A 57312-nucleotide genomic window follows, 5' to 3' on the forward strand; every position below is an offset into this window, starting at 1 on the left:
TGTGTATGGTTGTTTGTCAATATTTATACTGAAACTAGCTCTTGACATTATTGGAAATAATAGCGAAGAATGATCAAAATTTTGGTAATAAATCGGGTTAAATACTTGGAGGTATTTGGGAATGATCGGCGAACTGATTCATAACATGGGCCACAGCAGCACTGCTGGCTTTGTAGGTGTATCACTTATTTTTATTTACCTTGCATGGATGCTGTTTATGATTTTTTGCAGGATCAATGAAGGCAAAAACGAAGGTCACCATTAGAAATTTTTGAAAGGAGCAAAAGCTCCTTGGCAACAAAAAAAGGCGCGTATTACGCGCCTTTTTTTGTTGCCGGCAGTTTATTTCAATTTATGATTTATTACAGTCAGCTGCTCCAGTACTATCTCCAGCTGGGCATCAAAAATATGAGCCAGATCCTTCACCTTCTGATCCTTGGCTTTGATGAGGATATCCCGGATGAATACTCTGCGGCGGTTGAAGTCGTTGTATGCATAACCGCATTTTCGTTTTAAAAGTTTTGCTTCCTTGCTCTCGAAATTTTTCTCTTTTTTTACCAGATTGACTACAGAAAACAGCGAAGTCAGACTGTGGACCTGCATTTTGCTGGTTTTGCATAGATCAGCCATGTCCTGCAGGGCATAGACTCTGTCCGGGCGGGTGTCGGCTCCGGTTATTTTTTCGATTTTCATGCCCAGGGTTTTAAATGAAGATTCTGCTCCGGAAAGCTTATCAAACTGAGCTATCATATCTGTTGTCCCGCAGAATCCAGCAGCCGGAATAAGCAGCACCAGAGTTATCAGTGATGTGATGATTATTTTTTTCATTAGCTTTTCGCCTTTGCATCGTTATAAATATCCATGAGATACTGACCGTAATCATTTTTAAGCATATCCGCAGCCATGGCTTTCAGCTCTTCAATGGTGATGTAACCCATGCGGAAAGCAATTTCCTCAAGGCAGGCCAGCATGAAGCCCTGCCTTTCCTGTACTGCTTCCACATATGAGGCCGCACGCAACAGGGATTGGTGGGTTCCCATATCAAGCCATGCATAACCACGCCCCAGCAGTTCTACGTTGAGCTTGCCGCGTTTAAGGTATTCGTTGTTCACGTCGGTGATTTCAAGCTCACCGCGTGCAGAGGGCTTAATGCTTTTGGCGATTTCGACCACTGAATTGTCGTAAAAATAGAGTCCGGTAACAGCGAATTTGGATTTTGGTTTTTCCGGTTTTTCTTCAATGCTGATCACAGTCTGGTTTTTGTCGAATTCAACAACACCGTACCGCTTGGGATCTTTGACTGCATAAGCGAAAACCGTGCCTCCTTCTTTGAGGGTGGCAGTTTGTTGCAAAATATGCGGCAGATCATGACCGTAAAAAATGTTGTCACCGAGAATCAGGCTGACACTGTCATCGCCGATGAACTCTTCACCGATGATGAACGCCTGTGCAAGTCCTTCCGGTTTGGGCTGTTCCTTATAAGAAATATTAATGCCCAGATTGGATCCGTCACCGAGAAGGTCTTCAAACCTGTGCAAATCTTCCGGGGTGGAAATGATCAGGATGTCCCTGATTCCAGACATCATGTGAATGGATAGCGGGTAGTAGATCATGGGTTTATCGTAGACAGGCAGAAGCTGTTTGCTGACCACCCTTGTCAGGGGATAAAGTCTTGTTCCAGAACCCCCGGCTAGAATAATTCCTTTCATATTAAACCTTCCTCATGCTGTTTATATCTGATAGTTGCTAATTTAATTAGCAATAAAATCTTGTGGTGTCTGCCTTTATAGCATTAAATGGCCTGAATTTGTTCTCATCTGCAAAAAGGAGTTTCGTTCCATGCGCGGCCCCATGTTTTCACTGCCCACTGTTATGTTTTTGGGCGTGATTTTTTTTATTCTCATATTCTTTTTGTTTATATTTGTACAGGTTGGTCTGGTTACCGTGGCGTTCTCCAAGTTGGGGCTGACGCCGGGGCAGGGTTTTCTGCTGCTCATAGCCACTCTTCTCGGGAGCGGGGTCAATATTCCGGTTTTCCGTTCGGAAAGGCTGGTGCCTGATGTGCGGGTCAGGCAGGTTCGTATGTTTAATCCTTATTCGCCCATGGGGGCACAGCGGGACTCCGCAACTCTTACCAATCAGGTTGTGGCGGTTAACTTCGGCGGGTGCGTCATTCCGGTGCTGCTTTCCCTTTCCCTGCTTAGCAGGGCGGGGTTCGATTTTTCCATTCTGCTCTGTGTGGCTGTGGTCAGTGCCGCCGCTTATGCTCTGGCCCGGCCCATTCCGGGAGTGGGGATCGGGATTCCGGTGCTCATTCCTCCTTTGGTTACAGCCCTGGCGGCCCTTATCCTTGTTCCGGGTGAAATGGCACCTATAGCTGCCTATGTTGCGGGCAGCCTTGGAACTCTGATAGGAGCGGACTTGTTGCATCTGGCAACTCCGGCTACCCGGCGGGTGCTTGATGCCCCAGTGGTTTCCATTGGCGGAGCCGGAACCTTTGATGGTATTTTTATTACCGGAATTATCGCCGTTCTGCTGGCTTGATTTTTCTCTCAAGGAGTTATTTAGATGTGTGAATGTGATTTTTCTACGATAAAAGGTGCAGGTGTTGGCAGCAGGATTATGTTAGGGGATGCAGACTTTCTGCCTGACGGATGTTTATGCGCCGGCCTCAGCGGGGAAATCTCCGGCCTGCGTGCCGGAATGGTTTTGAAGTCAGGGGAAGTGGAGTTGCTGCGGCTTGTTTCCGGTGTCTGGACCTCCGGTACTCCGGGCGCAAAGTCGTGGACAGCTGAAGTGCTGGCTGATCTGCCTGAAGGGCGTGTTGAGCTGACTGCCGTAAAAGAGGGGTACTCGCTTGCCTATGTGACATTGAGTGATAAAGGGGCAGCCGGGGAGCGCGAGGATCAGGCCGGGCCGCTGATTGCTGAAATGATAAAAAATGCACTTCCGCTTTCCATTGCACAGGGTTATCTCATCGCTGACGAAAGTGATGACCTCAAATCCCTGCTCATGCAATTGGCCCATGTGGACGGTTTTGATCTGATCCTGACTACCGGAGGGACCGGGGTGGGGCCCCGTGATGTTTCGCCTGAAGCAACTCTGGCGGTGATTGAGAAGAGGCTGCCCGGATTTGAAAGAGCCATTACTGCTACCGGTCTTGAGAAAACGCCTCACGCCATGATTTCGCGTGCAGTGGCCGGAACTCTGGGGAAAAGTGTTGTAATCAATTTTCCCGGCAGTCCCAAGGCCGTGCGGGAGAGTCTTGATGCTGTTATTCCCGCATTGAAACATACTGTTGATAAATTGCAGGGAGATAAAACCGACTGTGCTTTGGTTTCATAGCGTTTAAAACAAAATTGATGCTTGATTCCTTAAGCTGGAGCATCTATATAAATTGTGATTTTTGTAAATCAATTTTTTCTGAAAATAACAACCTCACGTTCAGGATGTATAGAATGAAACGCAATTTTACGTTTTTATTTGTTATGATTTTTGTGTTGGCAGCTGTTCCTTTTGCCAATGCTCAGCAGTTGAAAGGGGAAAGCCCGGTAGGTGAAGCCCAAGCTCCCGTTTCTTTAGAGGAAGCAGCCACTCAGGTTCCTCAGGCGGATATTGATGAATCCGGAAACGCTGGAATGACCCTTACTCTTGAGGACTGCGTAAAGCTGGGGCTGAAACAGAATCCCAGCATCATAGCAGCCCGTAAGGAGCTGCTGGCCGCGGAAAGTGATGTGAAGAGACAGCGCGGTGCATTCGGTGCTCCTGTTACCACAAAATATGGCTATACCCATAACGGTGATCAGCCCCGCTCCGGAAACACCCCTATTGCCTATCAGGATCAATGGGCTTTTTCCGTAAATGTAAGCCAGCCTGTTTTCAGGGGTTTTGAACTGCTTTCAAAATACCAGAAAACCAAATTGCAGAGAGCTTCAACTGAGGCCAGCCTCTACAATGCCGAGCTTTCTCTGATCAGCAGTATCCAGACTTCGTTCCTGACTCTTCTTCAGGGACGTATGGAAGTGAAGAGTAAGCAGGATTCTGTTGCCCGTCTGAAATCCCAGCTTGATGTGATTCAGGCTTTTTATCAGGTAGGGCTCCGTCCCCGAGTCGATGTTCTGCAGGCGGAGGTGGAACTTGCAACCGCCGAGCAGGATCTGCTCATTGCCAAGAACACAGTGGACTCAAGGGCTGCCAGACTGAATACATTGCTTAATCTTCCCATCGAAGAAAATGTAAACTATTCCGGTGAACTGACCTACCTTCCGTTCTCCATGACTCTCGACGAGTGCATTGCAAAGGCCGATAAGGCCCGTCCTGACCTCAAGATTGCCCGTAAGGCCGTTGAAATTGCGGAAAAAGATGTGACAATCGCGGAGAGTGGTTTTTATCCCGATATTTCTGCTGATTTGAACTACAGCAGTGAAGGCGGAGATCCTTCTGTCAGCAAGAACAGATACAACTATCAGAATCGCCCAGATTCCTGGAACGTAGGCGCAAATCTGAACTGGGAAGTTTTCAGCTGGGGGCAGACCTACTACGACACCAAGCGCGCTGAAGATAACGTTAAGAAGATCAAGGCCGAGTTTGATAATACCAAACTTGAAGCTTCCTACGAGATCAAGGATCAGCTGCTCAGTCTCAAGGCTGCGGCCGACCGTATCGGTGTGGGACGAAAATCCGTGGAGGCCGGTCGTGAAGGTTACCGCATGGCCATGGCCCGTTATCAGGCTCAGGTCAGCACCAACAACGAAGTTCTTAACGCCCAGTCCCGTTTGAGTGACAGTGAGGCCCAGCTGATTCAGGCTTTGTCTGATTATCAGGTGGCGCTTGCCAAGCTCTACGTCGCCATGGGTGACATGAACCCGTCCCTTAAAACCAACTAGGAAGGCGGAATCAGATTTTAATCTGATGAATATTGCATAGATTAATCCGGCAGATTGCTTATGGCAATCTGCCGGATTTTTATTGTAGACATGAATAAGTGATAAACTTTATATTGCCGGTAACTGGAGGGAATAAATGTTTAGAGGGCGGAGCCTTTTCAATAAAGCCGCACGCGGTGGAGAGCATGATCAGGAAAGCAGGTGCAGTGCCTGCGGCGGAAACCTGTATACTCACCGTGAATGAGGTGGTGTGTTTTTGCGCTGCGGGTCCTGCGGCCGAAAATTTAATGTTTCTGACTATTCGGAATACATAGACGATGATTTTGAAGACGAAATGGCAAACGTACCCATGAACAGGCTTTAATGGAGTAGCAAAGTAGAATGTTCAGGAAACTGGCAGTTTTAATTTTCATCATTCTTCTGGGGAATGCAGGTTTTGCCTTTACTGACGATTCCCACAGCTGGGATGCCCTTAAGGGCAGGCTTGTTGCCGACGGGTTTAACCGTGAGTATGTGGATACTGTTTTTTCCGCCAGTTCACTGGAATATGATTCAGCCATGATGGCCCGTAAGATGCGGGCTTTACTTAAACGCAGGTTTGAACCTCCTGCAAAAAAAGTAGCCCGCGAAAAGGAATTCGATGAAAGATATATCGGGCCGATCATGCTTGCCGGAGGGTATTCTTACCTGCGAGAACATTACGGGCTATTGCAAGAAATAGATAAACAGTACGGGGTTGCCCCTTCCGTTCTGGTGGCGCTCCTGCTGGTGGAAACCAAGCTCGGCTTTACCCTTGGCGAGGCTCCGGCATTCAACAATTTAGCCAATATGGCTGCCAGTCCAGATCCTCTCAAATTCTTTGATGCGCTAGGTTACGAGAGGCTGGAAGAAAAAGATATGGTCTGGCTTAAGAAAAGGACTCAAAAGAAAGCAGATTGGGCTTACAAGGAGTTGTCGGCCCTGTTGAAGTTTTCTTCTGAAAATTCCATGGTCCCCACTGAAATTCCCGGTTCTCCCTATGGAGCTTTCGGAATTTGCCAGTTTATGCCCAGCACCGCAGTGCATTATGCCGTGGACGGTGATGGAGATGGGGTTATTGATCTTTTTACCCGTGATGATGCCTTGTTCAGTATGGCCAGTTTTTTAAAAAGGCACGGCTGGAAAAATTCCCTGAGCAAGAAAAAGAAACTTAAGGTGATCTATCGTTATAACCATTCCATGGTTTATGCCCGGACCATATACGAAGTTGCCCGCAATCTGGAAAAAATACGTTCAACTTTCGGTCCTGATTAAGAATTCATCCGGTGGCCGAAGTACATTTTTTTGGGAAAAAAGATTCTCTGGCCTCTACAAATTTTTATTAGGCTTCGCCGCTTCGTTTAGAGAGAATACAATTAAAAAGCCCGTAATACCTTTAACGGTATTACGGGCTTTTTAATTGAAAGTAGTTTTTGCAGCTATTTGCGAAGCAGATTGAAAAGTTTATCTTCTCCAGCCGCCGGAGGAATTCTTAATTCAAAATACTTTGATATAAAGTCATAGTCCGTTTCAGGAAATCTTCACCTGAGAGTTGGGACATGGTTCTCTTGTGTTCTTCTATCAGTTTTTCCCTGAAATCCTGATGTTTTATTGCTTCGGTCAGTTTCAGGGAAAGTTGGTTTACATCCTGCGGCGGTACAAGTGCCTGCGGCGGTAGCAGATCCGGCATTACACCTACGGAGGTTGAAATCAACGGTCTTTCACAGACCATGATTTCCAATGCCGCCCGGGCAATGGTTTCCGACCAGAGTGAACCGATTACCCCGATATCCATAGCTGAAATGCAGGCCGTGACGTCCTCGCATTTGCCGCTGATGGCGGTAATTTCCTGCAGTCCGTTTTCGGTCAACCATGACTCAATTTCGTGTTCGCTGGTTGCGGTGGGGAAGCCGATCAGGAAAAGTTTAATGCTTTTATCCCGTACATTGGTGCGTGTCTTGGCAAGGGCTTCGATAAGTTCTTTCTGCCCTTTTACACGGTCAAATCTGCCAAGCATACCGATAACAATATCATCATCCGCAAAACCGAATTTTTTTCTGACCTTGTTCCTGCCTTCGGGATTGAATGAGAAAATTTCCTTGTCCACACCACCGTGGATCAGCCATAGGCGGTTCTCAGCCAGCTTCATCTTTTTCAGGAAATGGTCGGCCATCCGCTTGTTGGTCACTACCACGGCATCGGCCACTTTGGAGTGCAGATAACGGTTGAAAAAATCGCTTTTGGGCAGGCGCTGGTCACCACGGGTTCTGACCAGTTTGTAGCCCATTCCTATTTTGCGCAGGATTCCCCACCAGAAAAACGCTTCACCGCGATGGCAGTTGACTACCTGCGGTTTGTGCTTTTTGATCAGGAAAAAGACTTCTGAACATGCTTTTAAAAGCTTGTGCGGGTGGGCGGAATTAAGCTCGATGGTCTCTACGTTCAGGCCCATCTCATAAGCTTTTTCTTCGGTTTCAGAACCGGGAACGGTGATGACCAGAACTTCGTGTCCCGCATCCTGCAGGAGCTTGCTTAAGTAGAGGGCATACCATGAAGTGGCATTGAACCAGCGGACGTTGATAACTTGAAAAATTTTCATGTGGTAAATGGCAATCCGTAAACTAATGGGTCTGCTATAATGGCCGATAACTTTGTGTACCAGCGAAAAATCAGTCTTGCACAGCTATACATAGCGTATGTTTTTTTATTAACATGATCAAATGCCATTTGGCATGGAAAATTTTTTTTATATTTATAATACAGGTGATTGACTGTATATGGTTAAAGATACACCCAAAGTTTCTGTGATTATACCTACTTATAACCGGGCGGCACAAATCTGCCGGGCTGTGGATTCGGTTCTGGCCCAAACTTTTAATGATTTTGAATGTATGGTGGTTGATGACGGCTCCACGGATGACACTGCCGAACGTTTGGCTGATTATGCCGATCCCCGCTTGAGGGTGTTCCGGCAGGAAAACATGGGAGTTTCAGCCGCAAGGAACAACGGTATCGCCCGTTCCGGCGGTGATTTGATAGCTCTCCTTGATTCTGATGATGAATGGCTTGCTGATAAACTGGAGAAACAGATTCCTTTTATGGAAAAGGGCGGTTTTGAAATAAGCCAGACCGATGAAATCTGGATTCGTAAAGGCAAGCGGGTCAACCAGTGTAAAAAGCACGAAAAGCCGGAAGGATATTTTTTTGATCGTTCCCTTGCCATGTGTATGGTCAGTCCTTCCTGCGTTATTTTCAGCCGCAAATTTTGGGATGAGTTAGGACCTTTTGATGAAAAGATGCCCGCCTGTGAGGATTACGACCTCTGGCTGCGGGCCGGGCTTAAGTATCCGGTGGGGCTTTTGCGTGAAAGGTTGACCGTAAAGCACGGCGGCCGTCCAGATCAGCTTTCCAATAGTGTAGAGTGTTTGGATTTATACCGAATTTACGCTATAGTGAAGCTGATTCATTCCGGAGATATTTCCGGGAAGGAAAAGAGTTTGGCTCTTGATGAATTACAGCGCAAGGCCGGTTTTTATATCGGTGGGTGCAGGAAAAGGGGACGCGACGAGCAAGCCGCGAAGATTGAGCGGCTGGTGGAAGACATGGCTGCCGGCAATAAAGTTTCTCCTGCTGAAGTCATTTCAGGATGAAACAGGCCGGGACTCTTGAATAAATCCCGGCCTTGGATAGTCCTGCAATCAGGCAAAAATTTCTTTTTTGCTGAATGCTTCCGCTTTTACCCTGTCGAGCAGGCTGGCAAGACATTCTTTGACATTTTCACGAATGTCTCCGGCTACGATGAGGAAAAGCACGTCGTCACCGGGTTTGAATACGCCTTCATTGGCGTGGGTTACGATTTTATAGATTCCGGGGAATTTTTCATGTTCCTGACGGATTTGCTCTATTTTGTCATAGTCGGCTTTGATTTCAATGCTGCTGACTTCATCATGGGTTCCCCGTGACCAGCCGCGGACGATTCCGTTGTGAACGAGGATCATGCCTACATTGTCGGCGAATTCAGGGTCCTGTTTGAGTTCTGCTATTTTTTTTGAAATGTCCATAATTCCTCCGCAGGTAAGGAGTTGTAGTTTTGTATTCGATTTCAAGCTTATTTGAAAAATTTCCCGTTGTCAGCCATTCCCGCATGGTAAACCGAGGTTTTGGTGTCTGGATGGTCTGGGGGGAAACTCTGGAAGATTCCATTGTGCGCAGCATGCGTGATTTTGGCGGCATGCCCATGAGTGAGGGATCGAATCAGGCTTACTGGTTCTTTTTCAGCGATGATGTCTTCCGGGTTGTTGCCCGTCTTGAAATCTGGGCCAGGCTCAACCCTATGCCGGTGTTTATTCAGGTCATGCCGGCGACTCTGCTGGTCGATTACAACCTGGATCTTTCCCTAAAGGTTGACGGTGAATTCACGAATCAGGAAACAGCTCTGCCAACTGAATTTGAATTGTTAATTCATCCTAAACTGGCGGATTACGTCAAGGCAATTGCCGGTCTGAATCTTGAAGATGTCAGGACCCCTAGCGGAATTTCAAAATCCGGGTGGCTGGCTTTGGAGGCTGATCAGGGATTGGGGTATGACTCCCTGCAGAACTGGTATTTTATTCTCATTCCGGTGGGAAATCCTTCGGACAAGGATTTTATCAAAGGCTGGCGTTCATTTTTTTCGGAAGTGCAGGTCATGCTCCAGAAGCTGGGTATCCAGTATATCACCTCTGAGGTGAAGGTCATCCTGCCTATTGCGTCTTTTTCTTTGCTCAGGACATTTTTGCGTGAGCTGCTCATGCTCATTCACAGGGTACGAAACAGCGAACAGACGGAAGAGGTGTCATACTGGCCTTCGGTAATGGCCCTTGTCCCGCAGATGAATATGAGTTTCAACGACGAGGTTATCCGCAAAGTTAATCTCGACTGGGATAAACTTACCCCGGATTGCCCGCATCTGCGTTACCGTGATGCTTTTCTGCTGGGCGGCGATTTTGCAGTGAACGAAGTTCGCTTCGGAAGTGAACAGGAAACTGTGGACGGCTGGTGTCATGTCAGTCTCAAGCAGGGGGTGAATGAAACGGCCTCATCGGCAATAGCTGTTACCATTTCCCGCCGTGTTTCAGTAGGGGAATACGAGGATTGTTTTTATTGCGGAATGAAAAACCACTCTCCGGCAGAGTGCCCCAGCCGTGAACTCACCGGTCTTGATTCTGCGGTCTGGAAACAGTTGGCAGCTATTGATAGCGAAAAATTTACCGAAGGGTTTCAGGGTATTGACCTTCAGATGCAGGGAAAAGAAAACGTTGTTGATGAATTTTCCCAGATTCTGCACAAAAACAAAGGGTACGAAGGTATCGTTACTAGGGCTCTTTTTGCCATTAACGCCATTTCTCAATTAAGGACACTCTATCTGGTCTGGCGATGCCGGGGCAAGGATTGGCCGCGGGGTATAAAGGATCAGGGGCCGGAAGAGGGCGAGTTGATCTGGGCCGCCTATGAGAGCCTGTGTAAAGGTTCCCGAAACGAAGCGGAAAGTTTGATAAAAAATGCCATGATCCGTTTTAGCCGTAGCTACCAACCACGCTCGCTGATGGCCTTTTACGAATTGGAGATGGGGAATCTCGAACAGGCTTATTTTTATTGGCAGGAGGCTGAAAGGCTCTGCTATTCTCCTTTACAGCAAGGTTATTTTGTCTACCAGCAGGGCAGGATGAAGGAAGTCTTGGGGGAATTCGGTGAAGCAAGCGATCTTTACCGTAGTGCACAAGGTAAATGCCCCGAATGGCTTGAGCCGCAGTACCGCCGTGCTGTCTGCATGGTAAAAATGGGGTTTGCCGAGCAGGCTATTTCAGCATTTCAGGATATAATTACCAAGGATCCCCATTTTTTCAACAGGGTTGCCATTGACCCCGAACTTGACCGGGGAAGGTTGACTGTATTGCAGGAAATGGGACAACTCTGGGATATTGCCGAGGCTGAAGCCAAGGAAGTTGCGTTGGGCATGGATACTCTATCTGCGGATATTGCCCAGTGGTTTGAGGAGGGGCATGAATTCGCGGATGAGGCTAACCGGTTCATGGAACGTATGAATAAATTGGCAAAAATAAATAACTATGTGGCCTTCCGCCAATTAACAGCCGGTATTGCCCGTTTGACCGAAGAGATTGAAAAACGGGTCGAATATGAAATCAAGGTTATCAACAAGAAGCTGGATATCTATCGTGAAGAATTGCTGGATGTCCAGCGTGAAGCCTCCTGGTTTCCATTCCCCAAGCTGCTGACTGAATTCAATGGTGATTTTAACTATTGTGCTGATAAAATTTATTGGATTAAGACCCAGCAGCTCAATGTTGCAGAGACCTTCCGTAAGACCCAGCGCTATCTGGACCGTATTGACGGACGTTTGAAAAAACTAAGGAAACGGCTGGTTACACTCAGGGTTGTTCGTGATACGACGCTGTTTATCATGTTGCTGGGCAGGAGTTTTATCTGGCTTGAAGTTATTTTTCTCGGGGTGGCTCTTCTCTGTATCCCGCTGCTGATTTACTACTCTAATAATTTTCAATCGAATTTTATTATCGACATGATTATACGCCAGAAATGGGAGTTCCAAAAAGGGTTGATCCTTATCCTCAGCATTTTGGCCATTGCCATAGCTGCTTTCCGGTCTGCCGTGGTTTTTGAAAAGAAAAAACGGGAGCTGTTTCTCATTAATGACGGAAAGGATGATGATTGAGTGGTATTGTGGCAAGGAAATTAAATATATCCCGGTGTGGAAATTATACCTCCATGGATCATTTCGTTCTAAGCTTGCCCGGCTAGCTCTTTTTTGAAAGGAATGTGTAGCCGTACATAGTTGTATTTGATCCCATCGACTTTTTAATGAGGAATTGTTTTGTTGGTACACTTGGTGCAATCAACCATGTTGAAAAAGTATTTTTTTGACAGAGGGATTGCTTATGACCAATGTGAACAACGATATTGCCACGATGATGAAACTGCTGGGGAATGTTCCCGGTAGTAAGGGAAATTCATCTCCCAACCTTGCTGCCATGAAGGGGCAGGCCGGGGCCTTCGATATGGAACTGATGATGGCAAACAAAATGTTTTCAGATGGTTCCAATGATGGGGTATCCGCCGACAGCATGGACATGGGCGTTATGAACGATATGCTTATGTTGGAGGCCCTTAACGCTCTCAATTCCATCAAAGGACTGCAGGGCGGGGCAGGGATGAAGAATACTCAGGCTCTCAATTCGTATCGTGCCAATCATGTGCCAACGGACATTCAGCCTGTCAAAAAAATGGACACTTCCATTGTTTCCGGTGATCTTTCCGCAAAGTTCGAGTCCGGTTCCAAGGGTGTTTCATCCATCGGTTATGACCGGGTGGGCGGAACTTCCTACGGCAAGTATCAGATAGCCTCCAAGACAGGAACCATGGATAAATTTATCCAGTTTCTGAAAGACAAAGCACCTGAAATTGCAAATAAGCTGCTCGGAGCAGGACCAGCTGATACCGGTTCCAAAACAGGTGCTATGCCTGATCTCTGGAAAAAAATAGCCGATGCTGACCCCACCGGTTTTGAAAAGTTGCAGCACGATTTTATCCAAGGCAGCCATTATGATCCCGCTGCAAAAATGATTCTTGAAAAGACCGGTATCGATATGAATTCCCTGCCCGCACCGGTACGTGAAGTCCTTTGGTCCACTTCTGTACAGCACGGCCCCACAGGAGCCTCCCGTCTCATTGCCAAAGCCATAGATAAATTGGCTGCCAGTGCCGAAAGTAAAGGGTTTCCGGCAGATCTGGTCAAAGAAATTTACGGCGAACGCAAAAGCCAGTTCTCATCATCAACCGAACGTGTTCAGGCAAGCGTAGCCAACCGTTTTAAGCAGGAACAGAGCATGGTTTTGTCCATGCTGGAGGGAATTTCCAAGACGGCTTAAGAATGCCGCCGGAGGCATAAAATTATTTTTTAGCCAGCTTCTCTTCCAAACTCTGATCTATATCCACGTGCAGATTCTGCAGCACGCTGTCTACAGCTACCTGCCCGTGAGCCCAGCCTTTGACCTTGCGTACGTCTTTAACCAGAGCGCACATGACATCCGCCTTGGAGTCGTTGGTGCGGTAGCTTTTGAGTGCGGCCAGAATTGCTGCTTCGCGCAGTGTCTGCTCCGGTACGTCCTGTCCGGGATGGTCGCGTTTCAGTACTACGTGGGAACCGGGACCGTCTTGAACATGGAACCAGTAATCGAAAACAGACGATACCTTGCTCAGGATTTCGTGGTTGGCTTTGCTGTTCTTGCCGCGGATCATGAGAAAACCGTCGGACGATATGAAAAGTGCGGCCGCAATGCTCTTGTATTTTTTGGGAATTTCTATGTTTTTACTTTTGCGGCCTTTCTCTGAAGACGGCATGAGATTGGCTTTCAGGAACTGCTCGTGTTCTGCCTCGACTTCCTGCCTGCGCCGCTCCATATGTTTGAAACCGCGCTGAGCCTTGGCTGCGAACCGAAAAATTTTTTCCATGTTTTCAGCCGGAGTCAGTAACGGATCAAGCTTTACTTCCATCTCGCCGTGTTCGGGATGGGTGACCGTTACTCTATCCAGTTCCCGCAGGTCTTTTAAACGGTACATTTCAGCCTGCAGGGCTTCGCCCTCGACTTTACGGTTCTGCAGACCGCGCAACCGTTCTTCTTCCTGCTCAATGCGCTTAAAAATTTTTTTGAATTTTTTCTTGCCGGTTTTGAGCGTGTTGCGCTGTTCCGCGTTTTCCATGCGCTCCATGACCGGAAAAAGAATTTTTTCACCGTATACTGAAGACGCTTCAATAGCGGAATCGTATATCTGTTCAGTGCTTTTAGGGTCGGACCAGACCCGCGGAGGAGAAAGTTCTCCTTTTTTTTCTGAAATAAAGAAATGATCGGTAATTCCACTCTCAAGGCGGGCCAGCAGATTTCGGCCGTCCGTTTCGGAAAGTGCGTTTAACGTTTTACGCAGGGGAGGGGAAATCTGCGGAAAATCACGCCATATTTCCTCGTCTGAACGGGCCTTTTCATACGAAGGCCAGCTTACAGGCGCGGGGAAATCTTCTGGCAGGTCATGTATCAGGGAGACTCCTTTTTTCATGTCCAGCAGAAGATAGCGATATCTGTCACGCTGTTTCCACGGAGAAAGAGCGAATGCAACCCGCAGGTTGATCCAGTCGTGGTAGGCTTCGAAAATCCTGCGTCCGGCCAGCCGTTTACGCAACCACATAACCTGTGACGGCGGGCTGGGAGGATTGACAGGTTTTACTCTGGAGATAAAAAGCAGGCCCACCGATTTGGCGGGCCTGAAAAGCAGATATTCCTTGCCTCCCTTGGATTGGAGCGCGAAAGTCCACACTCCCTCAGCGGGGGCAAATATTTTTTCAACCCTGCGGCCCTTGAGATTTATCTCAAGTTCGCCGGTTAGGGAACGAAAGAAATGTGCATCCATTTTAGATTGATCCGGGCTTAGTCTCCGCGGTTTTGTTCCTCTTCTTCCTGTTTGCTTTTGCAAGCAATACAGAGGGTTGTTACCGGGCGGGCCTTGAGCCTCGGGACGGATATTTCATCGCCGCATGCGTGGCAGATGCCGAAGTCTCCGTCCTCAATGCGCTGGATGGCTTTCTGGATTTTTTTGATCAGCTTGCGCTCCCTGTCTCTGAGTCTGAGGGTGAATGCCCGGTCGGACTCGGCGGTTGCACGGTCTGCGGGGTCTGCATAGGTTTCCCCGGATTCAGTCATGTCTTCGATGGTTTCCTGACCCTTCTGAAGAATGTCATCAAGCATCTTGTTCAGGGTTTCACGGAAGTATTCAATATCTTTTTGTTCCATATTGATAACCTCTCTTTAACGTGAGGTGGGGTTACGAGTTTGCCAAAACAACTCTAACTTTTAAGTTGCATGGTATTAGCCTAAAGTGGGTGTGGAAGTAAAGGGCGTGATAAAAAAAAATAAAAAAATAAAAAATTAAAACGGTTGACAAAAAAAAGGAGCTGGCCTAAACCCGCCTTTAACGACACGTTAGTCGATTCTTTGAAATTATTTGTTTACCTCTGCAGGTTTGAAGTTAGCTAGATGATTGATTAAATTGTATCTGGTTACTTGGCAGAGGGAAAGCAAAAAAGATAATTAAGAATAAAAAAAGGTGTTGACAGTTTTGACACATAAAGTTAAAAACTGCTTCGCTTTTCGTGAGCGGGAATAACTCAGTGGTAGAGTACAACCTTGCCAAGGTTGGAGTCGCGAGTTCAAATCTCGTTTCCCGCTCCAAATATTTCGGCGACATAGCCAAGTGGTAAGGCAGAGGTCTGCAAAACCTCCATTCTCCGGTTCAAATCCGGATGTCGCCTCCATGAGCGGGAATAACTCAGTGGTAGAGTACAACCTTGCCAAGGTTGGAGTCGCGAGTTCAAATCTCGTTTCCCGCTCCACTAAATTTCTTGGTGACCTTTGTGGTCTCCGTCCTTCATATTATTTGAAGGTAAAACCCCGAGCGGGAATAACTCAGTGGTAGAGTACAACCTTGCCAAGGTTGGAGTCGCGAGTTCAAATCTCGTTTCCCGCTCCAGATTTTTCAGGCCTTCCTGATGTTTTTAGGGAGGCCGTTTTCTTTCCGGAATACGGAAAGTTTTGAGCGGGAATAACTCAGTGGTAGAGTACAACCTTGCCAAGGTTGGAGTCGCGAGTTCAAATCTCGTTTCCCGCTCCAAAATTCAGGCGGCATAGCCAAGTGGTAAGGCAGAGGTCTGCAAAACCTCCATTCTCCAGTTCAAATCTGGATGCCGCCTCCACGAGCGGGAATAACTCAGTGGTAGAGTACAACCTTGCCAAGGTTGGAGTCGCGAGTTCAAATCTCGTTTCCCGCTCCAGATTTTTTTACGGATCGTCCTTTACAGGACGGTCCGTTTCTTTTATATAATTCACATATTTCAGCGGGAATAACTCAGCGGTAGAGTGCAACCTTCCCAAGGTTGAGGTCGCGGGTTCAAATCCCGTTTCCCGCTCCATGTTTATGGCCGGCCCTTATGGCCGGCCTTTCTTGTTTTGTAAGTAACTTAGGGTGATTTTATTTCGATTGCGCAGGGGTGCTTATATGAAGATTGTTACTCTTGAATCGGATTTTCTTGCTTCTTCATTCAGGGAGCTTGGTCACGAAGTTTTTTATATCCGGTGGGATACAGAGTTCGCTGAAAAGAAAAATTTCCTACAAGTCAACCGTCCGATATATTATCGGGACCTCCTCACCATCTTTGATAAATATTCATTTCAACCTGATCTTGTCCTTTGGCATGACGTAGGTAATATTCCCAGAGTCTGGGGCTTGGAGGCCTTGGAGTGTCCTACTGTAGGTTTCTTTGTCGATACCTATTGCAACCCGTGGCATATCCCATATTCCTATGCATTTGATTGTTCGCTGGTTGCCCAGAAAAACGCCGTTCCGCTTTTCAATGAAGATGATTACGCTAAGGTGAATAAGTGGTTTCCACTGTTTTACAACAAGAGAAGGGCGTTTAATGATTCGGTTATCCGGGATATTCCGGTGTGTTTTGTCGGTACTGTAGATAGTAAGCAGAATGAATTACGTAAAAAATTTCTTGATCAGTTTGCAAAATTCTGCCCTGTGCTCGTCAAGAAAGGAGCATATCAGCCTCTCTTTGCCCGTTCCAAAATAGTCCTTAATCAGTCCGCTGCCTGTGAGTTGAACTATCGTACTTTCGAAGCCGCTGCCTGCGGTGCAGCAGTCTTAACGGAAGATTGCGACAACGGCTTGCTCGATTTATTCACCCCCGGAGAAAATATCCTGCCCTTATATGAAAGGGGAAATGCCAGACAGGCGGCTGATATTGCGCTCGAAATGTTGAATGATGAAAAGAAACTGACCGAAATAGCAGCTTCCGGTGAGCAGTTGGTTAATGAAAAGCACAGTTCAATTGCCCGGGCGCAGGAGATCCTGGATTCAATCGGAGAATTTTCCGGAAAGACTCGGAGGCGGCTTGCCAGTGGGGAGTTTATCCGGGCCAAATTGATGCTGGCTGCCATGTTTATCTGTGGCGAGACAAAAACAGTTCTTCCACTTAATATGATCAATCATTTTAGCGAGATTGCAAAAACATACCAGCAGCGCTGGGATAAAGTGGCACTGTTCCGATAATTTTTGCAGGGGGGCGGTTCTACTTCACTGTTCGTTCTGCGGGGGGGCGCTGTTGACGGCGTAAACCTTATGCCTTCGCTGTTGACCGCCTGCTTGTTAATGATTACTCCTCTTTTCCTGTGGCTGATTTTTCAGCAAGACAAGGTTTCATATCCCTACTAAGCTGGGGTGAAATTAATATTGACTATCCCTTCAGGAGGTTTCCTTGAAAAATATAGCGTTGAAGCCGGGTGTGGATTTTGACGAGCTGCTTGCAGCAGCCCGGAACAAGTTCGGTGCGATTAAGTTTGAAGAAGTCAAAGTCGGCGACCGGATTTTTGAACTGGCCCAGATTGCGGACATGCCCGCGTATCTTGATAAACTCGTTGACAAGGCTCGTGGCGGAAAGAAAATTGATCTGCCTCTTTGGGCCAAGATATGGCCTTCCTCTCTTGTGCTCGGGTTTTACGCGCTCAAGTTCAAAGCTGCAGATGGTTCCAAATTTCTTGAAATCGGCACAGACGGAGGGCTTTGCGGGATGATTGCTGCCAGCCGGGGATATGATGTCGTGCTTGCCGATACCGATGACGACGCCCTTCTTTTTGCCCGTTTGAATGCCTTCCGCAACAAGCTTGACGATAAGATCAGCGTGCGCAAGATTGATTTTGCTGAAACCGATCTGGAAGAAAAATTCAACTATATTTTAGGATGCGAAATTCTGCACCGTGACGAAGTGGCTAAATCTCTGCCGGGGTTCATAGCCAGACATCTTGTTGACGCAAAGGATGCGGAAGTGCTTTTGGCCATGGATAAAAAGCGTAGCGGAAAAAAATTCTTTGAGCAGACCAAGGACAGTTATCGCCTGATGAAGCAGGAAGTTCCGTTTGCTGGGAATATGGGCGAAGGAAAGTCCATTGTTTCTTTGGTCAGGATGGGAGTAAAATAATGCTGGAACTCAAGTCGTGCCCCAAAGTTTATTCCAAGGATCAGGATAAGGCTGTCAGCCCTGAAGAGACTGTTTCCAGAGTTAAAGCTTTGCTGGATGAGAAGTGCAACGGTGTGCTCAAATGTACCCGCAAGGTTGATACCGGACGTCTTGGAATTCCGGTATTTATCAGTGAATGCGGCGATGAAGCCCGTGAAGTTATGCCCACCCGCAAACAAATGGGTAAAGGGGCTTCCGTGGCGCAGGCCGAGGCTTCCGCGCTTATGGAATTGGTTGAGCGATTCAGCTTTTTCAGTTTCTGGTCCAATGCCGAAAATTTTACTCTGGCCACATACAGTGAAGCTGAGGAGCTTTGGCCCGGCAAGGTTATTTCCATTGAGAAGATCCTGCAATCCGTGGGTGAGGATATGGATCCGGGCAAGGCACGGGTCATCCTAGACCTGGTGCGCTGGCATTTTTACCCCGCACTGAACGTGCATACCGGGGAAGAGGAATACGTGCCGCTGGATTGGTTCAAGATTCTTAATGAGTTCAACGGTGCTTCCGCAGGTAACTCCCCGGAAGAATCAGTGCTTCAGGGAGCAAGTGAACTGGTGGAGCGGCACGTCTGTGCTGTGATTGACCGCGAGCGGCCCGAAGTTCCGGTTATCGATCCCGCTTCCTGTGAAGACGAGGTGCTTGCTAATCTCTGCAAATGTTTTGATGACAACGACATCAAGTATATCATCAACGACTTTTCATTCGGTATGCCTCTGCCCACAGTGGCGGTAACCGCTTGGGACCCCTCCACCTTTCCGGGAATGAGTGAAATCGTTTTTACTGCAGGCACGTCCGCATCTCCCTGCAAGGCCGCAATCCGTGCTTTTACCGAAGTCGCGCAGTTGGCCGGGGATTTCGAGACCGGACGGGTTTATGAGGCTTCTGGTCTGCCTAAGTTCACCGAGATCGAACAGACAGGCTGGCTTGGTGCCGGGCAGTGCGTTAAGATTAAATCCCTTCCCTCGGTTGAGAGTGACGATATTTATGACGAACTGAAGCAGTTTGCCGCGAAGTTGGATGAAAAGGGATACACCCTGTATTCAGTGGATACCACCCATCCTGAACTGGGTGTATCGGCTAACTATAACTTTGTGCCCGGTTTCCAGTTCCGCGAAAGAACCCCGCATGCAAGTCTGGGGCTTTTTGTGGGACGTATTCTTTCCGAAAAGGTTGCCCTTGATATTGCCGGAGACGGGCTGGATGTTATCTCCGATATTTACGGTGAACCTTACTTTATTCCTTTTTTTGAAGGGATGCTTGCTCTGCGTGGAGGGGATACTTCCCGCGCTGTGGATATGTTCAGCATTGCGGTGGATATGCAGCCTGCTGATGAAGAAAAGGCGCTTTCAGCTTTTTATACCGCCTACGCGCTTTCTCTGGAAGAGCGTTGGCCGGAAACAATTCCGTATCTCGACCGGGCCATAGAGCTTGATGACGAGGCCAAGGAATACTTTAACCTGCGCGGCGTTGCTAAATTCAAGGCCAAGGATTATGCGCTGGCAGCGGTTGATTTCAAGGCGGCCCTCGCTTTGGACAGCGGGTCGGCATCCGATCTGGCCAACCTCGGGTTATGTCATAAGTTTATGGGCGAAGAGGATGAGGCTGTGGAGTATCTGAGTACGGCACTGGAGCTGGACCCTTCCCTTGAATATGCAGTGCCGCATCTTCAGGAATTACTCGATAAATAAATCGTTGTTTTATATGGTTCTGTTTAAGAACTTGATTGACAAAAAACGGATTTAAGGCTTATCTCAGACTGAGCAAAACGCATTTAGATTTTGCGCTGTAAAATAGTCGTGAAACAGCGGATCGCTGTTTTTGGATATGGCAGGTTCGACACGGTTTGAACCTACAGTAATAAATGTAAATATTCCTAGGAGTATTATTATGGCTATCGTAGAATTCATGGGCAAAAGCTTTGATGTTGATGAAGACGGTTTCCTCCTGAAGTTTGAAGACTGGTGCCCTGAGTGGGTTGACTTCTGCAAAGAGTCCGAAGGCATCAAAGATCTCAACGAAGAACACCAGAAAGTTATCGACTTCCTGCAGGACTACTACAAAAAGAACGGTATCGCTCCCATGGTGCGCATCCTCTCTAAAGTAACTGGTTTCAAACTGAAGCACATCTACGAACTGTTCCCCTCCGGACCCGGTAAGGGAGCTTGTAAGATGGCTGGTCTGCCCAAGCCTACCGGCTGCGTTTAGTTCCAGACAGCTTTCAGAATATTTGGGCGGGATCCTCGCGGTCCCGCCTTTTTTGTTCATATAAGACAGGTAGCTGACTGGTGACGGTTCGGTTATTGAGTTGAAGTAGGGGTTGCAATTTATCCCCGGTTTGATAGCTGAATCGTCAACAGGCATCTGGTTGTCTGTTCGTCCCGGTCGCTTGACGTAAGTCGGGCGAGCCTGTTAACTTATTGCACCAAAAATTGCGGAACTGGGCAGATAGTACTTGCATATTCTTATGCGTAGGTGTACTTGGCCTTGTTTTCACGGTTAACAAAGACAGGAGAAAGTCATGAAAAAAGATATCCATCCGAAACTTTATAAGGCAACTGTACGCTGCCACTGCGGTTACGAGTCTGAGCTTTACTCTACTATGGGTGAAGATGTGAGCACTGAAATTTGTTCCAACTGCCACCCTTTTTACACCGGTAAGCAGCGTTTTGTTGATACCGCTGGTCGTATCGACCGCTTCAAAAGGAAGTTCGGTAACTTCGACGCAGCAAGTAAAGTTAAGGGCAACTAGCTCATATTTTTGCGGTTTTGCCGCTTGAACATGCCTCTGCCGTATTTTACGGTAGAGGCATGTCCTTTTTTTAAATTATTTAAAGTCCTGCATCGTAGCCGGGTGGGACATTTCAAATCCCTCCCCGCTGTATTTTTCTGTAATGATATTCAATTTCAGTCTTGCTTGACGGCTGTTAATGATTATTTTACTTGAGAAATATTAATTCTACGGGCCTTACCCGGCCTTTTTCAGTGAGGAAACGGATTTGAAATTACCTCTTCTTATGTCCGCTGCCAAAACAGTTGGCGGGCAGGCTGTTATCGAAGGCGTTATGATGCGCGCAAAGGACAATCTTGCCATTGCAGTCCGTCGTCCGGACGGAGAAATTACTGTTGAACTCCGTCCATGGTTCTCAATGACACCCGCGTGTATGAAAAAGCCTTTTCTGCGCGGTTTTCCCATTTTTATGGAGACCATGGTTAATGGTGTCAAAGCTCTGAATTATTCCGCTACACAGGCTCTTGACGAAGAGGAAGACGGCGAACTGACTACATTTCATCTTGTGCTGACCATGGTTATCGCGCTTGGTGCTGCGCTGGGTCTTTTCGTAGTGCTGCCGCATTTTTTTTCCGTAGCCCTGAAGTGGTGGGGTATTTCCGGAGGCGTTGATACCTTGAGTTTCCATATCTGGGACGGCTTTTTCAAGATGGTCATGTTTCTCGGTTACATTATTTCCATTTCATTTGTGCCGGATATTAAACGTGTATTTCAGTATCATGGTGCCGAACACAAGGCTATCTGGGCCTATGAAGCGGGCGGCAAGCTTGATGTTTGTGAAATTAAAAATTTCAGCAGGCTGCATCCCCGTTGCGGAACAGCGTTTCTGCTTTTCGTATTAGTTGTGAGTATCCTGCTTTTTACTGTGCTGGTTCCCATGATTGCTGCCATCTGGGTGCCGCAAGGCTTTGTGCTTAAAAATTTATATATAGTAGGTATCAAGCTGCTGCTGATGGCCCCTGTGAGTGCGATCGCCTATGAGATGATCAAGGTATCTTCCAAGCATGAGGACAAGGCTATTTGCAAGGTGGCGTGTATGCCCGGAATGGGGATGCAGCTGCTGACTACCCGCGAGCCCGATGAACAGCAGATTGAAGTTGCTCTCGCGGCACTCAATACGGCGGTTGCTGCCGATACTGATGGAGGAAACAGCTGATGTTTGCCAAGTTGGAAGAGATTGAACGTTCTTTCATGGATCTGGAGCAGGAGCTTGCAGACCCGGAAGTTTATAATAATCAGGACCGCTACCGTAAGGTAACCATAGCTCACGCTGAACTCGGCGAAGTTGTGGAAGCTTTTCGCGAATATAAAAAGCTTTCCGCCGACCTTGAAGACAACAAGGAAATGGCCAAGGATTCCGACCCTGAAATCCGTGAAATGGCCGAAATGGAAATTTCCGAGATAAAGGATCGCCTGCCCAAGCTGGAGGAGGAACTCAAGCTGCTCCTGCTGCCCAAAGATCCCATGGACGGCAAGAACATCATTCTTGAAATCCGTGCCGGTACCGGCGGTGAAGAAGCCGCTCTTTTTGCTGCCGATCTTTTTCGTATGTATTCCCGTTTCGCTGAATCCAACGGCTGGAAGGTTGAGGTTATGAACTCCAACCCTACCGGAACAGGCGGTTTCAAGGAAATTATTGCTGCCATCAGCGGTAGCCGCATTTATTCCAAAATGAAGTACGAGTCGGGTACTCACCGTGTTCAGCGAGTGCCTGCCACCGAAACACAGGGACGTATCCATACCTCCGCTGCTACTGTGGCAATCATGCCAGAAGCAGAGGAAGTGGATGTGAAGGTGCGCACCGAGGATTTGCGTATCGATGTATTCCGTGCATCAGGTCCCGGCGGGCAGTCCGTTAACACTACTGACTCCGCTATCCGTATCACCCACCTTCCCACCGGTCTGGTTGTTATCTGTCAGGATGAGAAGTCCCAGCACAAGAACAAAGCCAAGGCCATGAAGGTTCTCTGTTCCCGTCTGTTGCAGGCCGAGCAGGAAAAACAGCATGAGGAAATGGCTGAACAGCGTCGTGCACAGGTAGGTTCGGGTGACCGTTCCGAACGTATCCGTACTTACAACTTTCCTCAGGGCAGGGTGACTGATCACCGCATTAACCTGACTCTTTACAAGCTCGATGCAGTTATCGAAGGGGATATGAACGAGCTGGTCGATTCACTCGTCAGTCATTATCAGTCCGAAGCTCTGAAGCAGCAGGCTCAGGACGGTTAGTGCCTTCGGCTCCCGTTGGTCTGATTTATCAGTAAGATTTGAAGCAAAGCTTCTCGTCTATCGGCTGTGAGGTCTACCGGGGTCTAAATATTTTGTTATGTTTCGCAACTATGATTTTAATAAACGGGATATTTTTTAATATCCCGTTTTTATTTTTTGGAGAAATGCTTTGGCTGATCGAAAATTAAAAGAAGTTCTTTCCAGAGCTGCTGCACAACTCAAAAAAGCCGGTGTGGACTCTCCTGCTTTATCTGCGCAGTTGTTTGCGGAGAAGGTTTTTGATCTGAACCGTGTGCAGCTGATTATTGAGCTGGAAAGTTCAGTTGATTCTGAAAAGCTTGCTGAATTCGAAGCCTTGGTAAAGCGCAGGGCTTCCGGTGAGCCTGCTGCTTATATTCTAGGCGTGAAGGAATTTTACGGTTTTGAATTCAAGGTCGGTCCCGGTGTGCTGATTCCTCGTCCTGAGACCGAAGAAATTGTTGAGAAAGTTCAACAGTTGTTCCGTGCAGATGACAAATTTCTTTTCGCTGATTTCGGCACTGGGTCAGGAATTCTGGCTGTTACCGTGGCTAAGCTTTTTCCTGAATCGCAGGTGGTTGCTGTTGATCTTAGTGCCTCTGCTCTGACAATTGCGCGGGAAAATGCGCTGTTGCATCACGTGGCGGAGCGGGTGCAGTTCGTGCGTGCTGATTTTAATGAACCTCTGCTGGCAGATGCGAAGTTCGACCTGATTCTGGCTAATCCGCCTTATCTTTGCGAAGCGGAATTGGAGGATATCAGTTCTGAGGTTGCGGAGTTCGAGCCTGTCTCTGCTTTGGTCAGCGGCCCGGCAGGGGATGAGGACATCAAGGGCAGCGCCCCGCGTATAGCTGCGGCGCTAAAGAAAGGCGGAACAGTCTTTATGGAGATCGGTTATCTTCAGGGGCAGAAGGCTTATGAAATTTTTGACTCCTGTGCTGCTTTTGAGGGGTGTGTGGCTATTCACAAAGACCTTTCCGGGCATGACCGTATCGTTGTGGCAAAAAAGAGATAGCTTTGCTGCATGGTTGCAAAAAAACCACAACGTATGTTTGTGGTTGTTGTAAAAAAACAACTGCTTACGTTTGACCGGTCTTCGTTAAATATAAAAAGTTTGTAAAATCGAGTAGTTATGAAAATCAATATCTGTGGCATAATGTTTGCAGTAGTGGGGTTAACAGGAGATAATATGCTACAAACTACTATTCAGAATACAGTAAGATGCAAGGGTATCGGCCTTCACAGCGGCAAGCAGGTGGAAATCGTACTCAGGCCTGCTGTCGAAGACACTGGAATCCTTTTTTCTCTTCATACCGGTTCCGGTAGCTCTTTCATTACTCCCAATCCCAATCTGGTTGTAGCCACCGGACTTGCCACTACTCTTGGCAACGGGCAGGACTCCGTATCCACTGTTGAGCATTTGCTTGCCGCAGTACGCGGCATGGGTGTCGATAATATCCACGTAGAAGTAAGAGGCAATGAGCTGCCCATCATGGACGGTAGCGCAGGGCCTTTCGTATACTTGCTCCGTCAGGCCGGAGTTCGGGAGCTTTCCAAGTCCCGCAAGGTTCTGAGTGTTACTAAATCCATTAATTTCGAGCAGGAAGGCAAATACGTCAGGGCTTTCCCCCATGACGGTTTTGCAGTTGACTATACTATTGATTTTGAACATCCCCAGATCGGTAAACAAACCCTTTCCCTCGAAATTACCCCCGACGTATTCATGGACGAGCTGGCAAAGGCCAGAACTTTCGGTTTTCTGAAAGAAGTTGAATATCTGCATGCCAACGGTCTTGCCCTTGGCGGATCTCTTGATAACGCAGTTGTTCTGGATGATTACGGTATCCTGAATGATGGCGGCCTTCGTTTTGCTGATGAATTTGTAAGGCACAAAATGCTCGATTTTATCGGCGATATGGCTGTTCTTGAGATGCCTCTGCAGGGACGTTTCGAAGTCTATGCTTCAGGACATGCCCTGAACAATTCTTTTCTGAAATACCTGCACGCCAATGCAGTGGACTATCTTGAAGAGCGCTCCCTTGAGCCTGCTCCCGGCAAAGTTGTGGAAAAGAGCTTCTCCCCGGTTGCACCGGATGCTGTCCCCTCACCTGCTTAGCAGGAAGTTTGTAGTTTGATTTTTCAGACCCGTCGGTTTCCGGCGGGTCTTTTTTTTGAACCTCTTTATATTATATTGAGGGGACGGGCTTGACTCCACAAGGGGCAGCAGTAAATATGGGATATTAATTTCAAGAATTTGTCGGTGTATATTCCAAGGAGAATCCATGTTCCGGTCAATCAGCACTAGAATTTCATATATCGTGGCTGCAGTTGTTGTCGCATCCACGCTGGCTACACTTGTGTTTACCAGTACTACTCTTGAAGAGGATATGATAGCTTCTCAAGGGAGAACTGCCCGGAATACAATCAGAATGGGAATGCTTTATCTGCAGGAGGGGCATCAGGCGCTGAGCAGGTATCGCAAACACGCTTTCAGTGATCGCAAGCAGGCCATAAAAGATGCGATGGATATTTTTATTTCACAGATTGATGGATTTTATGAGCTGTACAAGTCCGGCCAGATTACCGAGAAAGAGGCGAAGGAAGCTGCGTACCGACTAGCCCGGAATACCAGATATTTCAATAATGATTATTTTTTTATTTATACAGATAAGTTAGATTCACTTGCCCATCCCACCAGATCTCTTGAAGGGCGGAATTTATCAAAAGTACAGGACAGTAATGGTTATGCCTTTGGTCCGGATATGATTCGCAAGGCCGTTCGCGAAGGGGGAGGCTATTTACACCTTGTGTGGCCCCGTCTCAGTGAAACGGACTCCAATCCCAAGATTGTTTATGTAAAAGGATATTCCAAGTGGCATTGGATTATCGGCACCGGGGCTTACGTGGATGATATTGAAGCTTCGGTTGAACGGCAGAAGCATGATCTGGTCAAAGAAATGCGTAAGGGGTTTTCGCAGATCCGTCTTGCTGACACCGGACGCCTTTTTATTTTTAATAATGAAAAGCAGGTACTTGTTCCTCCGTTAGGGTCCGGGGCTGATTTTGATAAAACCATCAACCTTAATACCGGCAATACTTTAATCCATGATTTGAAAGACGTCGGCAAACTTGGAGAATGGCGTCTGGACTATAAAGTGCGCCGTCAGGATGGTGAGATTGTAGAACGCCAGTCTTATGTCCGTTTTTTTGCACCGCTTGGGTGGTATGTGGCGTCAACCGTACCGATGGATGAAATTTACGCCCCTGTTGAAGACCTGATCATGAAGCAGGGGGCGATTAGTTTTATTATCCTGCTGATGACCATTGGGGTCATTTATTATGTGATCCGCAGGGTGTGTCTGCCCATCCGCAGTGTTTCAAAGGTTGCTTATCATGTGTCCAAGGGGGATCTGCGTGAAGCGCGTAAGGTTTTTGCCATGGCTACAGATAAGGGACATCTTAAAAGAGTTGTTGATTCCTTTGAAACAGGCCGGGAAAAGCGTTTTGATGAAGTGGATTATCTTGTCAAATCAATCCATACCATGCTGCAAACATTGAATTCTCTAGTCAGTCAGGTGCAGAAGTCAGGGGATCAGGTTACGGGGTCGGCTTTGAAACTGGGGACGGCAATTAATCAGCTGGAAGCGGCGGTAGAAAATCAGGCAGCGGCAACTCAGGAGCTGGGCAGCTCTTCGCGCGAGATTTCCGCAACCTCGCAGGAGCTGGCCAGAACCATGAACGAATCTACTTCAGTGGCGGTTTCTACCGGTGATCTTGCAACTCAGGGAGTGCGTGATCTCAGTGAAATGGGTAGAGCGATGGATGCTATGCGCGATGCATCCGGCGGTATCTTTTCAAAGCTATCCGTTATCAACTCGAAAGCTGCCAACATAAGTTCAGTGGTAACCTCAATCTCCAAGATTTCTGAGCAGATCAACCTGCTTTCGCTTAATGCTGCAATTGAGGCTGAAAAGGCCGGGGAATTCGGTCAGGGCTTTTCTGTTGTGGCCCGTGAAATCCGAAAGCTTGCCGACCAGACCGCAATGTCCACCCTTGATATTGAAAAAATTGTTGCTGAAATGCTTTCCGCAGTTTCTGCAGGAGTTATGGAGATGGATAAATTCCGCAAGCAGGTGGAAAACGGAGTTAACAATGTGGCCTTGCTGGGTGATGGAATTTCCGGTGTAGTCAATCAGGTCCAGACCCTGACTCCCCGTTTTGAGTCGGTGAACGAAGGGATGCAGAATCAGAGCGAAGGTGCTGCACAGATCAGCAAGGCTATGTTGCAGCTCAGTGAGACATCCGTACAGACAAAGGATGCACTTTCGGAGTTCGTATCAATCACGGAACAGCTTGCTAATTCTGTTGCCCTTCTTGAAGAGGAAGTTGCCGTCTTTCAGGTAGAGCATGATTAGGAATGACTCCGGCGGACCTTGCGGGGTCTTCAAATTTTTTAAAAGGGTTTAAGGATTCCGATTTTTTACTAGGCTTAGCCGTTCAGTAATTCTGCCAGCGCGCCGCCTGCGTTGTGCTGCGGGATGCGTTCCGTGCCGATAAATTCCGGGAAATTAGTTTTGAAGCCTGGCTCCAGCAAGGATTTAATGCGTGGATCATTGGCCAGCAGTTTGAATCCGCATTGCGGTTTTTTGTACATGACTTTAAATCGAACAGGCGTGGACGGAGGCAGGTCCAGTGAAAGGAGCAATTCATAAAATGAGTTGTCCGGGTTTTCGGTATCTGTTTTGGTTTTGAGCACTATCTCCTGATTGAGTCCGCAGGGAATCAACCAAGGCATATAGAACAACCGTGTTGATCGCAGCACTGAGTTAAGCCTTGCTGCACAATTCAAAGTTTTAAAAAACAGGACTGCTGTTTTCACGTCTTTTTCCAACAGGTCCAGAAATCTAATTTTTCTTTTTTTTGCACTGATTATTTTCTCTGCTTGAAGCTGCGTGAAAATAGAGTTTGCCTGCGATTGGAATGCTGCCCGGTTGCTGACAAATATGCGGGTAACTTCAGTTGGGTTTACATATGCACCCTGACTGTTCAGGTGGGCAGGGTTAATTTCTTTGAGGATGATGTCCGGGTAGAGTTGTTCTACATGAAAAGTGAGGATGTCGCCGGGAGCGGCATTGGTTTGGATGCTGGCCAGCAGTTCCAGATCCTGAATTACCACCCACCCCAGTTTGGGCTGATACCATTTAATAAGTTTGCCCTGCAGAATGTCTCCTACGGAAAACCTTTTGCGGAATATGGCAGTGCGCTCTGATGATTTATTGCCGCCTCCGCTGAATCCACGGTTACCATATCTGGAAATTTTCATACATTTACCTTAGGCAACCCTGCCGGGATGTCCTTAACTATGCTGGTCAATAATCAGTTCTACTTCCTCAATGGAAAGTCCGGTAGCTTTGGCGAGCCTGCTTACAGGTTTTCCCTCTTTGTATCCGGTAAGAATAATTTGGCGCAGGAACTGCGGCGAGCGTGAAAATTCTTCGGCCTGAGCGAGTATTTTTTGTAGTCTTTTGGATTTTCGATCAAGCATCATATCCAACTGGGCCAGTTCTTCCTGCCGTTCGGCAAAGGTATTCATCATTTCGTTTTCGAGCTGGGTGTTGAACTGAAGTTTTTTAACGAATTCTTCCTGTTTAACCTGAAGCCGGGTAACAAGCTCTTCAGACTTGCGCAGCCTGAGGAAGAAAAAAATGACAGTGATAAGCAGTGCTATCTCGGTTACGGAAAAGAATAGGAGCAGGAATACAGTCATAATTGGCTCTGGTAGAGGTTCATATAATCCGTAATAGTTTGCCCTGTTTGCTGAAGAAGGGCAATAGGCGCGATGTCTCAAATCTTTACATTGATGATATTGCCGGACCACGGAGACTTTTTGGGTTCAGCCTCTTCTTCGGGTGCTTCTTCGTGCTTTTGCCGCTTGCGTGGTGAGTGCTGCCGGCCACCCTTACCACCGTTTTCATCACGAACGGAAATGGTGGCTTCGTCTTTTTCCGTCTTTTGAATCTGCTTCTGGGCTTCTTTGTTCTTTTCCTGTTCCTCTGGATTAATCATGAGGGTCTGTTGAAGCCCGGCCTTGGTAACTTCAGAATTGGAAATCTTCTGGACATTCGCAAGCTGCGAAATAATCAGGGGCATATCCACTGTACCGGGCATGACTATTACCTCACGAGATACTCCTCAAACAGGATTTTCTCAAATTCACCTGCCACAATGTATTGGTTGATTACCATGAGCAGGTCTTTTTTTAATTTCTCTACATTATTCTCATCGGCTAAAAACTGTAAATCTTTATTTTTGAGGTAAAAGTAGACCGCATCGCGCAGGATGAGTGTTTTACGACCATATTCCGCCACAACCCTTTCATCTGTAGTGGTCAGGGCAAAACGGGCAATGAGAAACCTGATGTGCTTGTCCTTATCTTTTTGTTCAATCCAGAAGGGATCCATACGCAGCAGTGTAACGCCAGGTTCTTCCGGAGGCGGCGGTGGGGTGTCGTCCGGAGGGATCGTTGGTACTTCTTCTGTGGTTTCTTCTACAGCAGGTTGTTCTGGTGGGGGAGGGGAATCAAAAAAGAAAAGTTTTACCAGAATGGCGGCAAGTAAGAGGATAATTACGCCGATACCGATAAAAATTAAAAGTTTACTCTTGGATTTTTTTTCAACAGGCGCTTCTTCCAGCGCATCCAGCTCTTCCGGTTCTTCCTCCGGAATCTCGTCCTCTTCATCCTCATCTTCGAGAAAAGGAGCATCATCAAGGTCCAGCTCTACTTTTTGAGCTGCCTTGCTGGCAGAGCCCGAAGATTGAGTTTCTTCCCCGGACTCAGAGTCTTCATTACCATCTACAGCGAGGAAGATCATTCATGCATCCTGATAGACAAGGTTCCGGGCGGAAAGTTTTTAGCTGCCGCCTGAAAAGAATCGGCGGGCATGCAGATGCATGCCCGCCGGGGAGATTTTATTCAAAAATTTTGTTGATTTTCTGGCCGAGGGTATCAGGGGTGAAAGGTTTAACAATGTAGTTTGAAACCTTGGCCTGAACAGCCTCAATGATGTTTTCCTGCTGTGCTTCAGCAGTAACCATCAAGAAGGGGATGTCGGCGAATTCTTCACTGGCCCTTACTTTGCGCAGCAGTTCGATGCCGGTCATCTGGGGCATGTTCCAGTCGGAAACGATGAACTGAATGCTGTCGTCTTTGTTCAGGGTTTCCCATGCTGTGGTTCCGTCATCAGCTTCAACAATGTTTGTAAAGCCGATCTGGCGGAGGATGTTTTTGATAATACGACGCATGGTTGCGAAGTCATCCACAACAAGAACTTTCATAGAGTAATTGATCGCCATTTATTTCTCCTTAAGGTTCCGTATGATATTTATCGTGGAACATTTTTCTCAATTTTTTTAAAGCCTGAGAATGCAACTGGGATACCCTGCCTTCTGTAATATCCATTACTTCGGAGGTTTCCTTCATGTTCAGTTCCTCCCCGTAGTACAGAGATAATACCAGTTTTTCCCTCGGCGTCAAATTATCAATCAGATCAGCTACCTTGTCCACTGTTTCTTGAAAGAGAGCAGATTGAAAGGGTTCATCATCAAGCTGAGAATCTGTGTTACTAGGGATGTTGTCATTGAATGCGTCCAGATTGACACAGAGTTGGTTCTGGAGGGCTTCTAGTCCCTGCTGGACTTCCTTTGCGGAAAATCCGGTTGCTTCTTCAATCTGGGCACTGGTGGGTTTTTCACCGGTTTCGTGTTCTATGTCGCGGATGCTGCTTTCAATAGTTTTTACTTTTTGACGCAGGCCGCGTGAAAACCAGTCCATACGGCGAAGCTCATCAAGCATGGCACCTTTAATGCGGTTTTCCGCATAGGTTTCAAACTTGATTTTCAATTCCGGGCGAAATTTACCCAGAGACTCCACCAAACCCAGACTTCCGGCACTGATCAACTCTCCAAGCTCCACATTCTGCGGGAGCTTGGCTTTCATGCGGAGTGCGATGATACGGATTTTAGGTGAATAGTGCCGTACTATCGCCTCTTGGTCTGAGGGCGAAAAATCTTCCCAGTCGGTAGTCCCGTCTTCAAGGTTAAGCCACGGACTGCTCTTGGAAGAGAAGTTTTTTCCAGAAGAACTTGATATTACCATCTAGCTCGGATGTCGCTTTCCATTTGGTTATTTTTTTAGCAGCTTCAGCAATCTGAACACAAGCCGGGCTTGAGGGTGCAACTTTGCATAACGGGGTCTGTTTAATGACCGCCTTACGCATGTTAGGATCACGGGGGATAACACCAACCAGATCCAGTGAAACACCACTCAGGAAATGATCACAGGCCATGTAAAGCTTCTTGAACACTTCCTTGGCTTCTTTCATGTCCGGAGCCATGTTTACCAGAACCTTGAATTTGTCAACCCCGTGATGCAGTTTCATGACCTTGATCAGGGCATAGGCATCGGTCAGCGAGGTGGGTTCCGGAGTCAGCACCAGAAGGCGCTGCTGCACGGCGAGATTGAAGTAGAGCACGTTATCGTTGATTCCGGCTCCGGTATCAACGATAAGGTAGTCAATTTCATCTTCAAGGTGGTCCATGGCTTCCAGCAGGTCCAGCTTCTGCCCGGTGGAAAGCGATACCATGTCGCTGACACCGGAAGAGGCCGGGAGGATGTCGAATCCGTAATCGGTCTTGTAAAGAACTTCCCTGATTCCTGTGCCCTCGTGAAAGAGGTGGAAAAGGTTGTACTTGGGAGCGATTCCCAGCAGGACGTCGACATTGGCGAGGCCGAGGTCTGCATCCAGCAGCAAGACTTTCTTGCCCATGCGGCTTAAGTTGTAGGCCAGATTTACGGATATGTTTGTCTTGCCTACGCCTCCTTTACCGGAGGTTACTGAAAATACCATGGGAAGATTGGAATTCATTTGTATCACCCTGTTCTTATTTATCTCTACTGTTTACGTTGCCAGCGACAATTATGCAACGAGTATTGCGCTCATTTCCCTAAAATCTGATTATTTTGCAGGAAAAACGGTTAAACCGCCTTGGCGAATTTCATATTTTCTACTGCCGGAAGCTGGTGTTTGAATACCAGTCTCCAGAAATCCTTTTCACAGGCCGGTTTCATGCTGTTGCGCAGACCGGAACCGTAGGAAAGCAGGGAAACCGGCAGGCTGCTTTCGTAGGAGGTGTTGACCAGTGCGCCGTAGTTGCAGGCTTCGTCAAGCTTGGTCCAGATGAGGCTTTTTACTTTATTGGATTTAAATTTTTTCAGGAAGGCGGTGTACTGTGCCGAAGCGTAGTATGGATTGAGGACCAGATGTACTGCGAGATCGCAGGGTCCGGTCATGCCGCAGGCAGTCAGCCAGCCTTCCAGTTCCGCATTGCCGGAGAGTCCGGGCAGGTCGATGAATACCCTGTCAAATTTCCGGCTTTCACCGATGAGCCGTGCGAAATCTTCACGGCTGGCCAATTCCCGGAATTCAAGTCCTGAAAGATCGGCATAGTGGCGCAGGACGAGGCGTCCCTTGCCTTGTCCCTGATCTGCAGAGGCGAGGCAGATGCGGGCTGCGGGGTTTTCTTTCTTTTCCTTGAGTGCGAGGCGGATAATCGTTGATGTCTTACCTGCGCCGTGCGGTCCGGCGAGGGCTTGAAATTTCTGGGGCCAGTTGCTGGAATTCATGGCACGGACCGGAACTATTTTTTCCAGTTCGGGCAAAATGGCTTTGGATTTATCGCCACGGAGTTGCTGAAAAAGATCAAGGATAACCTTGCTTTCAACACCTTCACGCTCAAGATATTCAAGAGCGAGGCGCTGGCGGGGGGCCAGCAGGTTCAGGTTCATCTGCGGCTTCAGCAGGGCCATCATGTGCCCTTTAATCTGGTTCCATTCCTGATTCCAGTCCGGGATGTTGTTCATTGCATAATCAATGACTTCTTCCCTTGTTTCCTGAGCCGGTACAGGTTCTTCCTGACCGTCAACGCCGACCATGATCTCATGGATTTTGCGCCCGTCCTCCTCAACCGACTTGTTGCTGAGGATAATTGCGTTGTCACCGAATTCCGCTTTGATTTCGGCGAAGACCGCTGTCGTGCTGTTGCCTCTGAATGTTTTTACCCGCATGTTACCAACCTTTTTAAATCTCTACGGTACCCGCAGACATGATTCGTATGCTCGCAGGAATCTCGGCCTGCGATATTACAGGTATGGTAGGCAAGAAGCGTACCATCAGTTGGGCCAAGTGGCTTCTCAGCTGAGGAGCACACAAAAGGACAGGTTGACCGTCAGTATTCAGTACACCTTCTGCAGCCGAATTAACGCTCTGTATGAGCTGCTGGGCGCTGCCCGGATCAAGGGCCAGAAAACCACCGGTCTCGGAGGAGCGTACCGCATCGTTGAGCTTGGCATCAGCTGAGGGGCCGAAGGTCAGGATGGGCAGGCTGCCGTCACTGGCAAGGTAAGGCTTGATAATAGTCCTGCTCATGTGGGAGCGGACATATTCGGTAAGCTGGTTCGGGTCCTGAATAGCGGGACCGTAGTCAGCGAGGGCTTCAACAATTGTCAGTAAGTCGCGTATGGAAACGTTTTCGCGGACAAGGTTCTGGAGCACCTTCTGAACCACGCCGAGGGAAAGGATGTTGGGAACGAGGTCTTCAACAGCCTTGGGAGCGCGTTTGGAAAGGTTGTCCAACAGGTCCTGCGTTTCCTGCCTGCCGAGGAATTCGCCAAGGTTGCGGCGGAAGACTTCGGTAAGGTGGGTGGCGATAACTGTTGACGGATCGACCACGGTGTAACCTGCGAGCATGGCTTCTTCCTTCTGGGTATCGGGAATCCAGATAGCGGGAAGGTTGAATGCCGGTTCGACGGTTTCAATACCCTTGATTCTGTGCTTGGCATCACCCGGATCCATAGCCAACTGGTGGTCGATGAGAATTTCAGCGGATGCCACAACGTTGCCTTTGATGAGAACACGGTACTCACCGGGCTTAAGCTGCAGGTTGTCACGCAGATGCAGTGACGGAATAATGACACCCATATCCAGAGCGTACTGACGGCGGATGGAGCGAATGCGCGAGAGCAGGTTGCCGCTTTGCTCTTCATCCACCAGCGGGATAAGGCCGTAGCCGACTTCCAGTTCGAGGGAGTCGAGAGGCAGCAGAGCCTGTACTTCTTCCGGGCTGTCCAGTGATGGTTGTTCGGCTTTTTCCTTCTGTGCCTTGGCTTCGCTTTCCTGTACTTCCGCTTCTGCGTCCCTGCCGAGGAGGGATACTCCGTAGATCAGGGCTGCGAGGCAGAGGAAAGGTATGGTGGGCATGCCCGGAACAATACCGAATACGACCAGAATGATGGATACCAGTTTGAGTGCCCGGGAGTGGAAGGTCAGCTGTCCGATGAATTCCTCACCCATCTTGGCTTCAGCGGCAGCGCGTGAAACAATGATACCTGCGGAGGTGGAGATGATCAGTGAGGGGATTGTGGAAACAAGTCCGTCACCGATGGTCAGCAGGGTGTAAGTCTGGGCTGCGTCGGTCCAGTGCATTCCTTTCTGGAGAACACCGATGAGAATTCCGCCGATTATGTTGATGGCGGTAATGATCAGACCTGCGTTTACGTCCCCCTGTACAAATTTACCGGCACCGTCCATGGCACCGTAGAAGTCCGCTTCGCGGCGCAGGTTTTTACGCTGATCCCTTGCTTCCTCTTCACCGATGAGTCCGGAGTTCAGGTCGGCTTCAATAGCCATCTGCTTACCGGGCATGGCATCAAGGGTGAATCGTGCTGCAACTTCAGCAATACGGGTGGTACCCTGTACGATAACTGTTTTGTTCAGGATGAACAGAATCATAAAAATGACGATACCGATGACGTAGTTACCACCTACAACAAATTCACCGAAACTTTGAATAACATTACCTGCAGCCGATGTTCCTTCATCCCCGTGGAGGAGGATTGCTCTGGTGGTGGCTACGTTCAGGGCCAGACGAAGCAGAGTGGTTACCAGCAGGAGTGATGGAAAAATAGAGAATTCAAGGGGTGACTGCAGGAACATGGAGGTGATCAGGATGACCAGTCCCAGTGAAATACTTACACTGAGCATGAAGTCGATAAACATTGTCGGCAGGGGAATGAGCATGACGAAGAGAATAACTACAACGCCGCCCGCAAGAAGGATATCACCCTGCTTGGCAAATTGCTGGTAATTTATCGCTTTAGATTCAGCCATGATTTTGACACCCCTTTCAGGTCTTGTATATTTTGTGGCATTTTGCGGAAGAGGTGCTCAGGCCTTTATCTGCGTGTGAATTTGTTCAGTTTCGCAAGTATTGCAGCTACAGCCTTGTAGAGCTCTTCCGGGATGATGTCACCGATCTCAACCTGTTTATACAAGGCCTGTGCCAAAGGCTTGTTTTCGCGGATCGGTATATTGTTTTCGCGGGCTGCTTCTTTAATCCGCTCTGCAACTTTGTTCATACCCTTGGCCAGAACCAATGGAGCAGGGGCTACCATAGGATCGTATTTCAGTGCAATGGCGTAATGGGTGGGGTTGGTGATAACAACGTCCGCATTGGGGACTTCCGCCATCATGCGTTTCTGGAGGATGGCCATCATTTTCTGTTTCTGCTGCTGCTTGATCTTTGGGTCACCCTGGGATTGTTTGAATTCGTCTTTGACCTCGTCCTTGGTCATTTTCATCTCTTCCTGGTAATTGTAACGTTGATACCAGAGGTCGGCCAGAGCAAGAATCAGCATGGGCAGCATGGTATAAGTAATCATCTTATACCCGGTTTTAAGTATATAAATAGCTAGTTCATTGGCGTTGGAATAGAAGAGTGGCAGAAAATTTCCCACTTCGTTTTTGATTATTATGTAGGGAGCGATTCCAACTATTATGGCGAAGAAAATGCTTTTAAACAGCCTGATGGCTGTTTTGACATCAAACATAAGTCTTTTCAAACCCTGAACAAGATTGAACATCTTTGAAAATTTAGGTTTGAAAACTTTGGTGGTCCACAGGCTTCCAACCTGCAGACGGAGCACGAGAAAAGCAACAAAGGCAATGAAGAAAAATAAAGGCAGTAATATAGCTGCCAGCTTTTGTGAACTCCATTGAAACAGCTGGTAAACGGACTGTTTATCTAGGTTTATGAAGATACCCTTGGTGAAAAACCACTGGAATATCTCGTAAAACTGTTCGTAGTAATAACCCATAATGACCCGCAGGCAGAGAACACCTGCAATGAGGGTCATTATTTTACCCATTTCCTCCCCTTTGGCGACGCTGCCGTCTTTACGGGCTTTTTTGATTCGTTTGGGCGTCGCCTTCTCGGTTTTACTGGGATCTTTAGCCATGAAGCTCCCTCCTAGTTACCGATAGGCAGGACCGGTGGGCTTCCGGCCTTGATTATGCTTAAAAGATAGTTCGGCAGGTCGGCTACAAAGTCACCTACATACAGGGCGAGGACGTTGAAAACGAGCCCGAGGACAAAGAATCCGGCCATGATCTTGAGAGGGAAACCGAGCATGAGTACGTTCATCTGCGGAGCCATTTTGCTGATCAGTGCCAGCCCGAGGTCAACTACAAATATTGTTGCGATGATAGGTGAAGCCACCTTGACCGCAAGGACGAACAGGTCCTTTGAAATACTCATTATCTGCCCGGTCAACGTAGATGATATGAAAATCTGGCCCGGAGGTATGTATTTAAAACTCTCCACCATCGCAGACATCAGGTAGAGGTGCCCGTTTATATTCAGGAAAACCAGAATGGCGCACATGTAAAGGAAGTGGGCGGTGACGGCCTCATTGACCCCGGTTATCGGGTCAAGGACGTTGACCATGGAAAAGCCCACCTGAACACCGATGAGGTTACCCCCGGTCTGGATTGCAGCAAACATAACATGTACGGAAATACCCATGACCAGCCCGAGAACCAGTTCTCCCAGTATCATAAGGGCAATGTTGTAGGGGTTGGCAGGCATGAGGCTGCCGTCGAATCCTACATGGGGCCATATCCCCAGTGTCAAAACAATGGTCAGTGCCGCTTTTACCGGGTTGGGGATTGAGTTTCCTCCAAAAAAAGGCATCAAAAATAGCACGATGCTTACCCTGAACAAGGTAAGGTAAAAGCTCATCAGGTCGCTGGGATTGAAATTAAAAAAAGTCATGCTGTCCTCGTTTCAAACTGGTCTGCAAAATCAGGACCCATTGTTTAGAGTCTATTATCATCAAGAGGGATGGAGGGCAAAGGATGACTGCGGTAGCTGTTATTTTTAGTAAACAAATTCAATTAAAAAGCCCGTAAGATTTCTTACGGGCTCAGACGTGTTTGTGTCAGTGCTTTTTAATTCAATATGTAGCGCATGGGATTGACCGGAACTCCGCCGAGGCGCACTTCATAGTGGACATGCGGTCCGGTGGAGCGACCTGTGTTACCTGCGTAACCGATAAGTTCACCGCGGGTTACGACTTGACCTTTTTTAACAATCTGCTGCTTCATATGACCATATCTGGTCGCCAGATTGGCTCCGTGATTGATTTTGATGAGCTTGCCGTAGCCTCCCTGTGAGCCGGAGAAAGAGACAGTCCCTTTTGCCGGAGCATAAATGGGGGTCCCTATGGGGCAGGAGATGTCTATACCCTTATGATATTCGCGTTTCCCGGTAAAAGGGGAACTGCGCCAGCCGAAAGGAGAAGTCACCCAGCCTTCTGCAGGCCATATGGACGGGGTGGCGTCCAGAGCGTCCTGTTTAGAGCGCATGGAGTGGATGATTTCCTGCTGCCTTACTTCTTCAAGTTTGGCTTCTGTGCTGAGCTGGGCAAGAAAATCGTGCATCTTGCGGACAAGAAGTTCCTGTCTGTAAAGTGGGAGGTAATTATTGGAAAAGTCTGCTCCGGTTGATCCGCCTTTCGGGGCTACGTTTTGAACATTGCCCTGATCAAGGTTGATCATTACCCGCAGTTTGGAATCAAAATTTCGAACCCGGTCAAGATCCTGCGAAATATTCTGCATTTTCTGGGAGAGTGATATCAACTGGGCTTTCTGTTCCTGGACAGCCTTTTCCGCACGGACAAGGTTGTTTTCCAGTCCGGAATAATTCTGGTAATATTTCCAAAGGTATATATTACCCCCGGCAAGTCCTGCTACCAGAGCGAAAAGAAAGAAGAAAATCCAACCGCGAAGCTGGAATTTGCGAGCGTTGTCGCAGGGGTTTTTAAAAATTACTACGTGATATTTTTTGAATAGCATAGTCAGTTTGGGCCTTGTTTTGTATGTATGACGTTGTTTTGTCTCTGATCAACAGGCGCAATAAATTTGTGGAATTTTTATGATGTTTTCATGTTTAAGTCAAGCTGCCAACGTCTTAAAGCATTAAAAGTATTGTTTCTGGAGCCGGGCATTTTGCGCCATTCCTGCTCCAGCCAGTTGTTGATTTCACTGCGCTTGGTGTTGTCGTTTGAAGGGCATTTGTTGTTCCAGACCGGGAGTTCCCACTGCCGTGCTGCAGCTTTAATATATATTTTTTCCAACATCAGCGTGGGGCGGATAACATTGAGTTTTCCTTGGAAAAAAGGCTCGTTTGCAGAGAGTCCTTCAATTCGGCCGTTTTGAAGCATGTTCATGTGAAAAGTAGTGACCAGATCATCAGCGGTATGGCCGAGAGCAAGGTGGGTCAGGTTGTATTGATCGCATAGTTCAAACAGTCTTTTGCGTCTTAAGCGACTGCAGTAAAAGCACGCGGATTTTTTTTTGTTTTCCGGTCCGTGTGCTCTGGGACCGTAGTCGGTCAGTTCGATATGTGAAGCTATTCCGTTTTCCCTGCACCAGTCTGAAAGCGGCTGGTGGTTTTGCGGAACAAAGCCCGGGTTAACGTGCAGGACCATAAGCTCAATATTAAATGGTATGATGGCCTGACGGATAAGCATGGTGCGGATAAGTACGAAGCTGTCTACTCCGCCAGAGACGGCTATCCCGATGCGGTCCCCTTCTTTGACCATCTCGGTTTTCTGCATGAGCATGCCGACTGTGGATACGCATTTTTTTTGGGCAAAGCTCAGTTTTCCCCATTTTGCCATGATCTGCTCCGGATATATCTAATAAGTTGTGGTAAATTTCAGTTTTATAATTTATTGTTAGTCAATAATTGCTTGTCAACGGTCTGTTGCTGACGGGATGGGGATTCTGCCTTAAAACAGGTTGACATGCAAGATTATATCGCCTATTTTGGCAAATTGCTCCTTTGTTGAATAATGTCGTGAGTCTGTAATTCCAAGGTGCTGTTTGTGCTGAAAAGGTTTTTTATTTTTTTGACTCTGGTCTCCATTGTTTGCGGAGCCTTTTATCTGAGTTCACCGAAAGAAACGGTTGAACGTGCTGAGCCTGTTTGGCCTGTTCTCAATAAAGATCAGGTGGACAGGCTTGACGTGTGTCAGATGGATAATAACTGTTTTTCCCTGGTCCGCAGATCTGACGGATGGGGAGTTGCCCAGCATGGCTGGAACGGCACAGTGGAAGCTGACCGCAAAAAGGTTGAGTCGCTTCTGACCGGGCTGGCTCAGGATAGAGCTTTCAGATGTCTTGGCAGGATGGCGGAAGGAGCTGCTGCCGAGTACGGATTTGACTTTCCCCGTATTCGTATCGCCTCCGGTGGCGGACAGGAACTGACGATGACGGTCGGGGCCGATAGTCCTTCCGGTGAAGGTTATTTTGCCTTAAATTCAAAGGAAGAACGCAGTCTCTTTTTGCTGGACAAAGATTTTGTGCAGCATTGTGAGTTCCCAGCGGATTACTATTACAATCTTTTTCTGCTGCCGGGGCAACCTGCAAAAGTGAAATCAGTTTCTCTGGGGCACGGCGGTTCGTTTTCATGGACTCTGGTCCGTAAGGACGGTTCTTTCTTTTTTACTTTTCCGGCTCCTTTGAGCGGAAAAAAGGCCAGTGGCGGAGATGTTGATATGTTTCTTCATTCCCTGCTGGAGGTCCCTGCAAAGGGGCTCGTTGCCACGGATCCTCAAAAGGAGGGTCGACTCGTTTTAAATATTGAGATTGTTCTGCCCGATAATAAGGTGGAGATTCTTGAAATTTTTGAACCGAGCGGGGAAGAAGGACATTATTTGGCCCGGTCTTCCTCTCAGAACGGATATTTTGTTTTAAGTGATGAACATTTTGAACAATTAAACAGAAAAGCTTTTGCCATGCGCCAGCGAAATATTGTTTCCGTGGCCATCGGTAAGGTAGGTTCTGTCAAGGTTGTTCAGGGTAACCAGACTTTTACCGGAATCAAATCCGATAAAAACTGGATCAATTTTGTGGATAAAAAGCCGCTGCTGGGCATTGACATGTCTCTTTGGCGACTTAATGAATTAAAATTCGAGGCGGAACCGGCGGAAAAACTTTCGGAGACTTCCGAAAAGGTGATGGATCTGGAATTGCTGGATGAACAAGGCGCACATGTCGTCAAGGTATCCTTCTATTCAGATCCTGAGCTTCCCACCGGTCAGTGCTGGCTCTCGCTCGGCGACGGCAGCGGATACTATCCGGTATCCGACAAACTGCTTGAAGACCTGCAGGGGCAGATTCCTCTCAGAAAATAACCGGGATTTATTCCGGTAAAACCATTGCGTTGGAGATCACATGGCAAGAATCACCGTTGAAGATTGTCTGGCTGAGGTTGGTAACAGATTCCTTATTGTCCAGATGGCCATTAAAAGAGTGAAGCAATACCGTGAAGGTTATACTCCTCTTGTTGAATCCAAAAACAAAGAAATTGTAACCGCGCTCAGGGAAATTGCCGCTTCCAAGGTTCTTCCCGAGAGCTACCATACTGCCGACGGTAAAAAGCCCGGCAGCGAATAAGTCATGTCAAAACGTTGTTATTATGAAGTATTAGAGGTTACCAGAGAAGCTCAGGAAGGGGAAATCAAAAGGGCCTACCGCAAGAAGGCCATGGAATTTCATCCTGACCGTAACCCGGGCAACGCGGAAGCTGAAGAGAGATTCAAGGAAGCTGCAGAGGCATACGACGTTCTGCGGGATCCTGAAAAAAGAAGCCGTTACGACCGTTTCGGCCATGATGGCGTGAACGGTATGAACGGTGGATTCGGCGGATTCCAATCCTCCGAAGATATTTTCGGAGCCTTCGGCGATATTTTCGGCGACATTTTCGGATTCGGCGGAGGTGGCCGCGGTGCCAACCGTATGCAGGCCGGATCCGACCTCAGGTATAATCTTACTGTTTCTTTTCGTGAAGCAGCCAAGGGAACCGAGGTGGAGCTGAATATCCCGGTTACAGATACCTGTGATGCCTGCGGCGGAAGCGGTTCGGCGCCCGGAAGTTCTCCTGAAACCTGCTCCCATTGCGGCGGCAGGGGAGCAGTGGAGCAGACTCAGGGCTTTTTCCGTATTTCCGTTCCCTGTCCGTCCTGTAACGGGAAAGGGAAGATTGTCACCAATCCTTGTCCTGAATGTCATGGCGCCGGATATGTGCGTAAGCAGAAGGACCTGAATGTCCGCATCCCGGCCGGGGTTGATAACGGTTCACGTCTGCGTCTGCGCGGAGAAGGCGAAGCCGGACTTAACGGCGGTCCTCACGGTGACCTTTACGTGGTCATCACTGTGGAGCCGGATAAGGTTTTCAAGCGTCAGGGCCAGGATCTGGTCCTGAGTACCGAGATTACTTTTGTTCAGGCTGCTCTGGGCTACAAGATGGAAATACCCACTCTTGAAGATCCCATTGAAATGGATGTTCCCAAAGGCACCCAGTCCAGCGAGGTCTTCCAGCTTCGTGGGCTCGGCCTTCCTTATCTCGGCAGTTCCCACAGGGGAGACCTGCTTGTGGAAGTGAAGGTCAAGACTCCTACCGGGCTGAACAGCAGGCAGGAAGAACTTCTCAGGGAATTCGAAGTCCTTGATGAAGAGAAGCCCATGAAAAAGGTAAAAAAGCTTTTTAAAAAAGCAAAAGATAAAGTGATGGGTGAGTAGCATGAGTGAGTTTTCCCATATTGATGCCGAAGGCAATGCGGTAATGGTGGATGTGGCAGCCAAGGCCGACACCAAGCGTACTGCCATTGCCAAAGGAAGGGTCATCCTCAACGAGGAGACTTTCAATCTGCTGCGGAAGCAGGCTCTCCCTAAAGGTGACGCCCTTGCTTCAGCCAAGATTGCAGGAATTATGGGGGCCAAGGAAACTCATCGTCTTATCCCGCTCTGTCATCCCATTGCACTCAGCTATGTTGATGTGCGTTTTGCTGTCAACGAAGCTGAGCTGACCATTGAAGTGGAAGGAGAAGCCCGTTGCACCGGTAAAACCGGGGTCGAAATGGAAGCGTTGGTTGCCGTACAGGTTGCCTGTGCCACTATTTACGACATGTGCAAGGCCGTACAGAAGGATGTGATTATCTCCGACGTACGCCTCGTCTACAAAGAAGGCGGCAAGTCCGGGACTTTTCGCGCAGAGTAAGCTTTTCTCAATACGATTTGTTAAAGCGGCAGCACTGATTAATCAGTGCTGCCGCTTTTCTTTTCCCAAGCTACTTGCGTTTATTCCTTAAAATGATTAGTTCGTAGACCAAAGACAATTCCCCTACTGATCAGGATGCTATTCAGTAGTTATGTAAATCTCAAAACAGAGGTTCGGTTCATGTCAGAACATGTAGTTGTCATCGGTGCTGTTGCACTTGGTCCCAAGGCGGCCTGCCGTTACAAAAGAATAAGGCAGGATGCCCGCGTTACCCTCATCGACAGGGACGATATTTTCTCCTACGGCGGTTGCGGTATCCCTTACTTTGTTTCCGGTGATGTGTCCGAAGCCAACCAGCTTCGCACCACAGCTTTCCATATGGTCCGGGACGAGCCGTTTTTTAACGACATCAAGGGTGTAGAAGTTCTTTCTTCCACCGAAGTAACCAAAATCGACCGTGCGAACAAACAGGTTAGGATTAAAAATCTGAAGACCGGCGAAGAAAGCGAGCTTGATTATGATAAACTCGTAATCGGAACCGGAGCTACTCCTCGCAAACTCGGCCTTCCCGGTGAAGACCTTGAAAATGTTTTCTATGTCGGCAATATGCACGATGCTGAAAAAATCAAGGAAGGCATCACCAAAGGGCAGTACGGTAAGGCTGTAGTTGTCGGTGCCGGTTTTATCGGTCTTGAAATGGCTGAAGCTTTTTCTGACATGTGGGGTATTGAAACCACAGTTGTTGAGATCTTTGACCAGATTCTGCCACGTATGTGCAGCCCTGTGCTGGCAAAAATGGGTCAGAAGCACATGGAAGAAGAGGGCGTTTCCTTCAAATTGGGCCAGACTGTTTCCAAAATCGAAGGCGACGGTAAGGTTGAGCGTGTAATAACCTCAGACGGCGCTGTGGAAGCGGATATCGTAATTATTTCCGCTGGCGTAATACCCAACGACAAGCTCGCCCGTGAATGCGGACTTGATTGCAGTGAACGCGGCGGTATTCTCGTTGATGAAACAATGCGTACTTCCGATCCCCTGATTTTTTCAGGCGGTGACTGCGCAATTATCAAGAATGCTGTTGATGATTCCCCGTTGTTCCTGCCCATGGGTTCCATGGCAAACAGGCAGGGGCGTATCATCGGCGGTAACCTGGCCGGACGCAATGATGTTTTTCCTCCGGCAGCTGGTTCCTGGTGTGTCAAGATTTTTGAACGTGCCATGTCCGGTACCGGTATGAGTCTCGGGGCTGCCAAACAGGCCGGGTTCGATGCTGTCAGCGTTATGCTGATAATGGCTGACCGTGCCCATTTCTATCCTGAAAAGGACATGATGACCCTTGAGATGGTTGTTGATAGAGCCAGCCGCAGGGTTCTCGGTATTCAGGGGCTTTCGGCCGGAGGGGATGCCCTTGTGGGACGTATTAATGCTGTTGCGGCAATTATGAAATATCAGCCTAAGATTGAAGATGTCAGCAATCTTGAAGTTGCATATTCCCCGCCGTTCGCATCAGCCATGGATGTTCTCAATGCCATTGCCAATATGGCAGATAACGCTCTTGCCGGTATGAACCACGGTCATGGCCCGGATATTTTCGCTCAGTATTGGGACGCGCGTGAAGGTGGAGAGTATTGCTTTCTTGATGTGCGTGAGCGCGCAGACGCCGAGCCTTTCCTCGAGAAATATCCCGAACACTGGCATAATATCCCTCAGGGAGAAATTCCCAAGAGGTATGAAGAGCTTCCCAAAGACAAAAAACTGGTGCTGGTCTGCAATACCGGCGGACGTTCTTATGAAGCCCAGATTATGCTTGATGCGTTAGGATTTGAAGAAGTCCATAATATTCATGGCGGTATGGCAGTGATCAAAGCCTTCGGCGTGGATATTTAAGTATAAAAAAATGAATGCAGAACGCCGTCTTTTTAAAAGGCGGCGTTTTTTACTTTTAAATCAAAATGTTAGCGCTGGTTCGGTGTGGTGTGATAGATGGCTGCGCGGAGAAGTATTTTTTTAAATTTAGCGTTGCTATGGTTTTTTATTTATTTTATTGTATGCTGCATAAATTGAAAATAATTTGCTGGTCTTGGACCTGTTAACTATTCATTCTGCGCCAAGTGAGGGGATATGAGGTTTTTAATTATTGATGATGACGAAACCGTCCACATGTACTTGAGTAAACTTCTTTCGCCATATGCCCGCTGTGAGGCCGTGTTCAACGGAAATGATGCCATTGATTTGTATAAGAAGGCACACGAAGAAAATGATCCGTTTGATACTGTGTTTATGGATATCCTCATGCCTGAAATGGACGGCCATGAGGCGACCAAAAAGCTGCGTGCGCTGGAGAAGGATTTGGATATAAACGGTCCGGATGAATTCAAACTGGTCATGATCACCTCCCTGAAAGACACTAAGAATGTCAGTCAGGCCTTTTTTAAAGGCTATGCCAGCTGCTATATTGTAAAGCCGTTCAATAAGGTGCAGGTCATGAGTGAGCTGCGTGAGAATAATATTCTTTAACTCTGAATATTCAATTCGGGGTGAAAAGCGGGGCCGTTTACGGCCCCGCTTTTTTTATAGAAGCTCGTCGATAACGGCTATAAAGAAGCTAGCTGCAACGGGCAGGATTTCGTCGTTGAAATCAAATCTGCTGTTGTGCAGCGCGGCTGAGTCGGAACCGTTACCGATCCAGACATAGCAGCCTTTAGTATGTTTCATGAAGAAAGCGTAGTCTTCAGCAGCCATGGATGATTCCATGTCAGTTACCACGTTTTCCGGGCCGACAACTTTTTCAGCGGCCTTCAGACCTATTTCCGGTACGGAGTTTACCAGCACCGGGTGTTTGCGGACATAATCCAGTTCCGCTTCAACCCCGTACATCACCGCAGCACCCTTTGCTACCTGTCCGATTGATTCCTGAATAAGATCCTGAACCTTTTCATTACATGTACGGACATTGCCTTGAACCATAACCCGGTCGGGGATGCCGTTGCGCATGCTTCCGCCATGAACCTGGGTTATGGAAACAACTCCACGCTCGTGGGAAGGCACTTTGCGGACGATAATGGATTGCAATCCCTTGATGATGTCCGCCACTGCGGCAAAGGGTTCGTTGCAGACGTGAGGCATGGAAGCGTGTCCGCTTTTTCCGGTGACATGGATTTCAAAGCGGTCTTCGGAGGCCATGCATGCACCGTTGTGGACGGCGATTTTGCCGGTTTCAAGTCCGGGCCAGTTATGGAAGCCGAACATGTAATCCACTTTATACTTTTCAAAGAAACCGTCTTCGATAACTTTGAGCGCTCCTTCGTAACCTTCTTCTCCGGATTGAAAAAGAAGCAGCACTGTTCCGTTGAAGTCACGGTGCTTTGACAGGTATGCCGCAAGTGCGATCAAAGAAACGCAATGACCGTCATGACCGCAGGCATGCATTTTGCCTTTAGTCTGAGACTTGTGGTCGAAGTCGTTTTCTTCATCCATCTCCAGAGCATCAATATCCACCCGGAAGGCCACTGTGGTGTCACCTTCACCGCCTTTTACTTCGGCGACAACTGAATTAACCCCGCAGTCGGAATAGGGGATACCGTATTCGTCAAGCTTGGATTTAATCAGCTTTGCGGTTTCCACCGTATCCAGACCTACTTCTGGATTGCGGTGGATATTGCGGCGGAGTTCCTTCATTTCATCAAGAAGGGCAAGCACTTCTGAATTCAGGGCCATCTAAATGTCTCCCATGAATTTAAGTACTCCCTGCGCGATGGCTGCAGAACCGATGTATGTGGATATCATGACAAAGAGGCTGACAATGACAATACGCCATCCACTTTTTTTGAAGGTATCAAGATCCTTACCGATAGCGATACCTGCATAGGCCAGAATGGGAGTAGTCAGGGCCAGAAAGTGGACCTTGGCTACGTACGCGTTAATAGTTTCGGACAGAGGAAAACCCGGCAGGCTGACAATAACACCGTAAGTGATGACGAAAAGAACTGACGGGATTTTCTTGAATACGAACATGTTGGTGGCTACACCCGCAACGCAAATCAGGAGCAGGATACCCATACCGGGCAGAGCTTCAACAATATTATTGTTAAAACCGACGTGGTTGCCGATAAGGACCATTATGCTCACCAGAACAAGAACGGCAGTGGATTCAATAAGGTTCTGCTGTTTAGTCATTATAAGGCCTCCGGAGCAGTTTTGTATTTGAGTTTGTAGATGTAGTTGTAAAGCTTGTTGGACATGGGCAGTGCAAGAATCAGCGACATGTATACGCCGTCGATTCCGGAGAGGGTGTTACTTGCCACGCCGAATGCCTGAATCTGTTCAGCCATTGCGGGATATGCAGCACTGAGGCTACCCACGGATGCAGTCATCATACTTGCGCTGCCTACACCGGAAGCCATCGCCAGTGCATAGGGATGGAAGATTTCAAAGGCAGCAAGGAACGAGGCCATCAGACCGAAAAAGATGGTTCCGAAAACAGTACCGCAGATATAGACGCCCATGACACCGCGCCCTTCGGCTGAATCGAGACCGTAAATATCGCCGATGAGGGCCACGTTGGGCTCTCTTGCTATGGAGTGGGCGGCACCTACTGCTTCACGTTTCAGGCCGAGGTACATGGCGATGGGTACACCGAAGATCAGGGTGGCTATGTTACCGAATTCCTGCAGAATAAGAGCGGGACCGGCTTTGAGGATTTCAAAAAACTTGGGACCGACCAAGGTTCCGTAACGGGCCATAAGCAGAAGCAGGGTAAGTCCCACAAGGGTGCTGGCCTGAAACATGTCTTTTTCCTTCACGACCTTAAAGAATTTAGGGCCGAGGAAAATTCCGATAAACATTGCATAGAGCATGGGCAGCAGAACCAGTTTTCCCGGTCCCACCTTAAAAGTCATAATCCCTATGAATTCTGAAACGACAACAAGGGCAAGGACCACAAGATGCAGTTTAATGTTTTTCACAGCTTCATTCATAAAAACACTCCGCTGATGCAGGCTGCGTTATGCAGCCTAAAAAAGATGTTGAAGAAAAAGCCTCTATAGGCTTGACCATAATTATATTTCGGACACGACATGAATGTGTCCGAAATTGCGCCGAAAAAAACCGTTAAATCAACAGGCGAACCATTTTTTTAGGACGTCCAACCTGATTGGCAACTTCCTTGCCGTAGATTTCAGCATAACCGCTATCCAGAAACTTTTTCAACACCCTGCGTGCGCTGCGTTCCCCTATCCCGAGACAGGCAGCAAAGTCTGATGAGTCAAAGGTGTCTTTGCGTGTTTTATCCATCAACGATCTGATTTTATCCAGATAGCTGGGACTAATGCCTATTTTTTCCGACATTTCGAGCAGTTTTCCATCTACGACATGGGTACTGTACTCGAGTTCGTCTTCCTCACCGATAGGCCCGCGAATCTGGGGACCTTCAACAATAAACAGGCCTCCCTTATCGAGTTTTACTGCATTATCCAGAGCTTTGCGGGCCGATTTTTCGGCCTCAAAGGCAGTGGCTCCTATACCGATGCCGGAAGAAAAAATAATATTGCGCTCCCGTCCCCATGCCAGCAGTCTTTTAAAGTGTTCACGGTGAGGGGGGCTGTCTATCAGGCCGCGGGTAGAGAATATGACATGTTCCTCGGTCCCGAAATTGAAGAGACTACCCTGAATGGCGCGCACGTACTCAAGCAGCTCCAGATAAAATTTGCCACCGTTTTTCATGTCGTCATACTGGTTGATTGAGTTTCGGGTAATTGATTTAAGCTTAATGAGCTGAATGGCAATTCCGGCGGAACGCAGACTTAAATTTTTAATTCGTCCGGTTAAACGGGTCAGGGAATCCTTGATTTGGAGCGTGCTGGCATAGAGCCGAAAAACCGGAAGTCCTCTCTTTTGAAGTTCGCTGTACACATACCCGAACCCGGTGGCGATGGCGTCCACCTTGCCTGATTCATAAAGCTCGACGTGACGATCAAAATATTCCTGCTCGCTCAAGTGCAGCGCAAAAGGCATGGAGTGGATATTTTCCAGTTCAACCCCGAATTCGCGCACAACTTCTACCAGAATATCATCGTTGACTACGTCAATGCTGAGCCTGCCGGATTTGATCCCTTTGCGGTTCATTTCCGAGAGAACACGTAACAGACTGTAGCCTCCGCGCTGAATATGCTCGTAGGGATTGGTTATGGTTCCGCGGGCTTTGGCTCCTTCCTGAACAGCGATCCCTGTGAAGAGAGTTCCGTTTGTTTCGCGTTGGCATTGTTCGAGCACTTCCCACGAATCTTCGGCCCGTTCTCTCACATATGTGATCAGGGTGATGTCATCGCAGCATCTGGCTGTTGCTGCTTTTACTATTTCGATAGAGTCTGAAGGTCCGATACAGCCAATTTTCATTGAAATACCTGATAGTTGTGAGGAGTAATTCGATTACGATTTGCGTAATATTTTGAAAAAAAATCAATTAAGGACATGTCACAAATGTGTCCAAATAAGAACAGCCTGCCTGCAAGAATGTATCGTGTCAAGTTTGCCAATTTTGAATCTGTACGTTTGAATCTCGTTATTTGGCGGGTTTGACGGTGTTTTGCATTGTTAAACAGCGTACATAATACTTATTGGGCTATGGGGCTGTCTTTAAATTTCGTTTTGCGTAAAAAATATTTTTCGTATTTAAGTGTAATGAGGTTGAAATAAGTGTGGGTGCTCAGGTTGAGCCGAAATCATGTTGTGTTTCTCAATAATTGACTGTTCAAATCAGAAGGATTTGTTGACCCGATTCCTGTGACAGGATAATTGTTTTAACAAATTTTTATGCCAAGGAGTTGCATTATGTTGAAAAATAGAATTTTAGCTTTCTGCCTTGCCCTTGCAATGTGTGTTGCTATTTCAGGATGCGCGGCCATCGTTCTTGGCGGGGCTGCAGCAGGAGGTACGTATGTTTATGTGACCGGTCAGGCCAAGCAGAAATATAATGCCGATCTGGGCAGTACATATCAGGCTGCGCTTAAGGGGTGTCAGAGTCTTGGATTAAAGGTAGTGGATAAAAAGAAAAGACTTAGTGATGCTTCCATTAAAGCTGTAGATGTCGATAAGGATGTGTTTATCGATTTTACCTATGTATCTACGAAAGTAACCGAAGTCACAGTGCGGTACGGTATACTGGGCGATGAAGTCGCATCGCGGAGGATACTTGCATCAATAAATAATAATTTTTAACTATTAATAGATAAAAGTATCACTTAGCATCCTGTCCCCGGACAGGATGTTTTTTTATGCCTCTATCCCCCCTTTTGCTGTCAGGTAAAAAAGGGGGGAGTGACTTGCGAGTTCTTTTTTCAGGGTGAGAAAGAAAAAGAGAGTCGGTTTTTTTATTTATCAGCGCGAGCAGAGTCCATCTGGCGAAAATCAGCATTGAGGATGAAGGTGCGGTTTTCCTGAGTATTCCAGTTGTCGAGTGAGGTCATGATCAGTTCATTTTTGTCTTTGAGGTTAATGATCGGACAGGCCTTTTTATCGGTCTTTTTTTCCGAACGCTTGTTCTGCTTCATGACGTCCTCCATGGGTTACGGTGTGGTTAGTCCTAGTAAGAAGATAACCTCTGCAAGCGAACAAAACAATGCTTGTTGATGAAAAAAATGGATAAAACCTGAATCTAACCGTTATTGCTGGATATTTTGTTTTTATGTTTATTTAATTAAAATTATTTACTTTTTTTGTCGTTATGTCTGTAGTTGTATTTAATATAAGAGTATTCTTGATTTGTGATGTCCAGCTCAAACATAGTCAATGTGTGTTGTCGCGGTTGATTCTGTGGACTATCTCAACAGCTACGAGGTAGCCGGAGTCCGGTTCTCGGTACAAAGCCGCAGCGTCGGCATCATGTTTTACGGCAATAATTTTGCCTTGGGTGTCTGGTAACTGGCCGATTTAAGCATTGCGTTCAATTCCTTTGAGGGTTCCAGAAGGCTAATAGATCAACCTACCTTTGAACCGGAATCCCATATCTGATACAGCGAGGATTGTGCTGCGGTCATTGTTTACCAGCAGGTCATAGAATCCTCCGAAGGCGGGGTGTGGGCGTTGAGCCGTTTTTTTAAAATTAAATTGTTTTGAATTATAATATATGCAGATCGCATGAAATTTAATTTAATTCGGTACACTTTTTGTATAGTGTATAAAAGGCTTGGTTTTGTGAAGTCGTAAGGGATTGTTGATATTTATCCCGCGACATCCCCGCTTGAGGGAATATTAACCGGAGAACACAGAAAGTGAAACATATATTCGCTGTAACTTTGCTTATTGTAAGCGTTTTTTTGGCTTCCGTCGCGTTGGCTGAAAGCGATAAGCGTAATGTTCTTTACCTGAATTCTTATCAGAACGGCTACAAGTGGTCGGATGAAATTCTGGAGGGGGTCCGCAGTTATTTTTCCGAGAGCGGGATGAATATTGACATGCATATCGAGTACATGGATACGAAGCGGTTTAAGGGGCAGGAATTTATGGAAATTCTGCACTCTTATTACGTATTCAAATATCAGAAATACAAATTTTCGGCCATTGTTGTGTCGGATAACAATGCTCTAAATTTCATGCTCCGTTACCGGGATACTTTTTTTCCGGGCGTACCGGTTATCTTTTGCGGCATAAATGATTTCCGCCCGCAAGTGATTGCGGGACTCGATAATTACTGCGGGGTTCTGGAAAACCCTGACATCAAAGATAATCTTGATCTCGCATTGAAAATTAATCCTGAAGTGCGAAAGGTTGTTGTGGTAGGAGACCAGTCCGTTACTTCAAAGGCCATCCGGGAGCAGATTAGGCAGGCAGAACCTCTTTTTAAGGGAATTCTCAATTTTGAGTACTGGAATGATATGTCGCTTGTGGATCTGCTGGCTCGTTCCCGGACTATGGGCAAGAAAGAAATTCTGCTTTTTACCCCGTTTTATAAGGGTGCACACGGGGAGCTTCTTTCTTCTGAAGAGGTGCTCAGTATTATTTCCCAGAATTCTCCGGTGATGATTTTCAGTGTCTGGGAATTCCTGCTCGGTCATGGGATTGTGGGAGGAAAACTTCTTTCCGGTACCGATCAGGGGCGTAAGGCCGCTGAAATGGTCCTGCATGTGCTCAAAACCGGAAAAATACCTGAGCAACGGGTGATCAAAGCCACTAATGAATACTATATGTTTGATTATAATGTTCTGGAAAGATTCAAGATTAGCAGTAGCCTGCTTCCCGAAGACAGTGTTATAATTAATGAGCCGGATTATTTTTATAAACTCGATAAGCAGGTCTTCTGGACCATTATTGTTTCCATTCTGGGATTGAGCCTTATTCTTGTCATGCTTGTTATTTCCATTCTCCAGCGCCGTAAGGTGGAAAAGCGCATAAAGGCTCAGCTCTCGTTTCAGGAAATCCTTATGGATACCATTCCGCTGTTGATCTGCTGGAAGGATAAGAGCCAGCGTTATCTTGGAGCCAACCATTCCTTTACCGATTTTTTCGGGCTGGGATCACCTTGGGCTCTGGTAGGACTTACCGATGCCGAAGTCGATGTTCACCGCAGATTTGCGGAGCAGGCTGCAGTATGGGAAAAGAAGGTCCTGCAGACCGGTAAACCGCGTATGGGTATTAACTGGTCGTTAATCCGTGAAGGCGAAGAACCGGTCTGGCTGGAAATCAATAAGGTCCCCCTTTATAATGAAAAAGGGGAGGTTGTCGGTACTCTCTCCACAGCGGAGGACGTAACCCGTAAGGTCAATCTTGAGAAACAGTTGCTGCAATCCCAGAAGATGGAGGCTATCGGTACACTGGCCGGGGGAATCGCCCATGATTTCAACAACATCTTGACATCAATTATGAACTCGGTGGAGTTGGCTTTAAGCGATATTGAGGAAGGGACCCTTACCTGGAAAGATCTTGACCGGGCCATAAAAGCCGCCCAGCGCGGCAGCCGGGTGGTTAAACAGATTCTGACCTTCAGCCGTCCTTCACAGGAAGGCTTCAAACCTACTGATATAGGTGAGGTCGTCAAGGAGACTGTCGATTTTATTAAGGCTTCACTGCCGCGAAATATTCGGGTATCAGCCCATGTGCCTGAAGGGGCACCGCTGGTCATGGCCGACCCGACCCAGATTCATCAGGTTATTATGAACCTGTGTACCAACTCTTTTCATGCACTGAAGGGCAGGGGCGGGCGTATTGATGTTGCCCTGACTACTGTGGAAGTGGAAGAAGAGCAGGCCCAGTTTATGCGAGTGGCTCCCGGAGATTATCTGCGGCTGGAGATTTCGGATGATGGGCCGGGTATTTCTGTTGAAATACTTGATAAAATTTTTGATCCATTCTTTACTACCAAAGGTAAGGCAGAAGGTACCGGTCTTGGGCTGGCTGTTGTGCATGGTCTGATCAAAGGGCATGGAGGCGGAATTTCCGTGAACAGCGTGCCGCATGTTAAGACCTGTTTTGAAATATTCCTTCCGGTAAAAGAGCAATTGGGGGATGTGGTCCGCAAGAAATACGGCGCGTTACCCCTGGGACAGGAAAATGTTCTCTTTGTTGAGGATGATGAAGACCAACTGGAAACCACACCCCGTATTCTGGAAAGCCTCGGCTATGACGTAACGGCCCTTGCTTCTCCGGAACAGGCGTTTAACCTGATAGTGGATGAGCCCGGACGGTTTGACCTGATGATAACCGATTACGATATGCCGCAGACGAATGGTCTTGAACTTGCCAGAATGGTTCAGGAAGTAGCTCCGCAAATGCCGATTCTGGTTGTTTCCGGCAGGCGCAATGTGCTCAGTTATGTGGCTGATGCCGAATACGATGTAAAAAGTGTCAGGAAGGTTTTGATGAAGCCGTACAATAAAACAATTATAGCTGACGCAATCAGAGAAGTTCTTTCTTCAACGGGGAACATAGATGGGTAACATTCTTATTATTGATGATGATGTGCAGGTCTGCGAAACTATTGAGAGTCTTATTGCCCGTGCTGGGCATGGGGCGGTTAGCGCCTATAACCTGAGGGACGGTCTTTCAAAGGTCAAGTCCGCTGAATTTGATCTTGTCTTTCTTGATATTTCCCTGCCGGACGGCAACGGGCTCGATTATCTGCACCAGGTCAAAGATTCCTCGGGGGACCCGGAAGTTATAATCCTGACCGGGAAGGGCGATGCTGACGGGGCGGAATTGGCCATTCAAGGTGGGGCCTGGGATTTTCTGGTCAAGCCTTCTTCTGTGAAGCAGATCACGCTCTCCATGCGCCGCGCACTTGAATTCCACAATGAAAAAAAGAATAAGGCTCAATGTGTTGCCCTTAATCTTGATAATATTGTCGGTAAAAGTACCGAAATAAAAATGTGTTATGATCTGGTGGCCCATGCTTCAGGTTCGGATGCCAACGTATTGGTTAATGGTGAAACCGGGACCGGTAAGGAGCTTTTTGCCCAGACCATCCATGAGAACTCCAAACGATCCAATAATAATTTTGTTGTGGTGGACTGTGCTTCGCTTACCGAAACTCTGGTGGAATCCACACTTTTCGGACACAAGCGCGGTTCATTTACCGGTGCGCAGTCTGACCGTAAGGGCCTGATTCCGCTGGCGGACAAAGGTACTCTTTTTCTCGACGAAGTAGGGGAGATGCCCCTTGCCGTCCAGAAATCCTTCCTGCGTGTTTTGCAGGAGCGTGCATACCGCCCGGTGGGTGAGAACCGGGAATTCAAGTCCGATTTCAGGCTTATTGCTGCGACCAACCGTGATCTCGAAGCCATGGTCAGCCGTGGTGATTTCAGGCAGGATCTGCTTTATCGTATCCAGACCATACATATACACCTGCCCCCTCTGCGCGATAGGGAGGGGGACATCCGTGAGTTGACTTCCTTTCATCTTTCGCGGCTCAGTTCGCAGTACGGAGTTCCGCCAAAGGTGGCCAGCTCTGATTTTTATGACGTTCTGGATAACTACGACTGGCCGGGCAACGTCCGTCAGCTCTTTAATGTCGTTGAGCAGGCTTTTGTGGCAGCCGGATCAGGTAATACCATATATGCCATGCATCTTTCCGATGCATTGCGCATAAAATTGGCCAAATCAAACTTAAAGAAAAAGAGCCGAAGCGATCAGGATGAAGCGCAACAGGCATCTGCACAGCGCCTTGAAACTGTGTCTGAAAAAAAAGACAAAAGAGAGTTGAACAACAATTCAGTGTTCAATAGAGCTGTATCTGAAATACTTACTGAAGATCTCCCGCCGCTAAAAGTTTTCAAAGGCATGGCCGAGCGAAAGTATCTTGAAGAATTACTCCTGAGGCATCAGGGAGATACTGCGTCAATCTTAAAAATATCAGGCCTTTCACGGTCCCATTTCTATGCTCTTTTAAAGAAGCACGGGATTAATGATTAGTGGGAGTGAGGGCTTTATATGAGCTGCGTAATGTAAAATAATCATTGAATAAGTGTTCAGTCTGGATTTTAAGACTAAGCCTTGTCTTTTTTTGAGGACAAGGCTTTTTTTGTGTGCGGCTAGCCGAGAGTGTTGGGATGCGGGCTTTTTCTCCAATGTGACGGTTCAGTCAAGGAAGAATGATTTTTTTCAGACATTTGATTTGTCTTAAAATTCGGACAGGCTTGAGTGAGTACTTTAAAATAAAAAAAAGTAGTTTGCTTAACTAGCTGAATATCCATGGTTTTATCTTTCTTTCATGGTTTGGCACGCAAATTGATAACTATGGCTTATGTGAGTGTTCAACCTTGCGCCTTGGGTTCCGATTGTTTCAGCAAGGTTTTTATTACTCGGTGAGGTTACTACATTAAATCTCTTAAGGAGCTTACTTAATGGCTAAGAACATGAAAACTATGGATGGTAACACAGCTACCGCTCACGTTTCCTATGCGATGAGCGATACTGCAGCCATCTATCCCATCACTCCTTCATCCACCATGGGTGAAGTCGCAGAAGAGTGGGCAGCACAGGGCCGCAAGAACATCTTCGGTCAGGTTCTCAACGTAAAACAGCTTCAGTCTGAAGCTGGCGCTGCCGGTGCCGTACACGGTGCTCTCGCTGCAGGCGCTCTTACTTCTACTTATACTGCATCGCAGGGTCTCCTGCTCATGATCCCCAACATGTACAAAATCTCCGGTGAACTTCTTCCCGGTGTTTTTCATGTTTCCGCACGTGCACTCGCAGCACAGGCCCTTTCTATCTTCGGTGATCATCAGGACGTAATGGCTTGCCGCCAGACCGGTTTTGCTATGCTGGCATCCAGCTCCGTTCAGGAATGCATGGATATCGCTCTTATTTCCCACCTCGCAGCCATCGAATCCAGTGTGCCTTTCCTGCACATGTTTGACGGTTTCCGTACTTCCCACGAAATTCAGAAGATCGAAGTTATCGATTACGAAGACATGAAGTCTCTCGTTGATTGGGATGCGGTTGCAGCTTTCCGCGCAAGAGGTATGAATCCTGAGAATCCTTCTATTCGCGGTACTGCTCAGAACCCTGACATCTACTACCAGGCACGCGAAGCAGCTAACGGCTTCTACGACCAGCTCCCCGCTATCGTAACCAGCTGCATGAAGAAAGTCGGCGACCTGACCGGTCGTTACTACAAACCTTTCGACTACGTGGGTCATCCCGAAGCCGAAAGAGTTATCGTTGCTATGGGTTCCGGCTGTGAAGCCATTGAAGAAGTTGTTAACAAACTCGTTGCTGAAGGCGAAAAAGTCGGTCTGATCAAAGTCCGCCTGTACCGTCCTTTCCTCACCGAGTTCTTCCTCAACGTTCTTCCTGCAACCTGCACCAACATCACTGTACTGGACCGCACCAAAGAGCCCGGCTCTCTCGGCGATCCCCTGTACCAGGATATTTGCACCGCATTCATGGAAAGCGGCATGAGCCCCGTAATCACCGCCGGTCGTTACGGTCTCGGTTCCAAAGAGTTCCGCCCCAACATGGTTAAAGCCGTGTTCGACAACATGAAGGCTGCAGGTCCCAAGAACCACTTCAACGTAGGTATCGAAGACGACGTTACCAACACTTCCCTCGCAGTAGGTCCCGATATGGACACCACTCCCGAAGGAACTGTTCAGTGTAAATTCTGGGGTCTCGGTGCTGACGGTACTGTCGGTGCTAACAAACAGGCTATTAAAATTATCGGTGACAAAACCGATATGTACGCACAGGGATACTTCGCATACGACTCCAAGAAGTCCGGCGGTATCACCATGTCCCACCTGCGTTTCGGCCACAGCCCCATCCAGTCCACCTACCTGGTAAGCAGCGCAGACTTCATCGCATGCCACAACTCCAGCTACGTACATCAGTACGATCTGCTTGAAGGCATCAAAGACGGCGGAACCTTCCTGATCAACTCTCCCTGGTCTGCAGAAGACATGGAGAAGGAACTCCCCGCTGAACTGCGCCGCACTATCGCTGAAAAGAACCTCAAGTTCTACACCATTGACGCTGTTAAGATTGCAGCTGAAGTCGGTCTCGGCGGTCGTATCAACATGGTTATGCAGACTGCATTTTTTAAGCTTGCTGATGTTATTCCTTTTGACGATGCTGTTGCATACCTCAAAGAGTCCATCAAAAAGGCTTACGGCAAGAAAGGTGACAAGATTGTCAACATGAACAACGCTGCTGTTGACCAGGCTGTTGCCAACCTTGTTGAAATCAAAGTTCCTGAATCTTGGAAAAACCTCACTGATGACGAGTGTTCCGTTTCTGATGATCCGGACTATATCAAAAATATCGTCCGTCCCATCCTGGCTCAGAAA

At 47.7% G+C, this 57312-nt stretch carries 53 protein-coding genes and 8 tRNA genes (1 of these 61 only partly in view); 37 read left to right on the forward strand and 24 right to left on the reverse strand.

Annotation, left to right across the window (positions count from 1 at the left end; genetic code table 11):
* Positions 1-121: 121 nt before the first annotated feature.
* Complete coding sequence (locus tag ACKU41_RS18895; RefSeq protein ID WP_319779124.1) at positions 122-265, forward strand: hypothetical protein; 144 nt, start codon at positions 122-124, stop codon at positions 263-265.
* A 77-nt stretch (positions 266-342) separates the two neighbouring features.
* On the opposite strand, the gene ACKU41_RS18900 is transcribed toward ACKU41_RS18895, so the two are convergent.
* Complete coding sequence (locus ACKU41_RS18900; protein WP_319779125.1) at positions 343-828, reverse strand: hypothetical protein; 486 nt, start codon at positions 826-828, stop codon at positions 343-345.
* Positions 828-1709: a glucose-1-phosphate thymidylyltransferase RfbA gene (rfbA, locus tag ACKU41_RS18905; protein WP_319779126.1), complete on the reverse strand. Its 882-nt coding sequence runs from the start codon at positions 1707-1709 to the stop codon at positions 828-830. The genes ACKU41_RS18900 and rfbA overlap by 1 nt, the downstream gene beginning before the upstream one ends.
* Before the next feature lie 130 nt (positions 1710-1839).
* Here rfbA and ACKU41_RS18910 point away from each other — a divergent pair, with 130 nt between their 5' ends.
* The 5 genes from ACKU41_RS18910 (at position 1840) to ACKU41_RS18930 (ending at position 6179) form a co-directional block, all read left to right on the forward strand.
* Positions 1840-2544, forward strand: coding sequence for a DUF1614 domain-containing protein (locus ACKU41_RS18910; RefSeq protein ID WP_319779127.1), 705 nt, complete (start codon positions 1840-1842; stop codon positions 2542-2544).
* Between the two features lie 24 nt (positions 2545-2568).
* The gene (locus ACKU41_RS18915; protein WP_319779128.1) at positions 2569-3345 is read left to right on the forward strand and encodes a MogA/MoaB family molybdenum cofactor biosynthesis protein; all 777 of its coding nucleotides are present in this window, start codon (positions 2569-2571) and stop codon (positions 3343-3345) included.
* 113 nt (positions 3346-3458) lie between these two features.
* Complete coding sequence (locus ACKU41_RS18920; RefSeq protein WP_319779129.1) at positions 3459-4886, forward strand: TolC family protein; 1428 nt, start codon at positions 3459-3461, stop codon at positions 4884-4886.
* 250 nt (positions 4887-5136) lie between these two features.
* Positions 5137-5250, forward strand: coding sequence for a dual CXXC motif small (seleno)protein (locus ACKU41_RS18925; protein WP_394700651.1), 114 nt, complete (start codon positions 5137-5139; stop codon positions 5248-5250).
* Between the two features lie 17 nt (positions 5251-5267).
* The gene (locus ACKU41_RS18930) at positions 5268-6179 is read left to right on the forward strand and encodes a lytic murein transglycosylase (RefSeq protein WP_321403069.1); all 912 of its coding nucleotides are present in this window, start codon (positions 5268-5270) and stop codon (positions 6177-6179) included.
* Between the two features lie 217 nt (positions 6180-6396).
* On the opposite strand, the gene ACKU41_RS18935 is transcribed toward ACKU41_RS18930, so the two are convergent.
* Positions 6397-7503, reverse strand: coding sequence for a glycosyltransferase (locus ACKU41_RS18935; RefSeq protein WP_321403072.1), 1107 nt, complete (start codon positions 7501-7503; stop codon positions 6397-6399).
* 178 nt (positions 7504-7681) lie between these two features.
* Here ACKU41_RS18935 and ACKU41_RS18940 point away from each other — a divergent pair, with 178 nt between their 5' ends.
* Positions 7682-8554, forward strand: a complete 873-nt coding sequence (locus ACKU41_RS18940) for a glycosyltransferase family A protein (RefSeq protein ID WP_321403074.1) — start codon at positions 7682-7684, stop codon at positions 8552-8554.
* 48 nt (positions 8555-8602) lie between these two features.
* Here ACKU41_RS18940 and ACKU41_RS18945 read toward each other — a convergent pair whose 3' ends face one another.
* Positions 8603-8965 (reverse strand): molybdenum cofactor biosynthesis protein MoaE, encoded by a 363-nt coding sequence (locus ACKU41_RS18945; protein ID WP_321403076.1) that lies wholly within the window; start codon positions 8963-8965, stop codon positions 8603-8605.
* A 29-nt stretch (positions 8966-8994) separates the two neighbouring features.
* On the opposite strand from ACKU41_RS18945, the gene ACKU41_RS18950 reads away from it, so the two are divergent.
* On the forward strand, positions 8995-11634 hold the full coding sequence (locus ACKU41_RS18950; RefSeq protein WP_321403078.1) for a hypothetical protein: 2640 nt from the start codon (positions 8995-8997) through the stop codon (positions 11632-11634).
* 223 nt (positions 11635-11857) lie between these two features.
* Positions 11858-12847 carry a hypothetical protein gene (locus tag ACKU41_RS18955; RefSeq protein WP_321403080.1) on the forward strand — a complete coding sequence of 330 codons (990 nt, stop codon included), beginning with the start codon at positions 11858-11860 and terminating at the stop codon, positions 12845-12847.
* Between the two features lie 22 nt (positions 12848-12869).
* Here the strand turns inward: ACKU41_RS18955 and ACKU41_RS18960 are convergent, their stop codons facing one another.
* Positions 12870-14381, reverse strand: a complete 1512-nt coding sequence (locus ACKU41_RS18960; RefSeq protein WP_321403082.1) for an NFACT RNA binding domain-containing protein — start codon at positions 14379-14381, stop codon at positions 12870-12872.
* A gap of 17 nt (positions 14382-14398) precedes the next feature.
* Positions 14399-14761: an RNA polymerase-binding protein DksA gene (gene dksA / locus ACKU41_RS18965; RefSeq protein ID WP_319779138.1), complete on the reverse strand. Its 363-nt coding sequence runs from the start codon at positions 14759-14761 to the stop codon at positions 14399-14401.
* Positions 14762-15124: 363 nt separating this feature from the next.
* Between dksA and ACKU41_RS18970 the strand changes: the two genes are divergently transcribed.
* The 18 genes from ACKU41_RS18970 to ACKU41_RS19055 all read left to right on the forward strand — a co-directional run bounded on the left by ACKU41_RS18970 (position 15125) and on the right by ACKU41_RS19055 (position 27495).
* Positions 15125-15199 (forward strand) — tRNA-Gly (locus ACKU41_RS18970).
* Positions 15200-15207: 8 nt separating this feature from the next.
* Positions 15208-15282 (forward strand) — tRNA-Cys (locus ACKU41_RS18975).
* 3 nt (positions 15283-15285) lie between these two features.
* A tRNA-Gly gene (locus tag ACKU41_RS18980) sits at positions 15286-15360 on the forward strand.
* A 62-nt stretch (positions 15361-15422) separates the two neighbouring features.
* Positions 15423-15497 (forward strand) — tRNA-Gly (locus tag ACKU41_RS18985).
* Between the two features lie 66 nt (positions 15498-15563).
* Positions 15564-15638 (forward strand) — tRNA-Gly (locus tag ACKU41_RS18990).
* Between the two features lie 7 nt (positions 15639-15645).
* Positions 15646-15720 (forward strand) — tRNA-Cys (locus ACKU41_RS18995).
* A gap of 3 nt (positions 15721-15723) precedes the next feature.
* Positions 15724-15798: transfer RNA gene (locus ACKU41_RS19000), tRNA-Gly, on the forward strand.
* 63 nt (positions 15799-15861) lie between these two features.
* Positions 15862-15936, forward strand: a tRNA-Gly gene (locus tag ACKU41_RS19005).
* Between the two features lie 86 nt (positions 15937-16022).
* On the forward strand, positions 16023-17081 hold the full coding sequence (locus ACKU41_RS19010) for a glycosyltransferase (protein WP_321403086.1): 1059 nt from the start codon (positions 16023-16025) through the stop codon (positions 17079-17081).
* A 205-nt stretch (positions 17082-17286) separates the two neighbouring features.
* On the forward strand, positions 17287-18006 hold the full coding sequence (locus tag ACKU41_RS19015; protein WP_321403088.1) for a methyltransferase: 720 nt from the start codon (positions 17287-17289) through the stop codon (positions 18004-18006).
* Positions 18006-19733: a YcaO-like family protein gene (locus ACKU41_RS19020; RefSeq protein WP_319779143.1), complete on the forward strand. Its 1728-nt coding sequence runs from the start codon at positions 18006-18008 to the stop codon at positions 19731-19733. The genes ACKU41_RS19015 and ACKU41_RS19020 overlap by 1 nt, the downstream gene beginning before the upstream one ends.
* A gap of 199 nt (positions 19734-19932) precedes the next feature.
* Positions 19933-20250 carry a TusE/DsrC/DsvC family sulfur relay protein gene (locus ACKU41_RS19025; protein WP_319779145.1) on the forward strand — a complete coding sequence of 106 codons (318 nt, stop codon included), beginning with the start codon at positions 19933-19935 and terminating at the stop codon, positions 20248-20250.
* A gap of 313 nt (positions 20251-20563) precedes the next feature.
* Positions 20564-20794, forward strand: a complete 231-nt coding sequence (rpmE, locus tag ACKU41_RS19030; RefSeq protein WP_319779146.1) for a 50S ribosomal protein L31 — start codon at positions 20564-20566, stop codon at positions 20792-20794.
* Between the two features lie 265 nt (positions 20795-21059).
* Positions 21060-21989 carry a DUF1385 domain-containing protein gene (locus ACKU41_RS19035; RefSeq protein ID WP_319779576.1) on the forward strand — a complete coding sequence of 310 codons (930 nt, stop codon included), beginning with the start codon at positions 21060-21062 and terminating at the stop codon, positions 21987-21989.
* Positions 21989-23062: a peptide chain release factor 1 gene (prfA, locus tag ACKU41_RS19040; RefSeq protein WP_319779147.1), complete on the forward strand. Its 1074-nt coding sequence runs from the start codon at positions 21989-21991 to the stop codon at positions 23060-23062. Before ACKU41_RS19035 ends, prfA begins: the two co-directional genes overlap by 1 nt.
* Positions 23063-23231: 169 nt before the next feature.
* A complete protein-coding gene (gene prmC, locus ACKU41_RS19045; RefSeq protein ID WP_321403092.1) occupies positions 23232-24095 on the forward strand; it encodes a peptide chain release factor N(5)-glutamine methyltransferase in 864 nt (287 codons plus the stop codon).
* Between the two features lie 174 nt (positions 24096-24269).
* On the forward strand, positions 24270-25196 hold the full coding sequence (gene lpxC, locus ACKU41_RS19050; protein ID WP_321403094.1) for a UDP-3-O-acyl-N-acetylglucosamine deacetylase: 927 nt from the start codon (positions 24270-24272) through the stop codon (positions 25194-25196).
* 166 nt (positions 25197-25362) lie between these two features.
* Positions 25363-27495, forward strand: coding sequence for a methyl-accepting chemotaxis protein (locus tag ACKU41_RS19055; protein ID WP_321403096.1), 2133 nt, complete (start codon positions 25363-25365; stop codon positions 27493-27495).
* 74 nt (positions 27496-27569) lie between these two features.
* Here the strand turns inward: ACKU41_RS19055 and ACKU41_RS19060 are convergent, their stop codons facing one another.
* The 13 genes from ACKU41_RS19060 to ACKU41_RS19120 all read right to left on the reverse strand — a co-directional run bounded on the left by ACKU41_RS19060 (position 27570) and on the right by ACKU41_RS19120 (position 39155).
* Positions 27570-28403 (reverse strand): hypothetical protein, encoded by an 834-nt coding sequence (locus ACKU41_RS19060; protein WP_321403098.1) that lies wholly within the window; start codon positions 28401-28403, stop codon positions 27570-27572.
* Between the two features lie 33 nt (positions 28404-28436).
* The gene (locus ACKU41_RS19065) at positions 28437-28847 is read right to left on the reverse strand and encodes a hypothetical protein (RefSeq protein WP_319779153.1); all 411 of its coding nucleotides are present in this window, start codon (positions 28845-28847) and stop codon (positions 28437-28439) included.
* Positions 28848-28924: 77 nt separating this feature from the next.
* On the reverse strand, positions 28925-29248 hold the full coding sequence (locus tag ACKU41_RS19070) for a hypothetical protein (RefSeq protein WP_319779154.1): 324 nt from the start codon (positions 29246-29248) through the stop codon (positions 28925-28927).
* 5 nt (positions 29249-29253) lie between these two features.
* On the reverse strand, positions 29254-29952 hold the full coding sequence (fliL, locus tag ACKU41_RS19075; RefSeq protein ID WP_319779155.1) for a flagellar basal body-associated FliL family protein: 699 nt from the start codon (positions 29950-29952) through the stop codon (positions 29254-29256).
* 97 nt (positions 29953-30049) lie between these two features.
* Positions 30050-30433, reverse strand: a complete 384-nt coding sequence (locus ACKU41_RS19080; RefSeq protein ID WP_319779156.1) for a chemotaxis response regulator CheY — start codon at positions 30431-30433, stop codon at positions 30050-30052.
* A gap of 10 nt (positions 30434-30443) precedes the next feature.
* Positions 30444-31235, reverse strand: a complete 792-nt coding sequence (locus tag ACKU41_RS19085) for a FliA/WhiG family RNA polymerase sigma factor (RefSeq protein ID WP_321403103.1) — start codon at positions 31233-31235, stop codon at positions 30444-30446.
* A complete protein-coding gene (locus ACKU41_RS19090) occupies positions 31177-32004 on the reverse strand; it encodes a MinD/ParA family protein (protein WP_319779158.1) in 828 nt (275 codons plus the stop codon). The genes ACKU41_RS19085 and ACKU41_RS19090 overlap by 59 nt, the downstream gene beginning before the upstream one ends.
* A 110-nt stretch (positions 32005-32114) precedes the next feature.
* The gene (locus ACKU41_RS19095; RefSeq protein WP_321403105.1) at positions 32115-33203 is read right to left on the reverse strand and encodes a flagellar biosynthesis protein FlhF; all 1089 of its coding nucleotides are present in this window, start codon (positions 33201-33203) and stop codon (positions 32115-32117) included.
* A 13-nt stretch (positions 33204-33216) separates the two neighbouring features.
* Positions 33217-35304 carry a flagellar biosynthesis protein FlhA gene (gene flhA / locus ACKU41_RS19100; RefSeq protein ID WP_319779160.1) on the reverse strand — a complete coding sequence of 696 codons (2088 nt, stop codon included), beginning with the start codon at positions 35302-35304 and terminating at the stop codon, positions 33217-33219.
* A 65-nt stretch (positions 35305-35369) separates the two neighbouring features.
* Entirely contained in the window at positions 35370-36431 is a 1062-nt protein-coding gene (gene flhB, locus ACKU41_RS19105) for a flagellar biosynthesis protein FlhB (RefSeq protein ID WP_319779161.1), read from the reverse strand.
* Positions 36432-36442: 11 nt separating this feature from the next.
* Complete coding sequence (gene fliR / locus ACKU41_RS19110) at positions 36443-37246, reverse strand: flagellar biosynthetic protein FliR (protein ID WP_319779162.1); 804 nt, start codon at positions 37244-37246, stop codon at positions 36443-36445.
* Positions 37247-37422: 176 nt separating this feature from the next.
* Positions 37423-38328: a M23 family metallopeptidase gene (locus tag ACKU41_RS19115; protein WP_319779163.1), complete on the reverse strand. Its 906-nt coding sequence runs from the start codon at positions 38326-38328 to the stop codon at positions 37423-37425.
* A 77-nt stretch (positions 38329-38405) separates the two neighbouring features.
* Positions 38406-39155: a tRNA 2-thiocytidine biosynthesis TtcA family protein gene (locus tag ACKU41_RS19120; protein WP_321403109.1), complete on the reverse strand. Its 750-nt coding sequence runs from the start codon at positions 39153-39155 to the stop codon at positions 38406-38408.
* A 207-nt stretch (positions 39156-39362) separates the two neighbouring features.
* Between ACKU41_RS19120 and ACKU41_RS19125 the strand changes: the two genes are divergently transcribed.
* From ACKU41_RS19125 to ACKU41_RS19150, 6 genes are all read left to right on the forward strand, one after another.
* The gene (locus ACKU41_RS19125; RefSeq protein WP_321403111.1) at positions 39363-40673 is read left to right on the forward strand and encodes a DUF4340 domain-containing protein; all 1311 of its coding nucleotides are present in this window, start codon (positions 39363-39365) and stop codon (positions 40671-40673) included.
* 40 nt (positions 40674-40713) lie between these two features.
* Entirely contained in the window at positions 40714-40935 is a 222-nt protein-coding gene (rpoZ, locus tag ACKU41_RS19130) for a DNA-directed RNA polymerase subunit omega (RefSeq protein WP_319779166.1), read from the forward strand.
* 3 nt (positions 40936-40938) lie between these two features.
* Entirely contained in the window at positions 40939-42060 is a 1122-nt protein-coding gene (gene dnaJ, locus ACKU41_RS19135) for a molecular chaperone DnaJ (RefSeq protein WP_321403112.1), read from the forward strand.
* Between the two features lies 1 nt (position 42061).
* Entirely contained in the window at positions 42062-42538 is a 477-nt protein-coding gene (moaC, locus tag ACKU41_RS19140) for a cyclic pyranopterin monophosphate synthase MoaC (RefSeq protein WP_319779168.1), read from the forward strand.
* A 180-nt stretch (positions 42539-42718) separates the two neighbouring features.
* Positions 42719-44425 (forward strand): FAD-dependent oxidoreductase, encoded by a 1707-nt coding sequence (locus ACKU41_RS19145; RefSeq protein ID WP_319779169.1) that lies wholly within the window; start codon positions 42719-42721, stop codon positions 44423-44425.
* Positions 44426-44659: 234 nt separating this feature from the next.
* Positions 44660-45055 carry a response regulator gene (locus ACKU41_RS19150; RefSeq protein ID WP_321403115.1) on the forward strand — a complete coding sequence of 132 codons (396 nt, stop codon included), beginning with the start codon at positions 44660-44662 and terminating at the stop codon, positions 45053-45055.
* A 54-nt stretch (positions 45056-45109) separates the two neighbouring features.
* Here ACKU41_RS19150 and ACKU41_RS19155 read toward each other — a convergent pair whose 3' ends face one another.
* From ACKU41_RS19155 to ACKU41_RS19170, 4 genes are all read right to left on the reverse strand, one after another.
* Positions 45110-46255, reverse strand: a complete 1146-nt coding sequence (locus tag ACKU41_RS19155) for an amidohydrolase (protein WP_321403117.1) — start codon at positions 46253-46255, stop codon at positions 45110-45112.
* The gene (locus ACKU41_RS19160) at positions 46256-46714 is read right to left on the reverse strand and encodes a hypothetical protein (RefSeq protein ID WP_321403119.1); all 459 of its coding nucleotides are present in this window, start codon (positions 46712-46714) and stop codon (positions 46256-46258) included. It abuts the gene before it with no gap.
* Positions 46714-47514, reverse strand: coding sequence for a DUF3100 domain-containing protein (locus tag ACKU41_RS19165; protein WP_321403120.1), 801 nt, complete (start codon positions 47512-47514; stop codon positions 46714-46716). The genes ACKU41_RS19160 and ACKU41_RS19165 overlap by 1 nt, the downstream gene beginning before the upstream one ends.
* 133 nt (positions 47515-47647) lie before the next feature.
* Positions 47648-48931 carry a hypothetical protein gene (locus tag ACKU41_RS19170; RefSeq protein WP_321403122.1) on the reverse strand — a complete coding sequence of 428 codons (1284 nt, stop codon included), beginning with the start codon at positions 48929-48931 and terminating at the stop codon, positions 47648-47650.
* A gap of 435 nt (positions 48932-49366) precedes the next feature.
* Between ACKU41_RS19170 and ACKU41_RS19175 the strand changes: the two genes are divergently transcribed.
* On the forward strand, positions 49367-49753 hold the full coding sequence (locus ACKU41_RS19175; RefSeq protein WP_319779183.1) for a DUF3568 domain-containing protein: 387 nt from the start codon (positions 49367-49369) through the stop codon (positions 49751-49753).
* Positions 49754-49905: 152 nt separating this feature from the next.
* Here the strand turns inward: ACKU41_RS19175 and ACKU41_RS19180 are convergent, their stop codons facing one another.
* Positions 49906-50085: a hypothetical protein gene (locus tag ACKU41_RS19180; RefSeq protein WP_319779184.1), complete on the reverse strand. Its 180-nt coding sequence runs from the start codon at positions 50083-50085 to the stop codon at positions 49906-49908.
* A gap of 720 nt (positions 50086-50805) precedes the next feature.
* Here ACKU41_RS19180 and ACKU41_RS19185 point away from each other — a divergent pair.
* The 3 genes from ACKU41_RS19185 to nifJ all read left to right on the forward strand — a co-directional run.
* A complete protein-coding gene (locus ACKU41_RS19185) occupies positions 50806-53466 on the forward strand; it encodes an ATP-binding protein (protein WP_321403125.1) in 2661 nt (886 codons plus the stop codon).
* Positions 53459-54937, forward strand: a complete 1479-nt coding sequence (locus ACKU41_RS19190) for a sigma-54 dependent transcriptional regulator (protein ID WP_321403127.1) — start codon at positions 53459-53461, stop codon at positions 54935-54937. The genes ACKU41_RS19185 and ACKU41_RS19190 overlap by 8 nt, the downstream gene beginning before the upstream one ends.
* A gap of 431 nt (positions 54938-55368) precedes the next feature.
* Positions 55369-57312, forward strand: partial view of a pyruvate:ferredoxin (flavodoxin) oxidoreductase gene (nifJ, locus tag ACKU41_RS19195; RefSeq protein ID WP_321403129.1) — the 5' portion only. Its footprint extends 1581 nt past the window's final position; the window shows 1944 of its 3525 coding nt (coding positions 1-1944); it begins with the start codon at positions 55369-55371; its stop codon lies beyond the right edge, outside the window.

Origin of the sequence: Maridesulfovibrio sp. (assembly GCF_963678865.1) — a bacterium.
GTDB lineage: Bacteria > Desulfobacterota > Desulfovibrionia > Desulfovibrionales > Desulfovibrionaceae > Maridesulfovibrio.

Excerpts from the sequence above, each read along its gene's own strand:
- ACKU41_RS18895 (WP_319779124.1), top strand. The coding sequence starts at position 122 with ATGATCGGCGAACTGATTCATAACATGGGCCACAGCAGCACTGCTGGC.
- ACKU41_RS18900 (WP_319779125.1), bottom strand. The coding sequence starts at position 828 with ATGAAAAAAATAATCATCACATCACTGATAACTCTGGTGCTGCTTATT.
- rfbA (WP_319779126.1), bottom strand. The coding sequence starts at position 1,709 with ATGAAAGGAATTATTCTAGCCGGGGGTTCTGGAACAAGACTTTATCCC.
- ACKU41_RS18910 (WP_319779127.1), top strand. The coding sequence starts at position 1,840 with ATGCGCGGCCCCATGTTTTCACTGCCCACTGTTATGTTTTTGGGCGTG.
- ACKU41_RS18915 (WP_319779128.1), top strand. The coding sequence starts at position 2,569 with ATGTGTGAATGTGATTTTTCTACGATAAAAGGTGCAGGTGTTGGCAGC.
- ACKU41_RS18920 (WP_319779129.1), top strand. The coding sequence starts at position 3,459 with ATGAAACGCAATTTTACGTTTTTATTTGTTATGATTTTTGTGTTGGCA.
- ACKU41_RS18930 (WP_321403069.1), top strand. The coding sequence starts at position 5,268 with ATGTTCAGGAAACTGGCAGTTTTAATTTTCATCATTCTTCTGGGGAAT.
- ACKU41_RS18935 (WP_321403072.1), bottom strand. The coding sequence starts at position 7,503 with ATGAAAATTTTTCAAGTTATCAACGTCCGCTGGTTCAATGCCACTTCA.
- ACKU41_RS18940 (WP_321403074.1), top strand. The coding sequence starts at position 7,682 with ATGGTTAAAGATACACCCAAAGTTTCTGTGATTATACCTACTTATAAC.
- ACKU41_RS18945 (WP_321403076.1), bottom strand. The coding sequence starts at position 8,965 with ATGGACATTTCAAAAAAAATAGCAGAACTCAAACAGGACCCTGAATTC.
- ACKU41_RS18955 (WP_321403080.1), top strand. The coding sequence starts at position 11,858 with ATGACCAATGTGAACAACGATATTGCCACGATGATGAAACTGCTGGGG.
- ACKU41_RS18960 (WP_321403082.1), bottom strand. The coding sequence starts at position 14,381 with ATGGATGCACATTTCTTTCGTTCCCTAACCGGCGAACTTGAGATAAAT.
- dksA (WP_319779138.1), bottom strand. The coding sequence starts at position 14,761 with ATGGAACAAAAAGATATTGAATACTTCCGTGAAACCCTGAACAAGATG.
- ACKU41_RS19010 (WP_321403086.1), top strand. The coding sequence starts at position 16,023 with ATGAAGATTGTTACTCTTGAATCGGATTTTCTTGCTTCTTCATTCAGG.
- ACKU41_RS19020 (WP_319779143.1), top strand. The coding sequence starts at position 18,006 with ATGCTGGAACTCAAGTCGTGCCCCAAAGTTTATTCCAAGGATCAGGAT.
- ACKU41_RS19025 (WP_319779145.1), top strand. The coding sequence starts at position 19,933 with ATGGCTATCGTAGAATTCATGGGCAAAAGCTTTGATGTTGATGAAGAC.
- rpmE (WP_319779146.1), top strand. The coding sequence starts at position 20,564 with ATGAAAAAAGATATCCATCCGAAACTTTATAAGGCAACTGTACGCTGC.
- ACKU41_RS19035 (WP_319779576.1), top strand. The coding sequence starts at position 21,060 with ATGTCCGCTGCCAAAACAGTTGGCGGGCAGGCTGTTATCGAAGGCGTT.
- prfA (WP_319779147.1), top strand. The coding sequence starts at position 21,989 with ATGTTTGCCAAGTTGGAAGAGATTGAACGTTCTTTCATGGATCTGGAG.
- lpxC (WP_321403094.1), top strand. The coding sequence starts at position 24,270 with ATGCTACAAACTACTATTCAGAATACAGTAAGATGCAAGGGTATCGGC.
- ACKU41_RS19055 (WP_321403096.1), top strand. The coding sequence starts at position 25,363 with ATGTTCCGGTCAATCAGCACTAGAATTTCATATATCGTGGCTGCAGTT.
- ACKU41_RS19060 (WP_321403098.1), bottom strand. The coding sequence starts at position 28,403 with ATGAAAATTTCCAGATATGGTAACCGTGGATTCAGCGGAGGCGGCAAT.
- ACKU41_RS19065 (WP_319779153.1), bottom strand. The coding sequence starts at position 28,847 with ATGACTGTATTCCTGCTCCTATTCTTTTCCGTAACCGAGATAGCACTG.
- ACKU41_RS19070 (WP_319779154.1), bottom strand. The coding sequence starts at position 29,248 with ATGCCCGGTACAGTGGATATGCCCCTGATTATTTCGCAGCTTGCGAAT.
- fliL (WP_319779155.1), bottom strand. The coding sequence starts at position 29,952 with ATGATCTTCCTCGCTGTAGATGGTAATGAAGACTCTGAGTCCGGGGAA.
- ACKU41_RS19080 (WP_319779156.1), bottom strand. The coding sequence starts at position 30,433 with ATGGCGATCAATTACTCTATGAAAGTTCTTGTTGTGGATGACTTCGCA.
- ACKU41_RS19085 (WP_321403103.1), bottom strand. The coding sequence starts at position 31,235 with ATGGTAATATCAAGTTCTTCTGGAAAAAACTTCTCTTCCAAGAGCAGT.
- ACKU41_RS19090 (WP_319779158.1), bottom strand. The coding sequence starts at position 32,004 with ATGAATTCCAATCTTCCCATGGTATTTTCAGTAACCTCCGGTAAAGGA.
- ACKU41_RS19095 (WP_321403105.1), bottom strand. The coding sequence starts at position 33,203 with ATGCGGGTAAAAACATTCAGAGGCAACAGCACGACAGCGGTCTTCGCC.
- flhA (WP_319779160.1), bottom strand. The coding sequence starts at position 35,304 with ATGGCTGAATCTAAAGCGATAAATTACCAGCAATTTGCCAAGCAGGGT.
- flhB (WP_319779161.1), bottom strand. The coding sequence starts at position 36,431 with ATGGCTAAAGATCCCAGTAAAACCGAGAAGGCGACGCCCAAACGAATC.
- fliR (WP_319779162.1), bottom strand. The coding sequence starts at position 37,246 with ATGACTTTTTTTAATTTCAATCCCAGCGACCTGATGAGCTTTTACCTT.
- ACKU41_RS19115 (WP_319779163.1), bottom strand. The coding sequence starts at position 38,328 with ATGCTATTCAAAAAATATCACGTAGTAATTTTTAAAAACCCCTGCGAC.
- ACKU41_RS19120 (WP_321403109.1), bottom strand. The coding sequence starts at position 39,155 with ATGGCAAAATGGGGAAAACTGAGCTTTGCCCAAAAAAAATGCGTATCC.
- rpoZ (WP_319779166.1), top strand. The coding sequence starts at position 40,714 with ATGGCAAGAATCACCGTTGAAGATTGTCTGGCTGAGGTTGGTAACAGA.
- dnaJ (WP_321403112.1), top strand. The coding sequence starts at position 40,939 with ATGTCAAAACGTTGTTATTATGAAGTATTAGAGGTTACCAGAGAAGCT.
- moaC (WP_319779168.1), top strand. The coding sequence starts at position 42,062 with ATGAGTGAGTTTTCCCATATTGATGCCGAAGGCAATGCGGTAATGGTG.
- ACKU41_RS19145 (WP_319779169.1), top strand. The coding sequence starts at position 42,719 with ATGTCAGAACATGTAGTTGTCATCGGTGCTGTTGCACTTGGTCCCAAG.
- ACKU41_RS19150 (WP_321403115.1), top strand. The coding sequence starts at position 44,660 with ATGAGGTTTTTAATTATTGATGATGACGAAACCGTCCACATGTACTTG.
- ACKU41_RS19155 (WP_321403117.1), bottom strand. The coding sequence starts at position 46,255 with ATGGCCCTGAATTCAGAAGTGCTTGCCCTTCTTGATGAAATGAAGGAA.
- ACKU41_RS19160 (WP_321403119.1), bottom strand. The coding sequence starts at position 46,714 with ATGACTAAACAGCAGAACCTTATTGAATCCACTGCCGTTCTTGTTCTG.
- ACKU41_RS19165 (WP_321403120.1), bottom strand. The coding sequence starts at position 47,514 with ATGAATGAAGCTGTGAAAAACATTAAACTGCATCTTGTGGTCCTTGCC.
- ACKU41_RS19170 (WP_321403122.1), bottom strand. The coding sequence starts at position 48,931 with ATGAAAATTGGCTGTATCGGACCTTCAGACTCTATCGAAATAGTAAAA.
- ACKU41_RS19175 (WP_319779183.1), top strand. The coding sequence starts at position 49,367 with ATGTTGAAAAATAGAATTTTAGCTTTCTGCCTTGCCCTTGCAATGTGT.
- ACKU41_RS19180 (WP_319779184.1), bottom strand. The coding sequence starts at position 50,085 with ATGAAGCAGAACAAGCGTTCGGAAAAAAAGACCGATAAAAAGGCCTGT.
- ACKU41_RS19190 (WP_321403127.1), top strand. The coding sequence starts at position 53,459 with ATGGGTAACATTCTTATTATTGATGATGATGTGCAGGTCTGCGAAACT.